Source organism: Porphyromonas loveana (assembly GCF_003096695.1).
Taxonomy (GTDB): Bacteria; Bacteroidota; Bacteroidia; order Bacteroidales; family Porphyromonadaceae; genus Porphyromonas; species Porphyromonas loveana.
This window is the reverse complement of record NZ_QEKY01000013.1, coordinates 1-57,671: the sequence shown is the minus strand read 5'-3', so window position 1 is coordinate 57,671 and position 57,671 is coordinate 1. Positions and strand designations below refer to the sequence as shown.

Below are 57,671 nucleotides of genomic sequence, written 5' to 3'. Positions count from 1 at the left end.
CCTCGCGACCGGTTTTCACGTGTGCGTCCATAGCCTGTCGTTGTTTCTTTTTGGAAAGGGAAAAGAGCAGCAACGAGACGGGAACAACCCACAATGCCGCCAATCCGAGCTGCCAATTGTAGGCGAGTATCATAATGGAAATGATAATCGTGGAAATGGAAGTGGCATAGATATGCGGCACGGAGTGCGAGAATATCTGCTCATAAAGATTTAGGTCGCTCATCATAGTTGCAGAAAGGTCGGACACATCGCGCTTGCCAAAATAAGAGAGTGGCAGTTTCTTCAGGCGATTGGCTATCTCGATACGTGAGTTGGCACTCTCGTTATAAACATTGTCGTAGAGGCGCACATAATCCCACCTTGCCACGATAAACATCACCAACAACATCACGGCGATGATGACAATATAGTTTACAAGGGTCAGCTCTACCGGTACGGGAATGCCTTCCAAACCGCCCAGATACTGGAACAGAAACATAAATCCGACGATGGCCGGAAACATTTTGGTCAGATTCAGGATGGTATGCGAGAAAATGGATTTTTGCAGGTTCTTCGCTCCCTGATCCGACATGGCGTATTTTTGCTTTAAGAAGTTATTCATTTTTACCTCCTATTTTCCAATTGGCAGCTTTTTGATATTCGTCCCACAGTTTTTTGTAGGCACCACCTTGGGTTAATAATTCATTATGCGTACCGCTTTCCGCTATTTTGCCATTCTCCATCACAAGGATCCTATCGGCATTAACCACCGTGGAAAGCCTATGGGCAATCATCAGCGTGGTTTTGTTCTTCGACAGTTCCTTGAACGAAGCCTGAATGATATGCTCATTTTCGGGATCGGCGAAGGCGGTTGCCTCGTCGAGAATGACAAAGTCGGCGTTCTTTAGAAAAGCCCTTGCAATGGAAATTCGTTGGGCTTCACCTCCAGAAAAATAGGTTCCCTTGGTGCCGTAAACCGTATCCAAGCCCTTTTCTAAATTATCGACAATCTCTTTGGCTCCTGCCCTGACGAGGGCTTGCTCTATCTCCTTGTCGCTGGCGTTGGGGTTACCCAATAATAGGTTCTCGCGCAGGCTCATCTTGAAGAGCTTGGATCTTTGGAACACAAAAGCGATCTTCCGCATCAGTGCCGATTTCTCGAATTCCTTAATGTTGATGCCTCCGACTAAAATTTCGCCTTCATCGGCATCATAGAAACGGGCTGCCAGACGTGCCACGGTGGTTTTTCCGCCTCCCGAAGCGCCGACCAGAGCAACAGTTTCTCCTTTGTTCACTTTGAAAGACACATTGTCCAGCACTTTTTCTTTCCCGTATGAAAACGAGACGTTCCTGAACTCCAGACCATCTTCAATTGCAGTTTTTCTGCCATAAGCGAAGTCGTCATAATCCAAAGCGGCGTCAATTTTATCCAATGCCAACTCGGCCAAGTAGATGAAGTTTTGAATAGATGCACTACGCATCATAAAAACACCGAATACCGGACCTATCAACAGATAGATAACAGAATTGCCCAGCACCTGCCGCATGTCGCCGCCTGTGGTGAACAGCATGATGGCAACGGGTACCAAGAAGAATGCTGTGGAACTTGAAATTGCCTCGTACAGCGACATTTTGTTTTTGAATCCCATGCTCCACCGTACCACGAAATCTTTCATCTTTACGATAAGCGAATAGAAACGTTCGAAACTCTCCACGCTCTGGGCAAAGGTCTTCACGACCGGTATGCCGCGCACGTACTCCACCGATTCGGCGGAAAGGTTGGCAAGTCCTTCGTAGTATTCTTCCCGCATCTTCATACCATTTTTGGTGCTCATGGTTGCCATCAACAATATGCTTATGACCATCGGTATCAGGCTCACCAAGCCTAATCGCCAGTCGAAAAGGAAGAAGAATACCAACAGCACGATGGGCGAAACAATTGTCATGGCAAAGTCCGGCAGCTGATGCGCCAGCATGGTGTGGGTCTCGCCCGCTCCATCGACAATGGTTTTGCGTAGGTTACCACTTTCGCGGTTGGCGAAAAAGCCCAACGGTTTCGCCATCATCTTCTTCACACTGAGCTTGATGATGTTCGCCTCTACCTCAAAAGCGAAGAGGTGGGATACCATTAGCGCAAAGAAATAGAGCAGCATTCCTGCTGCGGCAAAACTCGCCGCCAGAATTGCATAGTACCGTATGGAAACTCCATCGACACTACTGCTCAAAATAATCCCGCTGACAATCTTATGGATATAAACCATAGGCATCAGCACCATAATACCCGAGAGGGATGAAAAAATCATCGCCAGCGGAAGCATATAGCCCTTCTTGCCTGCGTATGGCAGCAACCGCTTCAAAACGGGCGTTTTCTTCTGTTTTTTTGTAGTATTCATTTGTATTCAATTATGTTTGTTCATTCAACCCGAGTTTCGTTTGTATTTGTCTCCTTACCGAACAGGTTGAACTTTTGGAACAATATGGGAGTGACACAGAGATCGGCAAGCAGTGCCGATACAATACCTGCTACGGAGAGTACCCCCATGTGTATAAAGGAAAGGCTTTCAGAAGTAGTATAGACGGCAAAGTTGGTACAGATCACTATGCTTGTCAGCACAATCGGTGTTCCAATAGTGCGGAACGAACGGAGGATAGCCTCCCGGTAATTGCCCCGGCGGTCGAACTCCAAATGCCCGTGGTTGATAAAGTGAATGGTATCATCTACTGCCAATCCGAGAATCATCGGCATGATGGTGGCGGTCATCATATCCAACGGATAGCCAAACCATCCCATCAGACCGCCTACCACCAAAGCCGGGGTAAGGTTGGGTATCAAACCGATAAGTCCGATACGTACACTGCCGAAGACAAGCATCATCAGGATGCCGATAATCAGAAGTGAAATAACGAAAGAAACCATCTGTCCGCGAGCTACATACTGCATCATCGCCGTAAACTGTGGAATGCTGCCTACGGTAGTGACTGTGGCTTTCGGGAAAAGCTTTTTGGCATGAGCAACTATATCGTTCAACTCCCGTTCTGTTTCTCCGGAATCGTATGAATTCATCTCGACCATCAGGCGAAGGCGCCGATAATCATAATCGATCCAGTACTCTGCCTCACTACCTCCTGCATTTTCATAAAGGAGTAGCAACTGTGCCACCTCTTCAGGATTGTGAGGGATAGTATAATAAGAGGCATCCCCATCGTGCAGGGTTTGGTTCAGGTCTTTGAGGATATTCAATACCGTGGTTGTGCGCTTGGTTAATTTATACCTGTCTACGTGTTGTGCTAAGGAATCTAATCGCACTAGGATTTCGGGTGATTTTGCCAATCCATTATCAGGCAGTTCTATCATCACATCATAGGTATAGACAGACCCAAGTTCGCTTTCACCCACTTCCAAAAGGTTATTGACGTAAGCTATCTTTCGCCCCATGGTTCGCTCCACGTCAAAGGCGGTCTCTATTTTTGTGAATTGATAGATAAGAGCGACTGTGATCACTCCGGTAAGCCATAGTATCAAAGTACCATGTTTAAGTACACCGATACCTACCTTCTCTAATTTTCTGTCCAACCATCGTCCTCCTGTTTCCTGCACTTTGGGATGCGGTTTTCCGTCCTTACCAAAACTAAGGAGCACAGGCATCAATGTAATGGCTATAAAGAACGCCATCATCACGCATGAAGAAGTAGCTATACCGATAAAACGCATAGGCTGCATCGGTATGGCGAGGAAGGAAAGCAAGGCGGCAAAGGTGGTGAGTGCGCTGAACAGCACCGGCCATCCCATTTCCCTGACAGTTTCTTCTACTGCTTGTGTCCTCTTTCCATGTATGAGGAATTGGCGTTTGAAATAAGAATACACGTGGATGTTGTATGCAATGGAAACGGCAAATGTCAATAGCATGGGAATCATCACCATGCCACTATCTATCGTCATACCCACGTAACCTAACATACCGTACACGATGATGATGGAGCCTACAGCTGTGACAAGCGGCACGACCACTCCTCTAAAGGAGCGCGTTACTAATAGCAGGATAAGTATGGAGATTAGGGTGGCGATACCCAGTACACGGGGCATTTCCTTACTTATCCATTTCATTTTCATAGCGGTAACATAGGGCAGTCCCGTTCCCTTGGGATGGAGCTTTTGGTATTTGTCCTTGGTGATGATATGCTCCAGCTCGTTACCCGTCAGCACCTCAGGAGCAACGGCATTCTTCCCCTTGTTCCACACCGAGTCTTCTGGGAAAGTACGCAGCTTGAGTATGATCCATGAGAGCGTTCCATCTTTGGAAACGAGCCGTTCTGCAACGTGGGGTTTCAGGTAAGCCTTGCGGCGTATCCCTTCTAACAGAGCAGGATCTGACGGGATTGTGTCAGGTACAATCTGTTCGATGGCAATACCTTCTTCACTGCCCACCATAAATTCGATGTCGGTGAGCGATGTTATTTTGTCGGCATACGAAAGACTGTCCATCATCTCGTTGGTAAGTTCACGGATAAGTTCCAAATTCTCTTTCGTAAACAAATTGTCGCATCGGGTCAGTACCGCTGCGAAATTGTCATTGCCGAATATATCCTTGAACTCTTCTGTCTTAACAAGCATCGGATCGTCTTCGAGAAAATAGTCTTCCCACGAAGCACTCACCTTGAAGTATCTTAACCCTGTAAATCCTATGGCAAAGACGAGGATAGATAAGCTTAGTACCAGCCATCGTCTTTGTACCATCCATTTGCCCCGACGAGCAAACCAATCATTGATTCTTTCTATTTTCATATCATTTGCTGTTTGTAAGTTGTTTCATTCATTGAAGGCGGATAAAAGCGATCCGGCTTCTGATAATCGCTTCGTGATTGTTGGCTCAAAAACGAACAAAAGTCCGTCCTGTTCAAAAACAAAGCGAGCCGCCCTAAGTGGGCGACTCGTTCTATGGAATATATATGTTATTGAAACATCCCGTTTCATACATTTGATAGTTAAGGTAAGTGCCATAATTCTGTCCGAGAACATTCAGTTCCGTTACTTTCGTTTTTCATTGTAATTATATCTTTATCCGAAATCTCTTTGCGATGGGCGTTTCTCCGATTTTGCGTAACCCAAGATTCCTCACAAAGGAAAAGTCCACCTACTCCCTGTATAAGAGTTAATTCTTCATTGTTAATAATATTAGTGACACTCATATACTGTTTGTTTTTATTCTACTGGAATAGGAGGAAGTCTTACTTCCAACCATTTTCTTTTCTCTGTTACATTCCACATTCATGAGCTTTTTCCATCCTCCCGTGCTAAAGTGGATATACTCACCAATAAAACATTCTATTTCCTCTTGGGAGAGTTCTTCATGCAGTACCACTTCTTTCATCATATTAATCCACCAAGAACAAGTGAAATGTATAAAGAATGGAGAAATCTGGGTGTGTAAGTCCGGATAGAGTTCTTTCATTCTCTCCAAATATTCCATGCCGATTGCAGTGCTTTTTTCAATCCACCGCTCCCAAAAGTCATTGAATCGGGAATCTTGTGTGTCGAGAAACAGCAACTTAAACTCTTTGCGATAACGGGTTATAATGCCCATCACCTCCTGCATGGATTTACGATGATACTCCTCAGAGGTGAAAATTTCAAGGGAAAGACTTTCGTTCCGGTTATGATTGTCCAGCATGCCGTTCATCGCCTCTAAAAGCGGATGTAGGACAACAGCCAGCAAATCATCTTTACAGGGATAGTAATTGTATATATTGCTCAGACCAACACCCGATAGTTTGGAAATTTCACGCATAGATACAGCCTTGAAACCCTTTCGTAGGAAGGCTTCCCGAGCTGTATCCAGCAATAGCTTGCGTGTATAATCCTTTGGCGTTTGCATAGGTCGACATACATTGTCTCAATGTAGTTACAAATGTCTTAACATTTTCTTGCATGAACAATACCTAAAAATGACTATTTTCTACTGGCACCCAATATTCATTAAAATAAATTTTGGATCCACACTTACAAAGAGCTACTTATGTTCATATCGAAGCACAAGTCTGCAGTAAAAGGAAGAATGTAGTCCTACACACAAATAGGCTATAAGATGTACTACAAACTGGAAGATATAGAGCGGTTGACTGAACAATCCGCCTCTCCCTAATCAAAGAATTTATCACCACTAAATCCAATGTGAACAGATGAGTAATGATGTAAAAACAAAAAACGATGAAGAAATCATGTATTTTTCAGTGCCGGCAACCGCATGATGAAAGGGATAGATACCCTACAAAAAAAGAACAAACCCTTATTGGGCGGGCACCATTACCTGACGGATGGTGTGTATAGTACTCCCCATTTTTAGACAACGGGTTGACGTTTTTCTTTTACTGTTACAAACATATTCATTTTCTTTTTTTACATAGTTATTGGTTCTTCTTATGCTGCTATTATTATGCCATACTCCATGGCTGGCAGTAGCTTGGTGATACTTTGATGAGGGCGCTCATAGTTATAGAACTTAATCCACTTTCCTATTCCCTACCGTAGCCCTGAGAAAGTATCGGCTGGATTAAGATAGATGTATTCCTGTTTGATGCTTCTCCAAAAGCGCTCTATCCAGATATTATCCTTGCAGCGACCTTTTCCATCCATTCTTATCTTTATACTCTTTTCCGCTAATAGCTCTACCCACTTTTGGCTTGTGTATTGTACGCCTTGGTCTGAGTTGATAATCTCAGGACAACCATACTGCTCTATACACCCCTTTACAAGTTCTGTGCAATTGTTGGCTGAAAGCGTATTGGAGAGCTTCCAACCCACTAGAAATCGACTATAAACATCTATCACAGCGTAGAGTACATAAATCCCTTCTCCATAGGGATATAGGAAATGTCTGTGGACCAAATCTGATTGGGGCGCTCTATCTAAATCCTCTAAGCAAGTACGGATGTACATAGCTCGCCACAGTACCCTTTGTGAGACTCTTCTGTGGGTAGATAACCAGGATGTTCATCTTACGCATAAGTCGCCTTACACGCTTCGCGTTAACTAAGTAACCTCTTAGTCTCAGCATATCACGCATATGTACAACTCCTGCTGTAGGGTACTCGGTGTGGTACGCAGCAATGATACGCATCATCTCTAAATTTTCCTCACTCTCTCCCTTTGGCTTGGTTCCAAGAACGCAGTTTCGTCTTCTTGATGAAGAAGAGCACATTGAATGAAATCCTTCTCATTTCGATACGTTTTTAGTTGGTACAAAATTCGGAAATCACTCTCGGGTTATCGACATGCAAATCACTGCATATCAGTGGTAAAGAAACTTTTCCGGTGGAGATTTCATTCTGCTGTTTTTGCTCCACCAAGATCGGTAATATTCTGCTATATTTTGCGTAAGCTGGAAAAAGAAAAACTCCCGACTTCGTTTGGAAATCAGGAGTTTACGTTGTTTTGCTTTTCTTCAAAGTGGTGCCACCAGGAATCGAACCGGGGACACAAGGATTTTCAGTCCTTTGCTCTACCAACTGAGCTATGGCACCGTTGTTTTAACGGATGCAAAGATGAGTGTTTTTTTTGACTCCACCAAACATTACGAGCGTTTTTCTTCAATTTTTCTCGTCGCCAAAGGCCCTTTAGGCGAGGGATACAAGCGCATTATGGCATCCGATCTTCCCTACCCGATTGATTTCTAACAGCTTAAAGCAGCAGTGATGACTGTAAACGGTATCGAGAGAAGATTGGTGCACAAAAGAAAAGAGACCGTGCCATTAACGATAAATGGCACGATCTCTCAGTCTCTGAGAAGAGAAATGGGCTACAATCTGTAGTTAGATCGTCTGCTCAATGTTCCAGACAAAGGCGCGGAGACCTTGATTGGGGGTGGCTTCGTCAATTGTACGCAGGGATGACAAGACGGCTTCGACCTTCTCCGCAGGACAGGCTACCATAAGGGCACCATTGAGCGTAGGCCATGCATGGTTTCCGAGGTGAGGTTCACCAGTATTGCTTCCCGTACCACGTACAGTCTCCCAATAGGTATTGCCTCTGAGGTTGAACCGACTAAGGAGTCGAAGGATGATCTCGTGATAGGCCTGATTATAGGTGATGAAAATCATTTTCAGTTCCATACGATGCTTTTATTTTCTTTTCGTGCATACTTCTTTGTCAGTTTCTTGCGCTGACGTTTGATTCCGTTAGCTGCAAAGACGGCATAGACTGTGGGAACGATAATGAGCGTGATCAGCGTGGAGATCGCCAGACCCCATGCTACTGTAACGCCCATAGGCTGCCATAGCTCAGATCCTTCACCGATACCAACAGCCATAGGTACCATACCCAAGATGGTGGTGAGCGTAGTCATAAGCACGGGACGTAAACGAGAGCGGCCAGCCCTGACAATAGAAGCCAAGACACCCATACCTCGCTCACGGCAGAGACGGGTATAGTCGATGAGCACGATACCGTTCTTCACAACGATACCCATCAACATGATCACCCCGATAAAGGACATAGCACTGAAAGTGATGCCCGTAATAACCAGACCAATAATAACTCCCGTAAAGGCAAAGGGAACCGAGAACATGATGACAAAGGGATCGACCAAACTCTCGAACTGCGCAGCCATTACGATGAATACCAAAACTATGATCAGCAACATAAGCGTAGAGAGATCGGCGAAAGTCTTCTGTTGATCTTCATAGGTACCACTGATCTTATAGCTCACGCCGTCAGGAAGATCCAACTGTGCCACTTTTTCATTGGCTATCTGAACCAAATCACTGAGAGCTGCACCTTTAGCCGGTGTAGAGGACACTGTTACAACTCGCTGGCGGTCTTTACGTTCAATGGTCGGTGGCATATATAGTTCTTCTATCTTGCCTAACTCACGCAAACGGATTCCCTTGCCCTGTGGGGTGTAGACAAGGATATTCTCCAGATCGCTCAATGACTGACGGAACTCAGGAGCCAAACGCACTCGGATGTCATATTCGTCTCCTTCTTCACGATAAGTAGAAGCGATACTACCGTTCACGCGATTGCGTAGATAGGTAGCTGCTGTAGCACTATTGAGTCCGTTCTCTGCCAGCTTGGTGCGGTCAAATACAAACTGATATTCGGGCACGTAGTCCTTACGACTGACCGTAGCCTGCGCACACCGGGAGTCCTCCAACATTAACTGCTGAAAGCGACGTGCCACCTCGCCCGTCTTCTCGAAGTCGAAGCCATAGATGTCCAGATTGACCGTTGGCAGACCACCCATTCCACCGCCACTACCACCGGGAGTGACAGTGTAAGTTTTAAGTTCAGGATACTCTGCAAGCATGCTTCGCATCTGGTCACCCACTTCTGTCATCGAGCGTTTGCGATCATCTCTATCGCTGAGACTTACGTGGAAAGTAATGATATTATTACCATTGTCCTGCATAGCGGCAAACGAACTCGAAGCATCGGCCTGTCCTACGCTGAAACTTGTTCTTTGAATTTCGGGAATCTCCTTAGTCCACCGCGTTACCATGCGTGAAGCAAAGTCACGGGGCAACTCTATTCCCGTACCCACAGGATACTCAGCACGTATCATGATATAACCATTGTCCGCCTGTGGGAAGAATTCGGTCTTGAGGATGGGAGAGAGCATCAAACTACCAAAGAAAATAGCAGTAGCACTCACAATGGTGAGAATGCGATGTCGGACAGCCCAACCCAAGAACTTCTCATAGGCACGATCCACGGCATCGAGGAAACGCTCAATGGGGCTGAAAATCGCTCTCTGGAAGCGTCCCTGTTTCTTATCGCGACGCAGCAACTGAGAACACAGCATGGGTGTGAGCGTGAGGGCTGCGACAGTGGAGATAATCATGATGATGCTCACGATCCATCCCAACTGACGGAAAAGAATGCCCGTAAGACCCTGAATCATCGTCAGCGGCAAGAATACAGCCAACATGGTAAGCGTGGAGGCAACAACTGAGATACCCACCTCGTTAGTACCGTGCACGGCTGCTTGCTTGGGGTAGCTGCCTTGTTCTATGTGCGTAGTCACATTCTCAAGCACCACGATGGCATCGTCCACCACCATACCGATGGCTATGGAGAGGGAGCTGAGTGAGATGATGTTCAGCGTATTGCCCGTTGCCATTAGATAGATGAAAGAGGCAATGAGTGATATGGGGATGGTGAGTCCGATGATAAATGTAGCACGCCATCGTCCCAAGAAGAAGAGAACCACAAGGATCACGATAACAAAGGTGATCGCAATAGTATCGCGGAGACTATTGATCGTATTGACAATGTTCTCCGACGTATCGAAAAGAACACCCAGCTTCACATCTGAAGGCAGTGTGGACTGGATCTGAGGCAGGGCTGCATGGACAGCACGTGAGATAGCCACTGAGTTGGCACCAGACTGTTTGTTGATCATGATCATAGCGCCACGAACATTGTTGTTGTAGCTCTCCTGCTCGTTCTCAGCATGAGTGTCTTCTACGCGAGCCACATCGCTCAGATAAACGTTTCGCCCTGCTATGCTTGCTACTACTATATTGTTCAACTGGCGGGCATCTACAAACTCTCCCTGCACACGCAGCGAATTGGTCTTGCTACCCAAATCAATAGAGCCGGCCGGTATATTTCGGTTCTCGGCACCAACGATCTGGCTGATGCTCTCCACAGAGAGGTTATAAGCTTCGAGTTTTGCAGGGTCGCAATAGATCTGTATCTCTCGCTTGGAAGCCCCCATGATGCTCACCGCACCTACGCCGTCGATACGCGCCAGCGCATTGCTCACTTTATCTTCCAGTATTTTGGAGAGCGCCATGGTGCTTTCCTTGGCCTGTACCGAAAGCATGGTAATGGGGATATCATCCGTACCAAACTTGAAGATAACCGGTCGGTCGATGCCGTCGGGTAAGAAATTCGAGACGGCATCGAGCTTGTCACGCACGTCGTTGGTAGCCACCTCGATGTCCACACCTTCATTGAACTGGAGGGTAATGACCGAGATGTTGTCTCTACTATTGGAAACCACGTGTTTGATATTGCTCACACTATTGAGCGTGTTCTCCAGCGTTTTGGTCACATTGTTCTCTATATCCGAAGCACTCGCTCCGGCATAGGAGGTCACGACCATGATATTACTCGTCTCGATCTTCGGATATAAATCGATGGCAAGACGAGAGAGAGAGAATAGACCAAGAATGGCTATCGCTACAAATATCAGGATGGTAGTGACCGGCTTTTTTACAGCCGATTCGTATATACTCATCTCGTTTACTCTTTAATTCTGACAGCTTGTCCGTCAGTAAGGTTGTTCATTCCGGCAGTAACCACTACGTCTCCGACGTTGAGTCCTTGGAGGATCTCATAGCTATTGCCCTGCTGCACCCCGAGGGTCACCACACGGCGCACAGCCTTACCATTCTCAACTACAAATACATAGAACTCACCGCTGCCCACTTGCTTCACGACAGCCAAGTCGGAAACCATGATAGCCTGCTTGGAGCCGAAGTTCAGCGTCGCCTTTGCATACATACCCGGGCGCATCAGTTGCTCCCGATTGGCGATCTGCACTTCTACACTTACTGTGTGAGTGGTAGGATCTACTGCGGGATAGATGAGCGCTATCTTACCCTCGAAACTTTGTTCGTGTAAGGCATCAACAGATACTGTTGCGGACATTCCTTTGCGTAATCGGGTGAGATACTGCTCCGACACGTTGATCAGGAGCTTCACCGGAGCTATCTGTTCCACTACATAGATGGGCAGAGCAGGCGAAGCCATGTCGCCTTTGTCATAGTTACGGGCTGTGACTACACCTGAGATTGGGCTGCGGAGGATGGTATTCTCCAGCAAATTATTATATGCCGATTCTGCCACGTCCAATTGCATCTTGAGAGCATCCCACTGCTGCTTGGAGATACCACCTATCTTATAGAGCTCGTCCATGCGATTGAAGTTGGTACGTGTATTCTCCAGTTGCACCTTGGCCTGCGTCAGTTGGGTACGGTCCAGTTCGGCAAGCACCTGTCCTCGTCCTACCCGATCGCCCACCTCAGCAGCGAGTCGAACGATCCTATTGCCCACTTGGGGCGTGATATTATTAGTCACTTCGGCCTGCACGGTAGCGGTATAGGTGATCGTTTCGTTGAGCGTATCGAGCTTGACGACGGTAGTTTCCACCAGTCGGGCAGCCATCGCGGCAGAATCGGCTGCGGATGTTTGGTTCTTATTTTTGCCACCGCATCCCGTCAGAGCTATGAGGGACAAGAATGAGAGGGCTACCACCCCGCTCAGGATATTCGTTCTTTTCATACTGATCGTATAGAATATTTTGTTTACTGTTTTGCCTTATTTTCCTTCATCTTCAGGCACACCCGTGCCATTCATTTTATCCAACTCGGCCTTGGCAGCCATGAAATCGTATATAGACTGATTATAGTTGAGTTGCGCCTGTAGGAGTGCCACATCCGCGTCGTTGAGTTCTATGAGCGTACCCTCACCTGTCTGGTAGCGTTTCTCTGCTATCTGATAGCCTTTCTCTGCCGATCGCACAGCCTCTTCAGATGCTACATACTTGCGCATATAAGTGCGCAAGAGATTGTTCTGATTCTTGATGCCCATGCGCAACGACTGTTCCAGATGGCTGCGCTGAATATCGATCTGGCGAATTGCAAGCGAACTCTGCTTCACATTATGGAGTCGCTTTCCTCCATTAAATATAGGTATGTTCAGGCTTAGCGAGACAGCGGAGTAAGGAGTCCATTTCCGGCCATCACCCCAGAACTTAAACTCGTTGTTGCTGAGCATATAAGAGTACTGACCGCCCAAACTCAGCGTGGGTAGGAAACTGTATCGATTCAGCTTATCAGCACTCACTGCCAAACGACGCTGTATGTCCAGCTGGCGTAAGGAGGAATTGCTGCTCGCCACCGTATCGGCCGAGAAGTAACCACGGTACACCTCCTCTTTGAAGTCGGACAATGAACCGGACAGCTGTATCGGCGTATCCACATCCATACTCATCAACACCTTGAGCTGCCAGAGGGCTATAGCTACCGAGTTTTGTGCTTGGAGCAGATTCGGCTCGATATTGCGCACTTGCACGTTAGCACGGATCTTGTCGTACTCGGCCACGAGTCCTTGATCATATTTGGCTGATATGTTCCGGTAGTTGGCCTGTGCATTGTCATAGCTACGTTTGAAGACGGCATAAGAATCTTGTGCAAGCAGCACGCTCAGATAGGCCTTTCGCACTGTAGCTACCAAATCTATTCGCGAACTGCGGGCCTGTTCCAATGCCAGATCCAGCTGCTCGCCTGTCATGGCAATGTTCTTCCACAGCTGTGCTGAGATCAATGGCATCGTCACATTGAGCGTAGCCTGCGTATTGTGCGTACGCCCTACTTCGATGCCGTCTCCTGAACCAAAGCCGGGCATGTCGATGTACATCACCTGCTTCTTGAGTGTTCGGCTGTACACGCCGTTCACATCCACTTTGGGCAGCAGATCTGCTTGCGCCGCACGACGCGCATAAGCCTGCTTGCGCACATCCAGATCGGCCACTCGCACCGTAGCATTCTCGCTGAGCGCTATCCGCAGCACATCGGCTTCGGAAAGAATGATGGTGTCTGGCGCAGAAGGCTCGGCAGAGCCCGCGGCAGTCTGAGCTGCAACTCGACCGGTGGGCATGCACCATAGTAACAGCCCCACGAAGATGTAGGGCAATTGATTTGAAAAGCTCTTCATAGATATTCCTGTCTGTATTCCTCTTTATTAAGATTTGTTACACACCATCCGTAGTTCATAGTGTGAGGACAATGATGACCAATACCCCTATTGCCTTCAGAATCAGCATGTATTCTGCCACAAAGGAAGGATAAAACTTTGGATATATCTGTAACAAATCCACCTTTTTTCTATATCGATAGCACGTTTTCGTTCCAGATTGAGCATGCACAAATACACCTCAATTAACCCTTGCTTGATAGAGGAGGTCAATTACACACTAAAGAGGTTCCCACAGTTCTATCCTGCGAGCATCAACATCAAGAATGTGCAAGAAGCGTCCTATGCCTTCGAAGTCTTCGACAGAGTCTAAGATCGTAACACCTTGCTCACGAAGTTGAACGGCAAGGCGTTCGAGATTCTGAACACGATAATTAATCATATACTCCTGATTGTTGTCGCCAAAATAATCACTTGATTCGGGAAATGGACTCCATACTGTAGTACTAATTCTGTCCGAGTCCTTCTGCTCATACCACTCAAACGAATATCCGTAAGGGGTATCGGGAATACCGAGATGCTCTTCGTACCATTTGCGAGTGGCGATCGGATCTTTTGTCTTGAAGAAAATGCCACCAATACCGGTCACTTTCTTCTCTTGCGAGGGTGTATCGCCTCTACCAACTTTCATTTTTGTGCCAGAGTTCTTACCCGTCATGCACACAATGTCTAGCCTAAGTATAGGGGTTTGCATATAGAAAGTCTGTATTTCCTGAGCATAATGCTCCACATTATTGGGAATCTCTTTGGCATATTTCAGTACCAATTCTGAGACGGCTTTCTGCCTTTCATCGCCATCCGCCACGACTCTGATCTGTCCCAAACATAGGACACTGTCGTAACCTGTTAAAAAAGTTTCAGGCTCGATTGTATCTCTCAAGATGACCGAAAAGCCGACCCGAGACGATTCTCCCATGACATTTGAATGAAAGAATTCAGAGGCCGAATGCAAGTAGATACAGCCTTCAGAATAAACAAAATTAACAGGCACCGTATAAGGATAACCATCTTCATCCAACAGTGCAAGCAAACCCGCTGCAGCCTTGTCTAATATCTCGATGCATTCCTCGTTGGTAATTTGCATAACACTACTCTTTACATTATTAAATTCCATACCTCAACTTTTTATTTCTATTTGTTCTTAACACTATTGACTCACATTCCGATCTTGAATGCGACGTTAATGCAAATCTATGAAGAAGTATTAGAAAGATACTCTGTCTCCAAGCTGTCGGATAAAAAACCGGAAAATTGCAGATCAGAAGGCGAAAAATTTTTGGTTATATTTGTGAGCCGAATGGCAGCATACACAACACGCAAACGATTGAATATCAGATTATTTCGAGCAGCAAACACAAACATAACACTTGGTAAATGGAAGCAATGATGAATAAGAGACTCATGTACAAGGTCGGCGGGGATTATTCTGTCGGCTCCCTTTTTTCCGGCCTTCGGCGTACAGTACTGCAGCTATTGCTGCATAATAGTATCGATAATTTTTATCCTCTAATGAAGATTCGGATGCGGTAACCCCCCATAAAGTCATAGTAAAAGCATGAAGCACCCGTTGAATTCTGCCACGAGCTCAACGGGCGCTTTATTTTTATAGCGTCATAATATGGCATCCAACCTCTGCAGTAATTAGGTTTTTGAAATATAAACTTAACGATCTTATCTACCAATATCGTTATTGTTACAAACGATATTTATAAAGATTGAAAACAAGAATTATAAAGATTGCATCTCAGATCACTAAACATCATCATAGAGATCGAAAAAGCTGATTTTCTAATGTTTTTTGCTCTCGGATCAACCTTCAAAAGACCGCTTATTTGGAATGAATCCAAACAAGCATTCGGTGTGGAAAAGTATTTAGGCACAAAAAACAGAGAAATGAAACACTTTATTGGCCGATGTTTTTCGTAATTCTTTGCAGCTGATACAGGACGCCGGATAAACAAAAAAGGGTGTTGCCAAACGCAATGTTTGCAACACCCTTTTCTTAGTTATTATCGGTCCGAAACGACACTGTAGCGCGGCCCGGATTAGTTTTCTGAGAGCTTTTCTTTCAGAGCAGCCAGTTCGCCGAGGTCACCGAGCGTGGCCTTCTCTACCGTCTGGCTGGGTTCAGCAGCTTCGGAAGCAGCTTCTTTCTGCGCTGCCTTGGCTTCTGCTCTACGCTCTGCGTTAGCTTCGCGCTGTGCAGCCTTCTGCTCATCTTCGAACACACGGCTGTGTGATACGATGATACGCTTGGCATCCTTGTTGAACTCAATCACCTTGAAAGAGAGCTTCTCTTCCAGAACAGCCTGTGATCCGTCTTCCTTCACCATATGCTTGGGAGTGGCAAAGCCTTCCACGCCATAGGGCAGAGATACGACAGCCCCCTTGTCCATCACTTCGATAACCGTACCTTCGTGGATAGATCCTACGGTAAATACAGTCTCGAATACATCCCAAGGATTCTCTTCGAGCTGCTTGTGACCGAGGCTGAGACGACGATTTTCTTTGTCGATCTCCATCACCTGTACTTCAATGTTGGCACCTACTTCAGTGAATTCGCTGGGGTGTTTGATCTTCTTGGTCCATGAAAGGTCAGAGATATGGATGAGTCCGTCCACACCTTCTTCGATCTCTACGAATACACCGAAGTTGGTGAAGTTACGTACACGAGCATTGTGACGTGAACCTACAGGGAAACGAACTTCAATATCGGACCAGGGATCGGGCTTGAGTTGCTTGAGACCAAGTGACATCTTGCGTTCGTCGCGGTCGAGCGTCAGGATTACAGCTTCTACTTCGTCGCCTACATGCAGGAAGTCCTGAGCCGAACGGAGGTGCTGTGTCCATGACATTTCGCTTACGTGGATGAGACCTTCTACACCGGTTGCAATCTCTACGAATGCACCATAGTCGGCCATTACCACTACTCTACCTTTCACCTTGTCGCCTACCTTGAGCTCGCTATCGAGAGCATCCCATGGATGGGGCATCAGCTGCTTGAGGCCGAGAGCAATACGCTTGCGATCCTCATCGAAGTCCAATATAACGACATTGATCTTCTGATCTAGCTGTACAATCTCTTCCGGATGAGACACGCGGCCCCAAGAAAGATCCGTAATGTGAATGAGACCATCCACGCCACCCAAATCGATGAAGACACCATAGGTGGTGATATTCTTGACAACTCCTTCGAGTACCTGACCCTTTTCGAGCTTGCCGATGATTTCCTTCTTCTGTTGTTCGAGTTCTGCTTCGATGAGAATCTTGTGCGATACGACTACGTTCTTGTATTCTTGGTTGATCTTTACGATCTTGAACTCCATAGTCTTGTCCACGAATGCATCATAGTCGCGGATGGGACGTACGTCGATCTGCGAACCCGGGAGGAAGGCTTCGATGCCGAATACATCGACAATCATACCACCCTTCGTACGACACTTCACATAACCCTTTACGATTTCGTCCTTTTCGAGAGCTTCGTTTACGCGCTCCCATGAACGAGCTGCACGAGCTTTGCGATGAGAGAGAACGAGCTGTCCTTTCTTATCTTCTTGGTTCTCGATATACACTTCCACTTCTTCTCCCACTTTCAAGTCGGGGTTATAGCGGAATTCTGTCGCAGGCACTACACCTTCTGATTTGTAGCCTACGTTGATAACTACCTCACGCTTATTGATGGCAGTTACGGTACCCATCACCACTTCTTTTTCTTTGATCGTGTTCAGGGTCTTGTCATAAGCAGCTTCCTGCTCCTGACGGCTTACAGTGACCTTTGCGCCACCGGCCTCAAACTCTTCCCAGTTGAAGTCTTCTCTGGGCTGAATGTTCTTTAAGTTCTCCATTTGTTACTAATTGTTTTGTTACTAATAGATTAGACATTATATGGTCGTATCTCTCAAAAACGCTGCAAATGTACGACAAGTTTTCATTTTACGCGCGTATTTGCCTATCCTTTTGCACATTATGCAGAATCAACGGGTAGTGATCGGCAAGTGAAAAAGCATCACTTTCCTCTGCCATCCGGTTACATATATAATATGGTATAGTGCATCAGCTTCGAAAGATCTTATAAGGAATATGAGACAAATGCCCCATCACGACAGCCAAAGAGCCTCGTCGTTGGGAGAGATGCAAGCATAAGCGTACTTAGGAAGAAGGGTATCGGCGGAAGTGCAGCCACCTAATCGGGCGGTTTTTCCGGACGGGATGGCGAGAAAGGGATAAAAATAAGTATATTTGCGTGCATTATTTCTCAAACGTATAATAATAAAAAGTAGAATATGGATTTTATCTTTCTTCAGGCAGCTCCTCAAGGTGGAGGCCTATTCGGTGGAGGTTCCGCCCAAATGATTTTGATGCTGGTGCTCATGGTCGTAATTTTTTACTTCTTCATGATTCGTCCTCAACAGAAACGTCAGAAAGCGCTCCAACGTCAGCGCGAAGCTCTGGGTAAGGGCGACCGTATCATCACTGCCGGCGGCATACATGGTACAATCCGTGAGGTACGCGAAAAGGACTTTCTGGTAGAAATAGCCAACGGCGTAAACATCCGCATAGACAAAGGCTCGGTTTACGTATCTGCACAAGAAGCAGAAACGGACATGGCCGCCAAGAAAGACTAACGGCCGCAACTGTGGCATAGCAGAGAAGGAGCTGAAAGAAAAGGATCGTGATAAACTCTGATGAGTGATGGCTCCTTTGCTTTCGACTCCTTTTTTGTTCTCCCCCATCTAATCGTTATCATATCGGGAATGAAGCTCAAGCTCCTCAATACAGATAGAAAGAACAGGAAAAGTATTGACAAGACTGCGCCTCAGCGTTCCAGACGCGGGCGCAATCTCCTCGTATTTCTGGCTTTTGTACTGCTCTCGGCCATCTTCTGGTTGCTACAGAGCCTGCAACAGGTGTACACCTCCACATACTCCATCCCCGTAGTTTATTCTGAGCTACCTCCTGAAATCGGAGCCACAGGTAAGCTCCCCGACCGTCTGGATGTGGTGCTCAAGGACAAAGGCATGAATCTTCTGGCCTACAGCATAGATGGTTTCTCTCCGGTCACAGTGACTGCCACAGAGCAAGAGATCCGTAGGAAGAAGGACATGAGCATGCGCAAAAAAGAGCTTACGGAACTTATCCAGAAGCAACTTCTAAGCACTACAACCATTCTATCCATCAGCCCGGAAGAGATACAAGTGACATTTTATCCTCGCAAGAAGAAGACTGTTCCCATCATCTTGAACGGTACAGTCACACCGAAGAATGGCTTTTATGCTTTCGACCCCGAGTTATCGCCCGAAGTTGTCACTGTATATGGTAGTGAAGAAGTTTTGTCCGGCATCACCTCAGTAGAGACAGAAGCGTTCTCTCTCGATAGATTGGACAGTGATTTCTCAGGGGAAATGGCCATCAATCCGATAGAGAAAGTTCTCATCCGACCGACCAGTGTAAAGATGAAAATCCGCGTAGAGCAACTCACGGAACAAACTTTCGAGTTGCCGATCATCACAAAAAATGTACCCGAAGGCTACCTCCTACGCCCCCTCCCAGGCAAAGTGTCCATTCAACTCACAATGCCGACCTCTCACTACAAAGAGATATCTGAGGCCGATCTGCAAGTCGCAGTCTTCCATCCGTCCACACCCGACTCGCTCAAAAGTGACATCTCCCTTCCCGTCCAACTGATCATGAAGCCCGAATGGCTCAAGCTCTATAAAATCTCTCCTGCTCACGTACAGTTCATAATCGAACGCGTCCAACTCAACCAACCATGATTACGCTCGGTATTACCGGTGGAATAGGAAGCGGGAAATCAATAGTAAGCCACGTGTTGCAAACGCTCGGCATTCCGGTTTATGATTCGGATAGTAGAGCTAAGTGGCTCAATGACCACAGCCCCATTATCAGAAAAGGCCTCACAGATCTTATCGGCAGCGAGGTCTACGATGGAGAATGCCTCAGACGCGATAGATTGGCTGCTGCCATCTTTGCCTCCCACAATCTGCTACTGCAGGTAAACGCCATCATCCATCCCGAAGTAAAGAATGACTTTCTACGTTGGCGCGCCTCCTGCCCGTCCGATCTTTCTGGTCTGGAGAGTGCCATCCTCCACAGCTCAGGCTTCCACACACTATGCGACAGTATCATCCGCATTGATGCACCCGAAAAGATCCGCATAGAGCGAGCCACCGCTCGCGACGGAGCTTCTGCCGAAGCCATTAGGAAACGCATCCAAAGTCAAAGGGCCGAAGAAACAGCTCCGGCAGACTATATCATCATGAATGCGCCCCCCCATCTCATCATCCCACAAGTCATACAGATCATCTCATCAGTCCGACAAAAGGCACAAAAGTCCTGTCTAAGGGACTAAAATGCTTACTTTTGGGGTCAAAATACGAACAACATTACAAAAACACTAATAGAATCCTATGTTGCAACCCATCCTCTCCATATCCGGCAAATCCGGATTGTTTCGTCTTATTTCGCGTGGCAAGAACACCCTTATCGTCGAGGCCATCGGCACCGGACGTCGTATTCCGACCTACTCTTCAGACCGCATCGTTTCACTCAGCGATATATCCATCTATACAATTGAGGACGACAAGCCTTTGTCCGAGGTTATGGAAACAATATACAGCCGGCACGAAGGGAAACAACTCGATGTTGCCACGTTAGGCAAAGACAATGACTCATTGCGAGCTTTCTTTGCCGAAGTGCTGCCGGAGTATGACGTGGACAGAGTGTATCCGAGCGACATCCGCAAGATCATCTCGTGGTACAACATATTAGTTGACAACGGTTTCACCACTTTCCTCTCCGAAGAAGAACCAGCTGAAGCCGAAGAAAAGGAGAATGAATAACACAAAGAAAAACATCTAATAACCCCCTGTGCTATGTACAAAGGAATGAAAGAGTATCTGGAAGCCGAACTCAAGAGTATCGAAGCTGCCGGGCTGTACAAGAAAGAACGAATCATCATCACGCCTCAGCGTGCCGACATTCGAGTAAATGAAGGACAAGAAGTATTGAACTTTTGTGCCAACAACTACCTCGGGCTGTCCGACCATCCCCGTTTGGTTCAGGCTGCCAAGGATGCCATGGACGAGCGCGGATTCGGCATGAGTTCTGTACGTTTTATCTGCGGTACGCAGGACATCCACAAGCAATTGGAGAAAGCCATTGCCGACTATTTCCACACTGAAGATACGATCCTCTACGCTGCTTGTTTCGATGCCAACGGTGGCGTATTCGAACCGCTGTTCGGCGAAGAAGATGCTATCATCAGTGATGCACTCAACCACGCGTCTATCATTGATGGCGTACGTCTGTGTAAGGCTAAACGCTACCGCTACGAAAATGCCGATATGGCTGACCTCGAGCGTGTACTGCAGGAAGCTCAGGCTCAACGTCACCGCATCATCGTAACAGATGGTGTATTCTCTATGGACGGCAACGTGGCTCCGATGGATAAGATCTGCGATCTCGCAGAGAAATACGATGCCATGGTCATGGTGGACGAGTGCCACTCTGCCGGCGTAGTAGGTGCTACGGGACGCGGTGTAGCTGAGCAATTCAATTGCTACGGACGCATCGACATCCACACCGGAACGCTCGGTAAAGCTTTTGGTGGCGCCATCGGCGGCTTTACGACCGGCCCGAAGGAAGTTATCGCCATGCTGCGTCAACGTTCACGCCCCTATCTCTTCAGTAATTCCATCCCGCCCAGCGTCGTAGGAGCAGGACTCGAAGTATTCAAGATGCTCGAAGAAAGCAACGACCTCCACACCAAGCTGATGGAAAATGTAACCTACTTCCGCGACAAAATGTTGGCAGCCGGATTTGACATCAAGCCTACACAGAGTGCTATCTGCGCCGTGATGCTGTACGATGCCAAGCTGTCTCAAGACTATGCTGCACGTCTCTTGGCTGAAGGCATTTATGTTACCGGATTCTACTACCCCGTTGTGCCCAAAGGACAGGCTCGTATCCGCGTACAATTGTCCGCCGGCCACGAACGCGCACATCTTGACAAGGCCATCAATGCCTTCATCAAGGTTGGTCGCGAACTGGGTGTCATAAAATAAAGACCTTCGTTCCGCAAGACTAATAATCCCAAGGGGCTGCACCACAAGGATCAATCCTCGGTGTGCAGCCCCTTATTCTTTTCCCAACCACATCACCAAACATTCCCTCATGAACGCTCATAGTCGCTTCGATGTACAGTTCGTATCCCTCGGACCGGGGCACCCCGATCTGATAACGCTCGCAGCACTCAAGGCTCTCTTACAGTGCGACCACATCTATTATCCCGTCACCGTGTCGCCATCCGGCAAGAAGACTTCCAGAGCCGAAGAGATCATTCTGGCGCACGACATAGACACAACCAAGCTCCGTCCCTATACACTGCCCATGAACAAAGACAGAAGTGAGGCAATGCGTGCATACGAAGACGTGGCCACACAGTGCTTGGCTGACTATAGAGAGGGCCTTTCCGTCGTCGTAGCTGCCGAGGGCGATGCAGGATTCTACTCCTCCACGCACTGTATTTCCGATGCACTTCTCTGCAAGGGATGCCCTTTTCGATACATCCCCGGTGTGCCGGCCTTTATTGCAGGCGGTGCACATGCCGGACTGAGCATAACCCGACTGGACGAAGAACTACAGATAATACCCGGAAACGCCACCACTGAGAAGCTGGGCGATGCCTTGACAGAGGGCAGAAAAGTTCTGATCATGAAGTTGTCGCGCTGCGAGAAGGTCGTCAAAGACTTCTTGGAGATGAACAAAGATGTAGCTGCTGTTTACTTCGAGAACGTAGGCACACCCGACGAATTTATCTCTACCGGCATAGAAGACCTCCTCCCTCGCCCCTTCCCCTACTTCTCTATGATGTGGTTGTGGTCCAAGTAGCAGATTCCGTTATGGAGGGAAAGCGGCTCCGGCACCGATAGCTACCTGTCCTCCGCATAGGTCTGCGAACAGGAGAGAAATGAGCAGAACGGGATATTTCTTCTTCATGTCATGCTATCAATCGGCCAGTTCTATCACTTGCAAATCTCTGATATCCCGACCATCTATGACAAAGCGCATGAGCGTACGCACGGCATGGAATCCATACTTGCCGGCAGCCCCCGGGTTGAGGTGGAGTATATCGAGCTTTTTGTCGTGCATAGCTTTGAGTATGTGGCTGTGCCCACAGACGAAGAGTTGTGGCGGACGGAACATTAAGAGTTTGTACACACGAGGATCGTATCTTCCCGGGTAACCACCTATATGCGTCATGAGCACTTCCACATCTTCTACGCGGAAGCGCAACATCTCGGGATACTGCAGGCGAATATCTTGCCCGTCGATATTGCCATATACGGCACGCACGGGGGCTATCTCGGACAGATAGTCCGTGACGGCAGCAGTACCCACATCGCCCGCATGCCAGATCTCATCACAATCGGCGAAGTGTAGCCTATAGCGTTCGTCCACACAGCCATGCGTATCGGACAGTAAACCTATTCTCTTCATTCCTTGCAGTGCGTCTTCGAGGGGATCATTCTTCGTACTGGGTCGGGTCTGCTATGCCCGCCTCGCGCATGGCTTCCTTACGCTCCACACAGGTGCCGCACACGCCGCAGTGAATCTCTCCACCTTTGTAACAACTCCACGTCTCGGCATAGTCTATACCGAGAGCTACTCCTATCCGCGCGATATCTGTTTTGGTAATGGATGTATAGGGAGCCTCCGTCAAGACAGCGTTGGTGGTACCCTCGCGGATCGCTTCGGCCATGGGACGGATAAAGGCAGCACGACAGTCGGGGTAGATGGCGTGGTCGCCGAAGTGATTGGCGATATACATACGCTTCAGCCCTCTACTCTCGGCCAATCCTGCCGCCACAGCCAGCATGATGCCGTTGCGGAAAGGCACCACCGTACTCTTCATATTCTCCTCATCATATCTCCCTTCGGGAATACTACCGCCGCTGAGCAAGAGATCGCTGTGGAAGTGCTCTCCCATGAAACCCAAGGGTATGACCAGATGCTCCACACCCAAACGCTCTGCGTGAAGACGAGCAAAGGCCAGTTCGCGAGCGTTGTGCTTGGAGCCATAGTCGAAGCTCAAGGCCAATGCGATGGAGTCGCGTTTGTCATACATGAGCGTGACGCTGTCCATCCCGCCCGAAACGACTATCAAGCTATCTTTTTTTGCCTGCATACTATCGTGAAATGCTTTGTATCGAATGAAAAATGAGGAAGTCTCAAAACCGTCACTAAGCGAAATCAAGCCATCGGCGACAAAGGCTTGAGAGGTGTCCCCGTTGAATCAAAGATAGTCGTATTCGCCCAATAAGTCCGAAAAGAATCGCCGGCAAAGCAAAAAGAAAACAAGAAAATGACATCTTCCCTCCTCTTCTCCACACAAACGGCCGCCGAATAGTAACCAAAAGCATAATGACGCGAAAAAATGACAGATTATAGTGCAAAAAAATGTGGCGCCAAAATTTTCTTGAAATGGCGCCATTTCGAAAAGATTTATGCGCCAAATTGAAAAATTTTTGGCGCGTAAATCTCAGGAATTTGGCGCATGTTTCTGCCATTATCTGGCACGACAAATTGCATCCTATGCTCCGTTCAATCCTGTTTTTGAGGGCTATTTTAGTATTGACCGACTGAAAGCAGCCCAAAAAGCCTCAAGCCGAAAGCATACATATCCCAAAGTTCGTATCTTTGTATGAGGTTGCCACCTGTGAAGTGCTTTGATCATAAGGTATTCGGCAGGACGAAGCAGAGCAAAAAATACAATGACAACAGACAGTGTAGTTATTATCCCCACCTACAACGAACGGGAGAACGTAGCCAAGATGATCGAAATGGTCTTCTCTCTTCCCAAGGCATATGACATCCTGATCGTTGATGACGGTTCGCCCGATGGCACAGCCGTCATCGTCAAGGAAAAGCAAACTCTCTACCCCGACAGGCTCCACCTCATCGAGCGCAAAGGGAAGTTGGGTTTGGGCACGGCCTATATAGCCGGATTCAAGTGGAGCGTCGCGCATGGATATGACTATATATTCGAGATGGACTGCGACTTCAGCCATCCCGTGGACAAGTTGATGGATCTCTACAAAGCATGCGCCGAAGGGAATGCCGATGTAGCCATCGGCTCGCGTTATGTAGTCGGAGGCGATGTGAAGGACTGGCCCAAGAGTCGCGTGTGGATGAGTTATTATGCTTCGGCCTATGTGCGTTTTGTAACGTTGATGAATGTGCGCGACACAACCGCCGGCTTCGTATGCTACCGCCGTGAGGTGCTCGAAGCTATCGACTTGGATGCTGTCCACTTCAAGGGCTATGCCTTCCAGATCGAAATGAAGTACACGGCTCATTGTCTCGGTTTCAAGCTCAAAGAAATACCCATCACCTTTGTCAATCGCGTACTGGGTACATCCAAGATGAATACCTCTATATTCGGCGAGGCATTCACAGGGGTCATCAAGCTGCGCTACTGGCACTTATTCAAGGGGTTCCCAAAAAGAAAACGATAACGTGTAAGAGATGAAAACTCTTCTTCGCAATGCTCTTATCACCAATGAAGGGAGGACTTTTCGTGGCTCTATTGTGATAGAAGGGGCCATTATCTCCCATGTCATCGAAGGCGCACTGCCTGCCGATGCGAGGATGGAGGCAGACGAAGTCATCGACTGCTCAGGACTGAGGCTGCTGCCGGGCTGCATCGACGATCAGGTACACTTCCGCGAACCAGGCCTCACCCACAAAGCCAACATAGCATCTGAGAGCCGTTCGGCTATAGCGGGTGGAGTCACCTCCTTCATGGACATGCCCAACACCAATCCGCCCACCACTACCCGGGAGCGGCTACTGGAGAAAAGACAGATAGCAGCCGATACGGCGTGGGGCAACTATGGCTTCTTCTTCGGAGGGACGAACGACAATATCGCAGAGATCAAACGTATAGACCGCACGCTCGTACCCGGACTGAAGCTCTTCCTCGGCTCATCGACGGGCAATATGCTCGTGGACAACCAAGAGACGCTGGAGCGGATATTCGGCGAGTGCGACTTGCTTATCGCCACGCACTGCGAGAAGGAAGAAATCATCTGTGCCAACAAACGACACTACCAAGCACAGCATGGCAACGACATGGACGTGCACTTCCACCCACTCATCCGAAGCGAAGAGGCTTGTTACCGCTCCTCTGCCGAAGCGGTGGAGCTGGCCGAACGAATGAATGCCCGTCTGCACATCCTACACCTCTCCACAGCCAAAGAATTGGGACTCTTCCGCAATGATATCCCCACAGAACAGAAACATATTACCTCGGAGGTATGCGTGCACCATCTTTGGTTCACAGACGCAGACTATGACCGCTTCGGCAATAGAATCAAGTGGAACCCCGCCATCAAGAAAATGACGGATCGTGATGCCCTACGTGCCGGCGTGCGCGACGGACGCATCGACATCATCGCTACCGATCATGCACCCCATCTCCTCAGAGAGAAGGAAGGCAGCTGCCTGCATGCCGCATCCGGCGGTCCTCTCCTGCAGCATTCTCTCCTTGCACTCTTCGAACTGATGCAGCAAGGAGTATTCACTGTAGAAGAAATTGTGAACAAGACTGCCCACCTGCCCGCAACCCTCTTTGCCATACACAAGAGGGGTTATATCCGCAAAGGGTACTATGCCGACGTGGTGCTGGTGGATCCTTCCAAACCTCTCACAGTGAGCGCGGACAACATCCTCAGCCACTGCGGTTGGTCTCCCTTTGAGGGATTTACTTTCGGACACAGCATAGCCTATACTTTCGTGAATGGTTGCAAAGCCTATGCCGACGGCAAACTCGCTGAGCAACGCCCCACAGTACAACCCCTACTATTCAACTCTTAACCTCCTTATGTTACTCAATCTCCTTCTTCTCATCGTAGGTCTGGCACTGGTGGTCCTCGGTGCCAACTGGCTGACAGATGGTGCAGCCTCCATCGCCAAGCGTTTCAACGTCTCCAATCTGGTCATCGGATTGACGATCGTCGCCTTCGGCACTTCCGCTCCTGAGCTGACAGTGAGCCTGACCTCAGCCTTGAATGGCAATGCAGACATCGCTATCGGTAATGTGGTCGGCAGCAATATCTTCAACATTCTGGTCATCCTCGGAATCACTGCCATGATATGTCCCTTAGCTGTTTCACGCAGCACAGTACGCGTAGAGATCCCGCTTACCATTCTGGCATCTCTGGTACTGCTCTTTCTCGGGGCAGATCAACTCTTCGATGGAGAAGCCAATAAGTTGAGCACAGGCGATGGCCTCACATTACTAGCCTTCTTCCTCATCTTTCTCTTCTATACATTCTCCATTGCCAAGAGCGATCCCCAAGCCGAAGTGGGTACTGAAGTAAAGGTAAAGAAGAGCTATATATCCATTCTCATGATCATTGTCGGACTGGCCGCTCTGGTCGGGGGTGGACGACTATTCGTGGATGCCAGTGTATCGCTGGCTCGTCTCCTTGGCATGAGCGAATCAGTTATCGGCCTGACACTCGTAGCTGCCGGAACTTCTCTGCCCGAATTGGCTACTTCTTTGGTGGCAGCCCTGAAGAAACAGAGCGACATTGCCATCGGCAATGTAGTTGGCAGCAATATTTTCAACATCTTTTTTATCCTCGGTGTCAGTGCCACTATCACTCCCATACGGACCTTGGGCATTACTATTCTGGACTATGCAGTCATGATCGGTGCAGCTGTCCTGTTATTCTTCTTCAGTCGTTACTACGGACGACTCACCCTCAAGAGATGGGAGGGCGTGCTGCTGCTCCTCCTCTTCGTAGGCTATACCGCCTATCTCTTACAGCAATGATCGGATAATAATCCGCATTTGTACGTCAAACGATGGAAGGAGAAAAGTCAAAAAATCCGCTCGAAGGCATTTCGGGAGAGGTCCTCAAGCACGTCCACCAGCTAAACGAACCGGTTCCCATCGAGCTACAAGCTCAGTACTTTCGTCTCTCGGCTGAAATGCGCAAACGCGGCATACAGCTAAGCGATAAGGAGGTGGAAGAAGCCGAACTCTTTTTGTTCGATCCGCTGCTATCAGACGACATCAAAAAAATGACGCTGCTACGCCTGGCCATTACCGGCAATATCACAGTCTTTCGGATTATCGAACGATACCTCGAATCAGCTCCTGAGTCAATACGACCGTGGGCACTGATGGCTCAGTTAGAAGCCCGCATCGGAATTCTCAACGACTTGATAGATGAGAAGCAAGTGGTGATAACCAGCGGTCTGGGAGGACATGACGGAAAAATGCGCTTCATGGCTTTCCTCCATACGGACAAGTTGCAGAATTTCGAACGGTATCAAGAGGAACTCCTTGAGAAGGAACTCCTCTATCGCATAGGCAAAGCCGAGGGAGAAATAGAGCGGCTGGAAATGCACAACAACTATCTGCTGCTGACATTCTTGGTCCCGATCAATTACGAACTGAGGCACTTCTTCACTTCCATCATCACCGAATGCAATCAGTACGGCAACTTCCTTGCCACCACATTCATTATCACCAACACGCAGCTACTCACCCCGCAAGCTGCTGATGCAGCTCTCAAGAAGTATGCAGAAGAAAACAGCCTTCCTACAACTTATTAAATATGGTATTGTGGGCGTATCCAACACGCTCATCTCCATGATAGTGATCTATCTCCTTCTCAAGGTAGCAGGGATGAAAGACGGCCCCGCCAATTTCATCGGATACATCGCCGGACTGATCAATAGTTTCATCTGGAATCGCAAGTGGACGTTCCGGAGTCAGACGTCTTGGTTCAAGACTTTTGTTCCATTCATCATCATGTTTGTCGTATGCTACGCTCTCCAATATGGACTACTCATGTGGCTGAATACGCACTCCACGTCCTACGACAACTACTATAACCATCTGATCGGGATGGTATTCTTCACCATTATCAATTTTTTTGCCAATAAATACGTCACCTTTGGCAAAGGTCGATAACAAAAAGCTTTGGTCAATAAAGAAAACTACTTATCTTTGCAGCGCAATAAAGCAACGGGGTATTAGCTCATCTGGCTAGAGCGCGACACTGGCAGTGTCGAGGTGAGCGGTTCGAGTCCGCTATACTCCACCAAAAGAAAAGGTACAAATCGGCAGCAATGCGGTTTGTACCTTTTCTTTTTCCGCACAATGCTCCTCCCCTTGATATCCGCCACGAAAAAGAAAAGAGGGCATGCCAAAATTTCATTTGACACACCCTCTTGGGTTATTCTTTGATAGGATGACGAGGCTTACTTGCCGTAACGCTCTTTGAGGATACGGATCATGTCGGCTGACATCGTCTGGAGATTGTACTCAGGCTTCCAATCCCATTCGTTGCGTGCACAAGAATCATCCAATGAGTTCGGCCATGATTCGGCAATACCCTGACGAAGAGGATCAACCTCGTAATTCATAACGAAATCGGGAATCAATGCCTTCACAGCAGCTGCTATCTGTGAGGGTTCGAAGCTCATGGAAGCAATGTTGAATGAGTTGCGATGAACCAAACGAGTCGGATCGGCTTCCATCAGCTCGACACAAGCACGAAGAGCATCGGGCATATACATCATATCCATATACGTACCTTCCTTGATGGGGCAAGTGAAGCGACCTTCCTTCACAGCTGCATAATAGATATCCACAGCATAGTCCGTCGTACCACCGCCCGGAAGCGTCACATTGGAGATCAATCCGGGGAAACGAACCGAACGAGTGTCAACGCCGAAACGCTTGTGGTAGTAATCGCCCAAAAGTTCGCCACTCACTTTCGTCACACCATACATCGTCTTAGGACGCTGGATGGTATCCTGCGGTGTTTTGTCTTTGGGTGTTTCATTGCCAAAAGCGCCAATAGAACTGGGCGTAAATACGGCACAGTTCTTCTCGCGAGCAACCTCCAATGTATTGAACAGACCACCGAGACCGATGTGCCATGCAAGCTGAGGTTTGGCTTCGGCTACGGCGCTGAGCAATGCGGCCAGATTGTAAATCGTATCAACGTGATACTTGTCCACCACCTCGGCAATCTGCTTGGCATTGGTGATGTCCACTACTTCTGCAGGACCGCTCTCAAGGAGTTCTCCCTTAGGCTCAGCTCCAGGTATATAACCCGCTACTACGTTGCCCTGAGGGTAACGCTTTCTCAATTCCATAGTCAGCTCCGAACCAATCTGTCCGGTGGAGCCGATAATAAGAATGTTCTTCATTTATACTACCTCCGTATTACTCTTTATTAGGATTCTGTAAATACGCTGCAAAAGTATAGATTATTCTCGTATATATAGGTTCTACAAGCATGAAGTATACACAGCAAAACAGGAAGCCACGAAGTACAAAAAAAGAGACCAGATACATCCCTACAATTAGGGTTGCATCCGGTCTCCGACTTAGTTGATAGTTTCTTCTTAGAAACGCATGGTCATTCCCATATAGCCGGTACGAGGCTGCGTAGGTCCGTACATGTATCCACTGTCACGGCCTGCGCCACGATCGAAATCTTTTTGGAAAGAGTTGAAGATATTGTTCATACCCACATACACTTCGATCTCTGTAGCCTTAAAAACATGAATATCGTAACCGACTTTGAATCCCAGATCAAAGAATGCAGGGGTCTTTTTCAGTTCGTCAATACGAGGAGCTGTACCAGTTTCGTCCACTATCGCAGGATTGTTCTGCAAAATATCCAACTCAGCCGAATGCACACCGTACTCGATGGCATGGGGTACATACATACGTCCCGTATAAGTTCCCGTAAGGGCAATATTCCATGAGTGAGAAGGATTGTATGCAAGGGTGAAGTAGCCGTAAACACTCGGTGTGCGAGTGATCTTTGTATCTGTCATGGACTCGTTTTTATATTCCAACAAGCCGGCATCATTTGCTTCCATAACGAAAGCTCCGGAAGCATCCTTCACTGTGTTCAGACCCCATTCCTGCGCTTCATCATACTCATTGCTTGCAAGGGTAAGACCGGCTTGGAGCTGGAAAGATTTGTATGCGAGCTTACCTTCGAGATTCAGACCAAAGACCTTGGCTCCGCTTCCATTCACTCGCGTATAACGCTTGATACCATCATGCTGATCGGGCTGCTCTTCGTTGGTAAAAACATCGTTCAAGCGCGTATAGAAGCCTTCTACGAGCAAATTAGCTTGCACATTACCAAAACGGTGGTACAAATCGGCACTCAGACTGAATGCATGAGAAATCTCCGGCTTAAGATTCGGATCGTTGAATACCTTCTGAGCTTCGCCTCCGACTACTCCCACATGGAGGTCCTCGTCAAAGACCTGAGGCGCACGGAATCCTTTGGCATAGGTAGCACGTAGGTTGATGTCACGAGTGGGATTGTAACGGAGTGTTGCACGAGGGCTTAGGATCATATCCTTCACTTCTGTGTGCTTATCAAGACGAGCACCGAGGAGGAAACTCCAGCGATCGTTCTTCCACTCGTTCTGCCCGAAGAGACTATAGTTATTGATATTCTGGTCCAACTCGGGATAGAGCGGAATCACCTGTCCGTTAGCATCGTGGATAGGATTGCCATTTTCATCCATGGCAATCTGCCATGCAAGAAGGGGCATCACATCGTTGAGTTCATCACGTGTGTATTCAGCACCGAAGAGCAACTGAGAAGGCATGAAAAGGAAGTGATCCAGATCATAACTATACTGAAGACCGGCCATATAAGTACGTCCCTTGGTCACACCATAGTTATTACCATACGCTTCTTGAGGAATGGGATAGCCTAACGAGCCTCCTACATGGCCGTTGACATCTATCTCGCCTATTCCGCCGTAATAGCTCTCACGGTTTACAATCTGGCCGGAAGTATAGGCTTGGAAGTGATGCTTATAGTTATTGGAGTAAAGGTCATACTTGAGGTTACCGCTATATACGCTATGGTCCGTTTGTTCTGCAACACCAACTACATGAGGAGGCAGGTCAATGCGATCACCTCCACGACGGAATTCACTAAGGGTATGGAACTCTCCTGTGAGCTTGCTGTAATCGGTCAAACGTAGATAGGCATGCGTGCCGAGAGAGCGGGCATTGATCTTACCCAACTCTGAATAGGAGTCACCATCTGCATCCCAAGGACTGCGATAGCGTGCCTGACCGAATACCATGGCACCGGCACGATTGTCATCGCTGACGATGGAGGCGTTGAAGTTGGCATTGTTGTCAATCTTGCTGAAATCCGTAAAGCTCATGGACTCATTAAAGGTGAAAGAATTGCGCGTAGGCTCTTTCGTGATGATATTGACCACACCGGCAATGGCCGAAGAACCGTAGAGCGCAGATCCTCCTCCACGAACAACCTCCACACGCTCAATCATATTGGCCGGTATCTGCTCCAAGCCATAGACACCTGCTAACGCACTCATAATGGGACGACTGTCAATCAAGATCTGCGCATAACGACCATCCAGTCCATTGATACGAACTTGATTGAAACCGCAGTTCTGACAGTTGTTCTCCACACGCACACCGGGTTGAAAGACTAAACCTTGTGCAAGATTGGAAGCATTGACCTGTGCAAATACCTTGTCACTCAACACATTCACGAGCGTAGGAGCAAGGCGGCGGAGTGTCAACTCTCGATTGGCAGAGATAACGACATCGTCCAATTTAATGGCGTCCTCTTCTGCTTCAAAATTGACTTCGATTGTTTTATCCTTTTGTACCAATACTACGCGTTCTTGGCTCTTGTAGCCCATTCCACGCATGACCAAGGTGATTTCACCCGGGCGCAGATTACGAAGAAAATAGTGGCCGGTAACATCGGTAGAGGTCCCAAATGTGGTACCCTTGATAGCAATAGTGATTCCGATAAGGTGTTCACCTGTTTTGCTGTCCTTTACATGTCCTACGATGTTAGCATCGGAAGGATACTTAAATTCAACTGTGGACGTTGCGTCCAGCCCGCAAAACGCAATGAGCGTAAGCATGGCAAAAAAGAATTGTCTTCTGATCATGTTTTTATAATGTTAAAAGGGAGTTATTCCCCCAAGAGAATCAATCTCCGATCTATAAGGAAGCAGGCCCATATATATATCCTTCCTTTGGAATGAAAGAGAGGCGATACTCCATATCTCTCGCCTCTCTTAACCATAATGTGTCTGCCTTATTACTGCTTTGCAGGTTTCACACCCAAAAGTTCCATCTCGAACACAAGTGTTGAGAACGGTTCGATAGTATAGTTACCACCTTCACCATAAGCCAGTTCTTGAGGGATCACGAAGTGAACCTTCTGTCCAACCTTCATTTGCTGGAGCATTTCTGTCCATCCCTTGATAACTCCGTTTACAGGGAACTCAATACCGGTCTCGTTCTTGTCAAATTCCTTACCATCGATCAATGTACCTACATATCGAACACGTACTGTATCAGTAAGAGCAGGAGTAGCGCCAGTACCTTCCTGAAGAGTCTTGTATGCTACACCACTTGCAGTAAGCTGCACACCTTCTTCTTTCTTGAAGTTGTCCAGATATGTTTTACCTGCTTCGATGTTCTTGCCGAATTGCTTCATGTTTTCTTCACGTTGCTTTTTTGTCTGATAGCGTTGCATGAATGCCTGTGCATCGGCCGTATTCATCGATATTGAAGTAGAATCCTTAAGCATTGAAGCTCGCAAAACAGCATAGAATTTGTCTACATTAATAGAGTCCTTGGCTATCTGACGAGCAAAGTTAGATGCAGTGATCGCTCCGGCAAAGTATGAGAAGCGTGTCGTATCCATACCGTCTTTGAGACCTTCCAAGAATGCTATAGAATCAATTGGTTGGCCTTGCAGACGCGACATCTCAAGCATATTGGCAAATTCCTGTCCATAGAGGACTCCCATGGCAACAGCCAGACTATCCTTCTCGCTTGCAGCTGAGGTATCGGCGGTTTTCTTACAGCTAATTGATCCGAATATCAAAAGGATCGAACCAATGATTGCAATTGTTTTTTTCATCTTGTGATTACGTGATTATTTGATTATTATTTCTTTTTTGGTTGCTGAGCCTGTGCAGGCTTGTTCCCTGTAGATTTATTGTTGAGTGACTTTACGATCGTCGGTTTTTCTACATAAGGCATAATCTCAAGCAATTCTACTTCGAAGAAGAGAGTCGAATTGGGTTTGAGTAATTCTCCCATACTGCGATCGCCATAAGCCAGTTCTGCAGGAATAACCATCTCAAACTTGGCACCCTTCTGCATTAGACACACCCCTTCTGTCCAACCGGGAATAACTTGTAAGAGATTGAATCTGGCAGGTTCATTGCGAGAATAAGAGCTGTCAAATTCTTTGCCTTCGATATTCTTGCCGACATAATGAACAAGAACCGTATCCTGTACCGTAGGATGCGGACCTTCACCTGCCTTAAGGACACGATAGAGCAGACCACTCTCAGTCTGCTTCACCCCCTGTTGCTTCTTGTACTCTTCTTGATATGCCTTGCCCGCAGCCAATGTCTCATTTTTCATTTTGGTCTGAACCTCCTGAAAATATTTTCTAATCATTTCGTTGGCTACTTCTGGAGTTACTGCGGTTGGTTTTCCACTCAATACCTCATCAAAAGCACGGACGATCAATGCTCTGTCCAATGAATCTCCAGGAACCTTTTCTGTATAGTTCAAGTAATTGACAGCTCCGCTTATACCGTATGCATAAGCAATTGAATCCGCAAACGTAGTTATAGGTTTTACCGTCGAAGCGATGGCTTGCTGCTCACTCTCTTTCTTGGGTGGTTTCTTTGCAAATGCAGACAAGTTTGTAGCTAAAAGAGCTACACTGGCAAGAATCAATACTCTCTTCATAATAATTTCTCTTTAGATTATTTGTTGATACCTAATAGTTCGATAATGAATATGAGCGTACTACCCGGCTGAATATGTTCGCCTGCTCCGCGGTCTCCATATGCCAAGTCGCTCGGGATCGTCACCTTCCACTTTGAACCCACAGGCATAAGTTGAAGAATCTCTGTCCAACCTGGAATTACTCCTCGAAGAGGGAAGCTAGCCGGTTCTCCACGATCCATCGAGCTGTCAAAAACAACTCCATTGATAAGTGTTCCATGGTAATGGCAAGTAACAGTGTCTGCCAAAGTAGGCTTTGCTCCGTCTCCCATCTGCAGGACTTCGTACTGCAAGCCGCTCGGGAGAGTGGTCACTCCCTCTTTGAGAGCATTGATCTTGAGGAACTCTTCGCCGGCTTCTTTATTTAGCTTGACTGCTTTTTGCTGAAGATCCGTGAAGTACTCGTTGATCACTTGCTTGGCTTCGTCGTACGATAACTTTGGCTCACGTATTTCCAATACGTCACGCAATCCCTGCATAAAATCATCCGTGTTGACAGCGTCGATACCAGAAGATTTGAAGTTATTTCCAATGCTCAGGCCCAAAGCATAGCTTACCTTATCCATATGACTATTATTGTGATTGTAATACGCGCGCAAAAATATGAAAATTAGTTCAATTACTCATCCCCAAACATATGGCACTTAGGCCAATACACTTGTAATGAGAGCTGTACGCCATCAACCAAATAACAGAAATACCGAAAACAGGCAATAGTGTCCTAAACGTTTTTGGGTAAAGAAGAAAAGGGAAGGTTTGCAGTAGAAGAAAAAGACAGCTTATGAGAGTTGCAACAAACCACCCTTTTCATGACAAACATGATTTTTTTGTGTTAATCCGGAGGGGTAACAAAGCAAAGGACAAATGTGTCCTTTATAAAGGATAGATTTGTCCTTGGCTGAGGACAGAAGTGTCCTTAACTAAGGACAAAACTGTTTGTCTACATAATCGGGCACACATATCGCCAAAGTCACGAGTGATTAGAATATCTGCATCAAGTCTGTCAAAGAAGAAATAACATGAGCCGGGGCCCCCTTACCATCATCGGGGCATTCCCTCCTATTGGGATTATACCAGATTGATGTGAGTCCGGCATTGGCTGCCCCTATGATATCTGCATCCCAACTGTCCCCTATCATCACACTCTCGGCCTTTCGAGCTTTAGCCTTGATCAGAGCAAAGTCGAATATCTCCTTATTAGGCTTATTGATACCGGCATCCTCTGACAAGATCATTCGGTCGAAATATGGAGCCAAGCCACTGTTCATAAGCTTGGCATACTGCACCTCTCGAAAGCCATTGCTCAAGATATAGAGTTTATAGTAGCGATGCAGATATTGAACAGTTTCCAAAGCATATGGGCAGAGTTGAGTCTTCGACCCCGTAATGGAAAGAAACTCTGTATTCCACACAGCGACTTGATCTTCTGACAATTCAAGTCGTCCGGCAAAAGGTCTGCGGAAGCGTAAGAGCGTGAGAGTTGGTTTATCAATCTGGCCATGACGATATTCATGCCACAGAGCCTCATTATGTGGCCAATAGATGTCGAAGAAAGCTTCAAAGGAATCGAAGTACTCACACCACCGATGACTGTGATACATCTCCTCAAGACTACTCCTATTATTAGAATAGGTGTCCCACAACGTATCATCAAGATCGATAAAAAGGTGTTTGATCATAGCTATACATAAAGAAAGAGGCTGTGTCGTAAACAAATTACGGCGCAGCCTCTTTATGAAAATCAGATGATTAACAAAATCCGATTAGTTTGTCTGAACAACAAGTAACTTAGAGTTCTTCCAGAAGGTCTGAGGATCCTTGATACGGAGCGTCAGCATCTTATCTTGACCGCGTTCCAACTCATATGATGATGCAGGGTGATTGGTCAGCAAGGTTGCCTTCTTCGCCATCAGAGGAATTACTCTTAGGTTGCGGAGGTCGGCCTTCGTGAAGTAACTATCATTATAACCTTCGGTCAAAACCTGACCACGGCGGATGATATTCATCTCCTTGAGGTCGCCACTTGTACCGATACAATAGCGAATCGTGTTGAGTTCGCGATCTTGATGAGCATTCCTTTCAGCCAAAGCAGCATTCTCACGTGCACTACTTTCGAGCTGAGCTCCTTGCGAAACGACAGTAGAGTCAAGAATACCGATGGCGATGTTCTTACGCTCTAATTCTCCACGCAACTGATCAATCTCCTGTGTCTTTGCTTCGAGTTGTTGACGCAGTTGTGTCAAAGTTTTCATCAGACGGCTATTTTCACGGCCACTTTTCTTGAGTTTTTCTGTCAGATCGTCAATACTCTTACGATTGGCTTGAAGTTTCTCGTTGATGAGTCTCATATTGTCATTGATGCGCTCCCGTTGGCTGGCACGAATGTCGCCGCTCAGAGGGTTGAGGTTGATCATACCTTCCATGGCAGAAATCTCCTGGAAGTTTGTGAGCACACCACTGATGATAGAGTCCATCTCAGCCAATTCTGACTCATGTTGGCTGTTTACAGCTGCGATAGAGTCATATTGCATCTTCAGCTCTTTGTAGGCACTGGAATTCTTTCCACATGATGCCAGGGCAAGAGTTAGCGCTGTGGCAATAAACAATTTCTTCTTCATGTTCGTAATACTTTTATTAGCGTGATACTTCGTTCTCTTTATTTATTATCTCTTCATTTTTCCCTTTCGATACTGCCCCACCCACGACAAGAACAAATTCCCCTCTCGGAGTTTGAATCTCGAAGTGTGCTAACAGTTCGGATAGAGAACCACGAATCACCTCTTCATGGAGCTTGCTGAGCTCGCGACAAGCTGCAGCCGGACGGTCAGCACCGAAACTCTCCACAAATTGGGACAGAGTCTTGAGTACCCGATAGGGCGACTCATAGAATATCATTGTCCGAGGTTCTTCCGCCAACTCCTTCAGACGGGTCTGGCGGCCTTTCTTCACTGGAAGAAATCCCTCAAAGACGAACCTATCAGCAGGAAGCCCGCTGGCAACCAATGCCGGAATTAATGCCGTAGGACCGGGAAGGCACTCGACCTCCACTCCTATCTCGGCACAAGCTCTCACCAAGAGGAAGCCCGGATCACTGATGCCGGGTGTACCTGCATCGGATATCAAAGCTATCCGCTCGCCATTGGAAATACGTCCTGCGAGCGCTTTGGCCGTTTGGTGTTCATTAAACTTATGGTGGCTTTGAAGCGGGCAATGAATATCGTAATGATGGAGCAATACACTACTGGTACGTGTGTCCTCAGCCAAAATCAAGTCGGCATCGCGCAACACTTTGAGCGCACGCAGCGTAATATCCTCCAAATTGCCGATGGGAGTCGGCACGATAGTCAGTCGTCCTTCCATAAGAATAAGAACCTAATTCTATCCTCGTCTCCGGAAGAAATCCGACACGACTTCTGCAAAGTCATTTACAGTCGGGTCATCTTCCTTCCACCGCATCCGCTGATGCAGGTAAGTCGTCGCATCTACCACTGATGGCAATGCATTCAGCTCCATTGATACTTCACGGATAAGCATATCGTTATCCTGAAAGAGCTCACGTCTGAAACGGAAATAATCGAGCGTTGAGACCTGTTTTCTCAGATCGAACCTGACTGTAGCTGCAGTCTCCGCCTCTTTCGTTTCTTCTTTCTGCTCGGACACTATTGTCGTAGGAGTGATAAGCTTCGCCTCGCTCATCGGTTCTGCCAATGCCAAACGGAAGAGTACGCCACTGAGTCGGCTTAGCCTGTCGTATATATCAACCACCTCGTTGCGGGTCAATCCTGACAGCTTCTGCCTATCTCCCATGAGCTGCTCCAAGTGCGATAACACCTCTATTATATCAGCATCCCGAGCTGTATTCATCAGTCCGATTCTTGAACTCAATACTTATTTGTACGGCACAAACTTACGGAAAAAATAATGAGATGGCCGTATTTTGCCACAAATATGCACAGAAAAGCATCGTTCTGTTCGTCTTTAGACAACAATTACGGAGCGAATCCAAGGCGAAAACACCCCTCCCTATGCACCTCTATACATATCAATAACGGAGAAAGGCTGCCATTTCATACGAAGGCAGCCCTTACATATATTATATTGTATGCTTAGTAGTGTTTCTGTCTCTATGACAGGGACTCTCTAATTGTGCATGACCAGTAGTGGCGTACCGGCATGGAAGAGCATTCTTCGAGCCATACTAGGATTAAAGAATCGTGCAAAGAAGTTCCTTCTATATGTATTCACCACAATCATATCCACCTTCTCTTGCCGGATAAACTTCTCCAAAGCAAGGGAAAAATCACCTTCGTCCAGCATACTCACTGCGATTTTTGCCTTGGGATAGTGATGTGCATGATACTCTTTCATCGCCGCAAGCTGCACTTGGTTCCATTCGGGCGTTCCAGCCGAGATATTAAATATACTATAAGAAGGATTGTTCTTCTCCAGCAATTTCATCATAGAATCGAAGAGTACCAAATCTCTTTGGTCAAAACTCGTAGCCACAGCCACGTGCTTAGCTTGATTCAAATCGTTGAATGGCACTTCTTCTGGAATCACAAGCACCGGCACCTTGCTTGAGTCGATAACTTCCGCAGCCACGCTTCCGATCAAGTCCGAGTCCTTACGCGACTTACCTCTTGTCCCCATGACGATGAGTACCGGCCTGTGCCTCTTGCAATAGCTGAGGATAACGTCTTCGGGAGCACCGTCCATAAGAACAGACGTGAAAGAGACTTCGGGAAGCTCTTCGCGAGTTATCATTTCGCGCAGATCTTTCTTTAACTTATTCATCAACCGCTGCACTCGCTGGTATTCCTTGCGCAGGCTCACCTCGTTGCCCAACTGGAATACGGCAGTGTCGCCTACTGTAATAGGAGTAGAGAAGAAAGGACTGATGTAAACGTGCATCAAGACCACACGCAGTCCACGACGCTCGGCAAAATTGAAACCCAGCTGACAGATTTTCATCGTGTATTCGCTGAAATCAACAGGGATGAGGACATAATCATCGGGCTCCTTTGCTCTCTTACCCACCTTCTCCTCTTGGTCCCACTTGCTGTCTTCTATGATGGCAAGGGCGCGAGGCAGATCGGTCTCTTTGATCCTCACTCGCACACCTGCAGAGATGATGGGTTGGATCTGATTGACGTTATGGAGAGAAGCCTCTATACCCTCCGTTTCGAGGAGAGACTTTAGGACCTGTGCTTTCTCAAAAGAATGGATAGCCAGGGTTACTAATTTTTCTTCTTTCATCACAATAGCATATTGATGGGGTTAGTATAGCTTGCTAAAAAGCCACCTCGGTCGCTTCATGTCGCGAACCAAAGGTGGCTTCTGATTTTATTCTTGGAAAAAAGCTGCCTGCTAAGGCTATGCATTCGCTTCGTCAAGCATTGACAAAGCTTTTTCTAAGATAGTTGTGTCGTCCAACTCAACAATACCGCCTTCCGGTCCTGCCTCGATGTGTACACCACAGCTTCGACCTTCTCTAAAATTGGCACCGCCGAAATAGTTGCGTACGGTTTCTACTCGCAGCCCCAACTCATCAGCGATGCGTTGCATAGCGCCGTCGGGTAAACTGTCTTTGATTCGTCTCAGTTCATTGAATGTGATTGTCTTTGTCATGGGAGCAATACGTCTTTTTGTGGGTTCAACAATCAGTTTGTTATCGTGCCTCTAACTTAGGCATATTATTCGACAACACCAAATATAAATGAAGAATAATTTTCTTCTTCCACGGCAAAATGAAGTATCTAAACGACCAAGACAAACTGTAAATCGACTGATATACAAAGCATTATATCGAACGAATAGATAGCAATTTTACTTCACGCCGTACTGCAAGATTCTTAGTATTTCTTTTACTTTCTCCACCTGATTGCCTTGGATGATAATCTCCCCGTCCTTGGCGGCTCCTCCCACACCACAACGCTGCTTGAGCAGGCGGGACAGCTCGGTCAGGTCTTCGGCAGCGCCTACGTATCCACTTACGAGTGTCACCTCCTTACCTCGACGTTGTTTCTTGTCCAAAGAGACGCGCAGGCGTTGCTTCTCCGGCGGTAGAGTCACTGCCTCGTCTTCATCATTCTCATGCTCATATTGGAAGTTGGGATCGGTGCTGTACATAACGCCCAGCCGACTTTTCCAGTCACTCATAGTTCTATTCTTTAATATAGGACAAAAGCTGTCGGAGAGATACTCGACCTCCACGACAGCTTCTGACACAGTATTATATACCGTCGCTCCGGACGATCTTATTTCTTCTTGGCAGTCTTGACGATGCGTTTGCGTGGTTCGGGCAGGGTCTCTACACGAACGATAGGCTCTTTGGCATCCTTCCATTTGATCTCCTTCTCGGCAGGACGCAGATAAGCGATCTCGTCGCCCTTGCGCACTACGGTACCTTGCGCCACGACTTCCGTGATGCGGCCGGTGAATGTACAGAAGACCTTCTCGATAAAGCCAAATTGGTTTTCAATGTAGCAGAAGGGCTGACCCGTATGGAACTCTGCACCGATAGCAGGAGCGATAGACTTCTCTTCCGGATCGATCTCCCAGTAGATACGTCCCGTGGCAGGGGCTATGATAGGATCGCAGCCGGCACGCTTGGCCTTCTTGATGTCCTCGTCGCTAAAGCCCTGCTGAGCCATCTGGTCAGTTTTGGCTTTCTCCAATTCGGCCATAAAGCGCTCCTTGGCGATCCCACTCTTATAGTCGCGATATTGGCGATCGTGCATGGCCAGCTCGAAGAGTTCTTCGTCGTCCTCGCCATACTCCCATCCGTTTTCGTCCATCTCCTTGCGATAGTCCGCCAACGCGTCGGGATAGAACTGCTGAGGATCCTCGTCGGAGAACTCCATTCCCTTCTCACGAGCCAGCGCTATGATCTCAGGATCGAGCTTACCGGGCAGACGTCCCGACTTACCGAGGATCATACCCCAAGTATTCTGGTCTATGGCCTGCCAACGACCTTCGCCTCGTACCATATTATATACGTTCATCAGCGCGACGTTCTTCACATACTGGCTGAAAGGTGTCACGAGCGGGGGATAACCCAGACGTGGCCATACATACTCAACCTCTTGGAAGAGACGTACAAGCAGTTGGTCAATAGTCATCTCGGGCTGTCCATTGCCTCTGAGGAACATGTTGATACCTGCATGCACACCCTTGAGGTCGGCCATCATTGATCCCATCATACCTCCGGGGAGTCCACAGCCCACAAGAAGCGAACTTGTCTCCTTATTGGACGGATCCATAAAGTAGCCGAGGAAGTCATCTATGAACTCCTGTGTCAGCGTACGAGCACGCATATAGGCATCCATATTGATTTCCGGCACTTTGAAGCCGGCATCCTTGAGCATCTGCTGGATGGTGATCACATCGGGATGCACCTTGCCCCATGAAATAGGCTCCATGGCCACGTCGATAATATCGGCACCATTCTCACATACTTCCAGCATGGAAGCAACGGAGAAGCCGGGGCCTGAGTGACCGTGATACTCTATGATAACCTCGGGATGCTTGGTCTTGATAGACTTCACCAACTGGCCGAGGAAGTGGGGACGACCGATACCGGCCATATCCTTGAGGCAGATCTCGGGAGCACCGGCTGCGATCAGCTCGTCGGCCAGATTGGAGTAGTACTCCACTGTGTGCACAGGCGAGAATGTGATGCAGAGCGTAGCCTGCGGAATCATCCCTGCTTCCAGTGCATACTTGATGGAAGGAATGATGTTACGCGCGTCGTTGAGACCGTCGAAAATACGTGTAATGTCCACACCCTGTGCCTTCTTCACCTTGTACATCAGTCGACGCACGTCAGCAGGTACGGGATACATACGGAGACCGTTGAGACCACGGTCCAACATATGCGTTTGGATGCCGGCTTCGTTCAGCGGCTTGGTAAATGCACGTACAGCTTTGTTAGGATTCTCTCCGTACAGGAGATTCACCTGTTCGAATGCACCACCATTCGTTTCCACTCGGGCAAAACAGCCCATTTCCACGATGACGGGAGCGATTCGTTCCAATTGATCCTTTCGCGGTTGGTACTTGCCTGATGACTGCCACATATCGCGGTACAGCAAGCTAAACTTGATTTCCTTCTTCATCTTGTTGCAGGAGATTTATGTTGTTATGTTGTTGACTTCTTCTTTCTTACTCAATACCGGCCAAGGTAACCGACGACCGCAGCAAAGGTATTTAAATAATTCTATCATTATTCCCTCCGGAATGTTTTTTACTCCTCTATCCTGCAAGAAAAAATGATGAACAGCTACATCCATACTTCTTGATATAGAAGAGGCGGGATTGTGGTCACACGGGAAGCATGATACAGGACTGACCATCATGCGATGGAGGCATCGAGGGGTATCCGACCATTCCGGCAGCAAAAAAGGATGGAGTATGACGTAAAAAAACATGGCGCATATTCTGGAAGAAAAACGCGCCATTTCCAAAAAAATATGGCGCCAAATCGAAAAAATTTTGGCGCGATTTTTCATGGATTTTGGCGCATGATTTCTCCGAGTTTTGGTCTAAAAATCGGCCAAGGAGCTTTGACTTCTGCTTGATCTCTACTGACATATTGGGACAAGACAAGAGTCGAATCGCATACTTTGGAGTAGCTTTGTGATATAGAACAAAGGGAATCGACCGAATGAAAGAGAAGAGCAGCATCAGAGCATTGGCTCTCCGATATAGAGAGGAGACGTTGGTAATGATTGTCCTCAGCGCGTTATACGGACTACTGACACTCCACATCGCTTCCACGGGAATGCTGACGCCACACGGCGGATTGATTGGGGCCTATCTCGGATATGACAACTATTATCGCTTCGAGACGGCCGGCGGCGTGTTCGATGTAAGCCATCCGTTTCTCAACCTCTTCTACGCCCTCAATAGATTCGGCTTTGTCTCCTTGGCCGGAGAACGCTCTGCACTGGCCATCTGTCTCGCACTGATGACGCTGTGCACGGCAGGTGGTATCACTGCTACCTATGCCTATCTCCGCCGCCTGCTACGGCTGTCAGTATCAAGAAGTGTATTGCTGACACTTCTCGTCGGCAGTAGTTTCACGGCGCTGACACTACCTTTTACGATAGAAAGCTATCCGCTCTCTTTCTTCTTGCTGCCACTCTCCATCGTAGTCCTGTCACTCAATCACAAGCGCCACCACAGTTTCGGGAAGAATAGTATTTGGTTCTTCTCTTTTCTGCTCGGTGGGATTACACTGACCAACGTAGCCAAACCGGCACTGGCATTCCTATTGGAAAAAGGTTCTTTGGGGTCAAGAATAAAGAAAGGGGCTGCACTGGCTGCCGTATTCAGTCTCTGTGTACTTCTTATCGGACTGCTCTTTACCTATCGGGCTGCCAAGCAACAACAGTCTGAGAACGATCCACGCACACTGGCCATCCGTATGTTTGAGTTCCGTCAAGGAGGCGATGAGGTGATAGCCGAGTACTTCGGTCACCCGCTTTTGATCAGCGATTTGGCATCGGCACGCAGGTACGAGGAGACTACGCTCCGCCCCACACCCTATCATGGGCTGTGGAACTATGCCGTCCCTCTACTCTTTCTGGCTACCGTAATCGCCGCCCCATTGCTCAACAGGAGAGAAAAACTTGTCTGGCTCCTACTGCTATATCTGTCTGTCGATATAGCTGTCAATGTCATTGGCGGATATGGAATGAACGAAGCGATCATATTTGGCGGACACTGGGTTTTTCTTTGGCCAATGCTTCTGGGATGGATATATCATGCTATGCAGGGACGAAAGATGCACATGGCGGACGCTGTCGTTCTGATTTTGGTCCTGGCGCAGGTCGTTCACAACCTCTCGGTCATTCTCGAGAGGCTCCATCTGTGATGAAAGAAGAGTAGAAGAAATCGGCAAGACGATCACCTCTTGCGAGGATCCCGGTCGGCATCGAGCCGAAGGAGGATGAAGATCAAGAGAGTGAACCCCCAAAGAGACGACCCCCCATAGCTGAAGAAAGGAAGAGGGATACCGATCACAGGTACCAGACCGATGACCATACCCACATTGATGGAGAGGTGGAAAAGCAGAATGCCTGCCACGCTATGGCCATAGACGCGTGAGAAAACTTTGGTCTGGCGCTCTGCCAACCAGACTATCCTTATGATCAAGGTGGCGTAAGTAATGAGAAGAAGGATGGAGCCAACGAATCCTTGCTCCTCACCTACAGTACAGAAGATAAAATCGGTATCCTGTTCGGGCACATACTTGAGCTTCGTCTGTGTTCCTTTGAGGAATCCCTTCCCGAGGAATCCGCCCGAACCGATGGCGATCTTGGACTGATCTACATTATATCCCCCTCCTCGCAAATCTTCCTCAATGCCCAAAGCGACCTTGATACGCATCTGTTGATGCGGCTGCATCACTTCATTGAAGACATAGTCCACCGAAAAGAGATAACCGATCGACCCAAGAACAAAGACAGCAATCAGGAGATAGGCAAGCAGATAACGCCTTACGGCCATCACCAATACCCATACGACCAAAAGAACAAGCAAACCATATGCTGTCCAAAGGAAATTGACCGGTACGAAATATGAAAGAGCGATGGAGACACCGTAAGCGATAGCAGTGAGTCCCAATGCCAACCAATAGAATCGACTACGCTCCTTGGTGTACAGCCTCACCAATAGAATGGCTATGAGGGAGGTCATCGTTACCACAGACCACTCGGCAGCGTCGGTATGCCCCCACCAGAGATCGCCCTGCAGCTTCAGCGCAGTCACAAAAAAGAGCACGGCACAGAATGCAATGCCAAGGAAGATTCCTGTGAGTCCTTCACGGTAGAGTGCTAGAAAGAATGCCACATAGACAAGCGCCGAACCGGTCTCATTCTGCATCAAGATGAGCAAAACGGGGATGAAAATAATCCCGAATGCATAGACATAGGACTTCATTCCCCGAAGGACGAAGTCGCTCTGGCTCAACTTCCATGCGAGAAAAAGAGCTGTTGTGACCTTGGCGAACTCCGCGGGTTGTAGCCGTAAAGGACCGATGACGAGCCACGAATGTGATCCTTTGATGTCAGGGGCTATAAATATGGTCAGAGCCAATAACCCCAACATGGCGACATAGAATACGGGAGCCAATGATTCGAATATATCGGTCTCGATGAGCAAAACCATGAAACCGATGACGACTGCCAATCCAATCCACAAGAGCTGCATCATGGGACGACTGCCAAAAGCAAAAAGACGTGACATATCGAAGTCATAGCTGGCTCCACAAATGGCAAACCAACCAGCTACGACCAGCAATAAATAGAGAGCGATGGTAAACCAATCGATCCGCTTCTTATAGTCTGTCCGATCTCCGTTAGAATACACTGCTGTAATGAATTGCTGAATTGGACATTCTGTTTGCTATAGCTTCTCCTTCAGGGGAGAGCTTACCGTCGCGGAGATAGTATTCCATCATCACGCGTCCGATGGGGACTCCGAAGTAGGCTCCGAAACCACCATTCTCTACATAAACGGCGACAACCACCTTGGGATGATTGCGTGGAGCGAAGCCAAGGAAAGCCGAATGGTCCTTTCCATGCGGATTCTCAGCCGTACCGGTTTTGCCACAGACCTCGATTTCTCCGGGCGCAAAGTTGGCTGCATAGCAAGTACCTCCTACGACAGCTTGCGCCATACCCGCGACGATATATTCCATATTGACAGAGCTGATTCCACTGTCCTGCCAGTTCGTATAAGCCGTATCAATAGGCATACCTTGAATACTCTTCACGACATGAGGTCTGCGGTAGCGTCCGCGATTGGCGATGGCAGCTCCCAAATTGGCTATCTGCAGCGGAGTGGCCAGAATTTCACCCTGGCCGATGGAGATTGAAATAACAGTGGAGGAATTCCATCGCTCCTTATAAGCTTTGTCATAGACCTTGCTATTGGGGATATACCCCCTGCGTTCTCCGGGCAGGTCAAGGCCCAATTTATAGCCAAAGCCGAGCTCCACGATCCGTTTTTTCCAATGCTCAAGCGCTTCCTGCACCGAGGGGTAGTAACCACGATTGTCAAGCATGGCTCTGAGTCCCCAGCAGAAGTATGCATTGCAACTGGTAGCCAAGGCCGGGATCAGGCTCACAGGCGAAGAATGGCTGTGGCAGGCAGGTCTGTTATTGAGTGGAGGAAAACCGTGATGGCAACTAAAGGCAACTGTGGGAGTGATCACTCCTTCTTGCAGAAAGATGGCTCCTTGCGCCGGTTTGAAAGTGGATCCGGGCGGATAGGTTGCCTGTATCGCTCGGGCATATAGTGGTTTGTTCTGATCCTGTTCGAGTATGCGATGATTTTTGCCCCTATCCTTTCCGGCAAGGAGGACAGGATCGTAAGAAGGGGCAGAAACAAGACAAAGGACTTCGCCCGTCTCCGGTTCGATCATGACTACAGCACCACGCTTTCCTTGCATGAGTCTTTCACCGAGAGATTGCAATCGGCTGTCAATCGAGAGCGTCAGGTCTCGTCCGGGTACTGCCGGCGAATCGTATTTTCCATCCGAGAAACGGCCTTTGATACGGCCACGAGCATCACGCAGTAGGATTTCAGTCCCTTTGTCTCCCCGCAAAATTTTTTCGTATTGGCGCTCTACTCCACTTCTGCCCACATAGTCGCCGGCAATCAATGAGCTGTCACCCTCCAAATCCCGCATATCCGCTTCAGAGAGATAGCCGAGTACGTGCGCGGCACCGTGGTATTTATACTGACGGATGGTTCGGGGGCGGATCGAAAAACCCGGGTACTTGAACAGTTGCTCCTGAAAGCGTCCGGCCTCGCGCGGATTGAGTTGAGCGAGCAAAAGCTGTGGTACATAGGGAGAATAGCCTGGGTTGAGTCGTCGGTCTCTGATGTCTTGAAAACGCTTACGCACATAATCAAGCTCGACATCCAAGGTCCTACAAAGAGCAAGGGTATCAAAGTCTCCTACTTCTTTGGTGATGACGATGAGGTCATAAGCAGGCTCGTTATAGACAAGAAGCTCACCATTCCTGTCATATATAACACCACGCGAAGGATAGACTGGCTTGTGGTAAAAAGCATTTCCCTCCGCCCGAGCCTTGTAGTTTGGACTTAAAATCTGGAGATAGAAAAGACGTATGGCATAGATGATCACCACGCTTATCGTAGCGATCACTAACAGAAATCGATGATTGTCGTGACGATCTTTGGGCTGCTTACTCATTTTCTGACATTTTCATTCTCTTACCGAAGAGCGAGTTCGTAATAAGCAACAGCAAATACGTGAACAGCATGCTTGCTCCCATACGCATCAGCAGATATGAGATATTCTGTAGGCTCCAAAAGTCGAGGACAAAAAGTAGAAAATGATGTATGACGGTTAATTCCAATAGGAGTATATAGACTCCGGATTTCAGGTTGCGAGACGAAGGCGGATACTCGAGCTCCGAATCCTTCTCCATGAAGCGCTGTGCCAAACGATTGCGCACAAAAGCCACAACTGTAAACGCAGCAGCATGCAACCCGGGCACACCGCTAAGTATATCTATGACCGCCCCAACGATGAACGAACGCCACAAAAGCGAGGTGACGGACGTATTGAGAGGCAGAAGCATGAGCAGATAAATGTAGAGGAAAGGCGTAGCTATCCTGAATAGGTAAATATAGTTGAAGACCCATACCTGCAAAAGGATGAGCAACACGGCAGCGACCAAAAACTTTAACTCTCTAAACATCAGTGAACTTCCGTTTTGGGGATATTATTCGCTTCCTCCAGATCCAAACGCTCCTCCTCGGACTTATGGATGATCACGTACACATCTGTCAGACGACCAAAGTCTGTGGACAACTCCACAGGAACGGCGCTAAAGGAGTTTCTTTCATCCAGCGGTTTGTCTTTCGTTCCGACTTTGCCCACGCGTCCCACCATCAGATTGGCAGGAAAGATTGAGGAATAGCCACTTGTCACCACCGTGTCACCTTGTGACAGCTCCACATGACGAGGCAAATCGGTCAATTGAGCGATGCGACTTCCCGGATTCTCCCACAATATCGAGCCTACATATTCGCTTCCTTTGAGCCTACAACTAAGCTTGAACTTTGGGTTAATAATCGGTATCACAAGGGCATAATGATCCGACACAGCCGTAACGGCACCGACAACTCCCGTAGCCGACACGACGCCCATCTCGGGCAGTACACCATCGGCGCGGCCTTTGTCAATCGTTAGGAAGTTTTCAATTCGATTGTAGGAAGCATTGACTACATGAGCAGTCAAATACTTCATCTCAACAGGAACGAGATGCAAAGAATCGGGTTGGAAAAGCAAGGGACGCACCGAATCGGCGACGGCTGCCTCCACAGCCCGTTTGAGCGATATATACTCCAATTCTAATCGTGCATTGGCCTCCAATAGAATACGATTCTTCTCACGAAGTCCCATATAACTACGCAATTCGCCTGTCAAACTATTGACACGGCCGGTCACAGCATTGACCGCCGACAAGCCTTGTGCACGGTGATAGAGGCTGTCGTTGAAAAGTACGACAATGGCTACTGTCTCAAAAAAAAGGAACAACAGCCAATGGCGATGTCGTATAATAAACTCTATGAGCTTACGCATGTAAAGGCATGCAGAAGAGAGATCTTATCGTATCAAGAAATTGAAAGTATCAACGTACTTCAGTGCGATGCCGGTACCTTTGGCTACTGCCAGCAAGGGCTCTTCGGCAACTTGGAACGTTATGCCAAAGCGGTCGCTCAGCCGCTTATCCAAGCCACGCAATTTGGCTCCTCCGCCAGTCAAGAATACACCATTCTTAACAATATCAGCATAAAGTTCGGGGGGCGTCTCTTCCAGTGCCTTCAAGATGGCAGCTTCGATTTTCACGATGGACTTCTCCAAGCAATGTGCCACCTCCTTATAGCTTACAGGTATTTTGCGAGGCAGCGTATCCATCTGGTCGGCACCGCATACCAGATAAGTATCGGGGGGGGACTCCAATTCTTCCAAAGCAGCACCTGCATTGATCTTGATTTGTTCTGCCGTTCTTTCACCGATCTTCACATTATGTTCGCGACGCATATAGTCCATGATGTCGTTGGTCAGCTCATCACCGGCCACTCGGATGGACTGATCCATCACGATACCTCCGAGCGAGATCACTGCGATCTCCGTAGTGCCACCACCTATATCCACGATCATATTGCCTTCTGGAGCCAAAACATCTATGCCGATACCTACTGCGGCAGCCATGGGTTCGTATATCATGTACACGTCACGACCACCGGCATGCTCGCTGGAGTCGCGCACAGCACGCATCTCCACCTCGGTGCTGCCGGAAGGGATGCCGATCACCATACGGAGCGAAGGATGAATCCAACGATGTTTTTTGCTGATCATGCGGATCATACCACTGATCATTTGTTCAGCAGCTTTGAAGTCTGCGATCACACCATCTCGCAACGGGCGTACAGTGCGAATATGCTGGTGTCCCTTCTCGTACATCTCGCGGGCAGCTGTTCCCACTGCTATCATCTCGTCAGTACGACGATCGAAAGCTACCACCGAAGGCTCATCAAGAACAACTTTTCCATCCTTGATGATGATGGTGTTAGCAGTACCCAAGTCTATTGCTAATTCTTGGCGAAAAGAAAATAGTCCCATCTTAATTTATTCTGTTTTCGGCCGTCTTTCCCGTCTGCGGCAGACGGCAGATTGCCCTTTGATTACTAATGTTTGAAATGTCTTACGCCGGTCATTACCATGGCGATACCTCTCTTCGTCGCTTCTTCGATACTCAGATTGTCCTTGATGGAACCTCCGGGCTGGATAATGGCACGGATACCGGCCTCTGCCGCGATCTCTACGCAATCCGCAAATGGGAAGAAAGCATCGCTGGCCATCACAGCACCGTTGAGATCAAAGCCAAAACTCTTTGCCTTTTCTATCGCTTGTCTGAGAGCATCCACACGAGACGTCTGTCCCACACCACTGGCACAGAGCTGACTGTCCTTGACCAATGTGATGGCATTGCTCTTGCTGTGCTTGACCACTTTATTGGCAAAGATGAGGTCATCGGTCTCATCTGCCGTAGGTACGACAGGTGTTACTGGTTCCAAATCCGTAGCCTTTGCTGTTACTCCGTCCACCTGTTGCATCAACACACCACCAAACATCGAACGGAACTGCCATTGTTCCCGCACTGGTTCTTTTTGCAGAAGAATAATGCGGTTGGTCTTACGGGTGAGAAACTCCATAGCCGCATTGTCGTAATCGGGAGCGATGATTACCTCAAAGAAGATCTTATCGATCTCCTCTGCCGTCTCCTTGTCGATGGGCGTATTCGTTACAAGAATCCCTCCAAAAGCCGACACAGGATCTCCGGCCAGAGCAGCCTGCCATGCCTCGATGAGCGTACCACGAGAAGCTATACCACAAGCATTGGTATGCTTGAGGATAGCAAAGGTCGGAGCAGTAAATTCACCGATAAGCGATACGGCAGCCTCGATATCTTGGAGGTTGTTGTAAGAGATCTCTTTCCCTTGTAGTTTGTCGAAATAACGCTCGAAGTTCCCGAAAAAGTATCCTCTTTGATGAGGATTTTCACCATATCGAAGCACCTTAGGGCTGTCTGCTGCCATGCGGAAAGCCGTTTGCTCTCCATCATCAAAGTAGCGGAAGATGGCACTGTCATAGGCCGAGCTTACAGCGAAGGCCTCACGCGCATAGTGCTTGCGTTCGGCAAGAGACGTTTGGCCACCCTTGGTTTTGAGGAGGTTGTAGAAACCGGCATATTGGGATTTAGAAGAAATGATCACCACATCCTCGAAGTTCTTGGCAGCACCACGGATAAGCGAAATACCACCTATATCGATCTTTTCGATAATATCTTCTTCCGATGCTCCCGAGGCCACGGTCTCCTCAAAAGGATAGAGATCAACAATCACCAAGTCAATCAGCGGCAAGTCGTACTCGTTTACTTCGCGTACATCTGTTTCATGTCCGCGACGAGCCAGAATACCGCCGAACACCATCGGATGCAATGTTTTCACTCTTCCTCCGAGCATTGCCGGATAGCGCGTCAAATCATCGACTGCGCGGCATGAATATCCGAGTGAAGTGATGAAATCATGCGTCCCGCCGGTGGATACGAATTCGACTCCCTGTCTATTTAGTTCGGCCAGTATTTCGGCCAATCCATCCTTATGATAGACCGAAATGAGCGCTCTGCGAATAACCTTTTCCATTACTATTAATGTGTAGCCAATTAGGAATAGTTACAAAGGTAGTGCTTTTTCTGAGAGATAATGAGAGATAAATTGAGTGATTCGCGTGTGCACATTCCCCCCTCAAGAGCAACACAGTTGTTATAGAGCGATAGAGATTAGTAAAAGAAGTAGCCAGCGGGTAGTGGCCCGCCGGCTGATAAGGTCAAGTTCGACAGGAGTGATATGGTCAATCTGCTAGTACGATAAGTAGGGAGGGGTTAGGCGTAACTCGTTGGATAAAGTTTACGCTCATCATTGAGCGCAAAAGCGGGCGTAAGGTTTCGCGTAAGTTCACGCCCTCGATGCATCGCGAGGCAGAGGTTTTATTGGTAGAGCAGCGCCGGTGGCCAGAACAGATTTCGGGTCGTTTACGCCGTTCCGACCGCCCGATGATCGGAAAGACAACGCTCTACAAATGGCTTCACGAGGACAAATGGCAGGGCGGTAAGCTCTATACCTATTGTCGTCATAGCCTATGCTCTCGTAAGCGTTCGTTGGCGACACCAATGCCGATTATATAGAAAAGCAGTTTTGTCCTTAGGTAAGGACAGTTCTGTCCTCAGTCGAGGACAAATCTATCCTTTATAAGGGATAAAGGGGTGCAAAAGTATTCTCGATCGCCCGCCCATTATCGAAGCCAAGGAGCGTATAGGGGACATCGAAATGGAATTATAGGGGCGTCAGGCAGCGAAGCAATACTGACGTTATGTGGATAGGAAGACCGGCTTTACTTTCCTCTCTCTGCTCAAGGACGGCAGGAAGTTAGAGTCTAACTTTCGAATGTAAGAGTGTTGCTCTTAATAGTGGAGAATACAGAGTGGCGACCATTAGGCGCGGAGGCAGTGGGCGATGAACTCCTTCATCTCGGGCAAATGCTCTTCGACGCTCTGCAAGAGTTTGAACTGTGCACGCGTGCGCACCAGATTGTGCTCGGGATAACGGATCTTATAGTAGGTGTCGCCGTTGATGTAGTCCGCCAAGAAACGCACGCACTGCATATAGGGGAAAAGCGTTGCGGCATAAGGCAGATGCTCTATTTCGACAGGCTTGAGGAAAGCGCGAGCACTCGACAGATAACCCTCGGTAAAGGCTCGGAAGACAGCCATGTCGAAGCTCACCCGATCGAGGTCTTTATCGTCCTCATCTCCCGTATTGGCCCCCGTGCGCAAGAAGTCGCCATAGTCCGAGAAGATAAAGCTGGGCATCACCGTATCCAAGTCGATGACGCATAGCACGCGCCCGTCTTCGTCGAAGAGCATATTGTTCACTTTCGTATCGCAGTGGCATACCCGCTTGGGGAGCTTTCCTTCGCGATACAATTGCTCGGCTCGGCACATACTCTCGGCACGCTTCTCTATCTCCCCGATGTAGTCGCGCACCTCCTGCACACGGCCGACGGCATCAGTGGCCACAGCTTCGCGCAGCTGGCGGAGACGGAACTCCATATTGTGGAAGTCGGGGATGGTCTCGCCCAATGTATCGGGCAGGTCGGCGAGCATGGCTTGGAAAAGACCGAATGCCTGCCCCGCATGGCGGGAAGATTCGGACGTGACAGCCTCGAACGTCTGTGAGCGGGGGATCAAAATCATGACACGCCAGTAATTCTCACCGTCGTAATAGTAGGTCTTGCCCTCCTCCGTCTCGATGAAAGAGAGGACCTTGCGGTCGATGTCATCGGCTCCCGCCTCCGTCAGCTTGCGGCGGATGTGTGCCGTGACTGCGGTGATATTGGCTTGCAGCAGGTCCACGTCTTGGAATATGGCGTGGTTGATGCGCTGGAGCACGTAGTCGGGCGTGTCCGTCCCTCCGGTTCGCACTCGGTACGAATCGTTGATAAGCCCTGCTCCCAGAGGAGCGATCTCGGCCACACTACCGGCGATGCGGAAGCGAGCTACTATATCTGACAATTGTTTCATTACTCTTATTCTATTGATATTCTATTATTACAATGTGCCATCCGATGCTCAGTAAGCGTAGCGTGCCGCCTGCGTAGCTTGTGCCGCCGATCGCACGGGCACAAGGGTGAAACCCCAGGTATAGTCGCGATTGGCCGGGAGCTGATGTTCCGGTTCGGGACGAGCCGACCAGCTATCATAGCCACCCACGCCTTGCTGCTTCATATCCACACACACCTCCACATAGTCACGCACGGGTACGTCATGGATGTGATGCTGACGGCGCAATACGTTGCGCGCCTTACTCTCATCGCGTCCGTCTATTTCAGCTTGGGAGAAATTGCTCCATTGATAGGAGCAGTGACTTGCCTCTTCCGAATCAAAATCTTCGACGCACTGGCGCAGCGCATTGAAGCCGATGGTCTCATCCGTCACGACGACCAGTCCCCCACCCTGACCGCTGAGCGAAAACCAGCGTGTATCGGAGCGGTGGCCGTTCTCCTGCGGACGCACATAGGGATAATACATCTGCTCCGCCGTCGTGGAATAAAGACCGATTGTGGCACCGTGATTGCGGTCGATATAGTTCTCCTGCGGACCGCGACCAAAGTAGCGCACACTTTTCATCGTTGCAGGTAGACGGAAGCGCACTCCGATGCGCGGCACTTCGATGGCTGCAGCCGCCTTGCGTGCTGCCTCTCGGCCCGGGGAGAATGTGGCCGTACGCGTAGATTCGGACAGTTCATGCTCCTCAGCGATCATGTCGATCGAGGTGAAGTGGCTGCGCACATGCACCACGCCGTCAGGGTGTATCTTATAGGTCATGTGATAGAGATTGCCCGCCGCCAAGAGATAGGTCACACGAAGCAACACCGCATTACCTTCCCTCGCCAATTCGGCATCGGTGACAAGGAAGTCTCGGCTCGACTCCTTCCACACTTGCAGACGGAGCGGAGCACCATTGCCATAGTCGTTGTCGGTAGGAGCACGCCAGAAGTTGGGTTGGACACCGAAGCCATCCGGAAAAAACTCCACCCCATCGACCCGATACGAAGTGACAAGCCCCTTCTGCTTGTCGAAAACAAAGCTGACCTTGGACGACTGCACACGCAGACGCCCCTCCTCTTCGCTCGCGTACAGCTCCGGCCCGTGGGACTGATAGGCCACCCTGTCCGCATGGATGGGCAATAGGAACTGGTCGTATGCGATCTCGTGGCCGACCGGAAGGAGCGGTTCGGGCTGTGTCGTGGTCACGCTAAAGTTTACGAAGTACTCCACGCCGGCCTCTGCCTTGAGTCCGTCGATGGGTACTGTATACTCCGCGGAAGCCTGTGGTTCGAGGTCTAAGGTGAAAGTCTTGGAGCGAAGGGTCTTGCCATTGGCCGATACGGTGTAGCGGAGTCGATACTGCCGCAGATTGGTGAAGTAGAAACGATTGGTAATCCGGAATCGTCCGGCACGGGCATCCAACACCTCGAAACCGACGTTCTGATGCACATATTTCACCTCCTGCATGGCTGGATGCGGGCTGCGATCGGGATTGACAAGGCCATTGCAGAGGAAGTTGCCATCGCTCGGTGCATCCACGCCATAGTCACCACCATAAGCAAAATAGTGACGGCCCTGCTCGTCGGTGCGACTGATGCCCTGATCCACCCAGTCCCAGATGAAAGCCCCTTGGAGATTGGGATATTGGTAGATGGCCTGCCACTGTCCCCAGATATTGCCGGTGGAGTTGCCCATGGCGTGTGCATACTCGGAGGGCACGACGGGACGGTCGCTGCCCGACTGCCCGATGGTCTCCAGCCACTTAGCATCGGGATACTGCGGCACGTACATATCCGTATTCCACTCCCACTGCGCGCGCTCGTAATTGACGGGGCGATCCATCAGCTCCTTGTCCGCAGCCTTGAGCCAGAGGTAGGCTTGGTAGAAGTTGTAGCCGTTGCCTGCTTCGTTGCCCAGCGACCAGATGGTGACAGAGGGATGGTTCTTGTTGCGCTCAAACATATTGATCACCCGATCCATGTGTGCACCCAGCCATTCGGGATTGTTGCCCAGTGTCCCTCCCTTGCGGAGGTTGTAGTACATGCCGTGGCTCTCGATATTGGCCTCGTCATAGACGTAGAGACCATACTCGTCGCATAACTCGTAGAAACGTCTGTCCTGTGGATAGTGCGAGAGGCGGACGGCATTCAGATTGTGCTGCTTCATCAGCTCCAGGTCGCGACGCATCAGCTCTTCGGGGACATAGTGCCCTGTCTCGGGATTGTGTTCATGGATGTTCACCCCCTTGAACTTGATGGGTTGCCCATTGACAAAGAAGCATACGTACGACTGTCCGTTGCCCGCTGTCTGTGCGATCGGCTTGATCTCGAAACGGCGGAAGCCCACATTGAAAGGGATCACTTCACTCACACGACCATCCTCGCGCAGCGTCATCACCAGCTTGTAGAGATGAGGATGCTCGGCACTCCATGCGCGGACGGTTTCCAGACGGTTCTCGAAGGTGAGCGTACATTCTTCGCCGGCTAAGAGACGCTCCGCACGCGTCTCGGCAGCTACCGTCTTCCCGTCGGCATCGAGGAGCTCGTAAGTCATGGATAGTTCGGCTGGGACAGCGCGACGATTGCGCAAATCGGTCTGCAACACGAATATGCCGTGGCGGTAGCTGTCGTCGAGAGTGGACTTGACACGGAAGTCCCTCACCGCTGCGCGAGGCTGTGCATAGAGGAATACATCGCGCTCGATACCGCTTATGCGCCAGAAGTCCTGACACTCCAGATAGGAGCCGGTACTCCAGCGATAGATCTTGAGCGTGAGGACATTCTTACCGGGCTTCACATAAGGATTGATCAGAAACTCGGCCGGATTCTTCGAGTCCTCGCTATAGCCTACCTCCTTCCCGTTGATATAAACGTAAACGCCGGACTTCGCCCCTGCGAGGTGGAGGTATATGTCGCGCTCCATCCACTCGGCAGGGATCTCCATATCGCGACGGTACACCCCCACGGGATTGGTCTCGGGGAGTGTGGGCGGCTGCGGGTTGCGCGGTCGGAACTCATACCCATGATTGGTATAGATGGCTACACCATGGCCTTGTATCTCCCAGTTGCCCGGCACACGGATGTCGTGCCAGCCGTCCACCGATGTGGCAGCATCGGTGACACCGGCTGGGAGCTGCGCCTCACTATCCACGTAGAGAAACTTCCACGTACCGTTGAGGAGCCGATAGTAAGTACTCTTCTCGTAGCGTCCGGTCAACGCCTCGGCTCTGTCGGCATAGGTCATAAAAGCAGAGCGTGCCGGCTCTTTGTTCACCTGCACCACCTGCACATTTTTCCAGTAGGGCAACAGCGGATCGGCAGCTTGTACGCGAGGAGCAAAAACGACACTTGCGGCAGCCAAAGTTACCGCAAGTGTCCATCGAAAATATCTCATAATTCCGTCTCTTTGGTAGTGTTAGAAAAGGATACAGGTGCTTTCACCCATTCTGAGAGTGGTTGTGTCTTAAAAGGTGAAATGCAAGGCGCCAAAAGCGAGAGTGACGGGAGTATACAATCGTATATGACCGAACTTGAGAGTTGTAGGCAACGCCGCAGTTCGCCTTTTATGACGCAGCCAAATTAAATTACTTCACCATCGCATGTCTATACCCCTGCACCTTCTTCCAGTTACCACGCGTAAAGTCCGGAATGGCCACAGGTGCCGATCCGTTCTCCATCGAGAGACGACTCAATTCGGCCAGACAGCACCACTCTGCCAAGTCATATACATCCATGTCGAGGGGCAATCCGTTGCGCAGGCAGTAGATGAGTCGGTAGTCCATGATGTAGTCCATGCCACCGTGTCCGCCTACTTTCTTGGCAGT

51 protein-coding genes, 2 tRNA genes and 2 pseudogenes (1 of these 55 running past the window's edge) are annotated in these 57,671 nt (G+C 48.6%); 17 read left to right on the top strand and 38 right to left on the bottom strand.

Features of this window, described 5'->3' with window-relative positions; translation table 11 throughout:
- The 4 genes from C7382_RS07935 to C7382_RS07915 all read right to left on the bottom strand — a co-directional run.
- A protein-coding gene (locus C7382_RS07935; RefSeq protein ID WP_116679754.1) for an ABC transporter ATP-binding protein crosses the window boundary here: on the bottom strand, positions 1 to 601 show its start. Its footprint begins 1,124 nt before the window's first position; only the first 601 of its 1,725 coding nucleotides appear in the window; the start codon lies at positions 599 to 601; its stop codon lies off the left edge, out of view.
- Positions 594 to 2,372 (bottom strand): ABC transporter ATP-binding protein, encoded by a 1,779-nt coding sequence (locus C7382_RS07930; RefSeq protein WP_116679753.1) that lies wholly within the window; start codon positions 2,370 to 2,372, stop codon positions 594 to 596. Before C7382_RS07930 ends, C7382_RS07935 begins: the two co-directional genes overlap by 8 nt.
- Before the next feature lie 20 nt (positions 2,373 to 2,392).
- Positions 2,393 to 4,762, bottom strand: coding sequence for an efflux RND transporter permease subunit (locus C7382_RS07925; RefSeq protein ID WP_116679752.1), 2,370 nt, complete (start codon positions 4,760 to 4,762; stop codon positions 2,393 to 2,395).
- A 400-nt stretch (positions 4,763 to 5,162) separates the two neighbouring features.
- Positions 5,163 to 5,852 carry a TetR/AcrR family transcriptional regulator gene (locus C7382_RS07915; protein ID WP_116679751.1) on the bottom strand — a complete coding sequence of 230 codons (690 nt, stop codon included), beginning with the start codon at positions 5,850 to 5,852 and terminating at the stop codon, positions 5,163 to 5,165.
- A gap of 304 nt (positions 5,853 to 6,156) precedes the next feature.
- On the opposite strand from C7382_RS07915, the pseudogene C7382_RS10265 reads away from it, so the two are divergent.
- Positions 6,157 to 6,293, top strand: a pseudogene (locus tag C7382_RS10265) (helix-turn-helix domain-containing protein); the annotation flags it as partial.
- Positions 6,294 to 6,496: 203 nt separating this feature from the next.
- Here C7382_RS10265 and C7382_RS10310 read toward each other — a convergent pair.
- From C7382_RS10310 to rpsA, 9 genes are all read right to left on the bottom strand, one after another.
- Entirely contained in the window at positions 6,497 to 6,913 is a 417-nt protein-coding gene (locus tag C7382_RS10310) for a DDE-type integrase/transposase/recombinase (RefSeq protein WP_116679750.1), read from the bottom strand.
- Complete coding sequence (locus C7382_RS10305) at positions 6,879 to 7,097, bottom strand: IS3 family transposase (RefSeq protein WP_165815142.1); 219 nt, start codon at positions 7,095 to 7,097, stop codon at positions 6,879 to 6,881. Before C7382_RS10305 ends, C7382_RS10310 begins: the two co-directional genes overlap by 35 nt.
- Positions 7,098 to 7,424: 327 nt before the next feature.
- Positions 7,425 to 7,497: transfer RNA gene (locus tag C7382_RS07895), tRNA-Phe, on the bottom strand.
- Between the two features lie 288 nt (positions 7,498 to 7,785).
- Positions 7,786 to 8,085 (bottom strand): PG0541 family transporter-associated protein, encoded by a 300-nt coding sequence (locus tag C7382_RS07890; protein ID WP_116679748.1) that lies wholly within the window; start codon positions 8,083 to 8,085, stop codon positions 7,786 to 7,788.
- Positions 8,076 to 11,219 carry an efflux RND transporter permease subunit gene (locus C7382_RS07885; RefSeq protein ID WP_116679747.1) on the bottom strand — a complete coding sequence of 1,048 codons (3,144 nt, stop codon included), beginning with the start codon at positions 11,217 to 11,219 and terminating at the stop codon, positions 8,076 to 8,078. Before C7382_RS07885 ends, C7382_RS07890 begins: the two co-directional genes overlap by 10 nt.
- A 5-nt stretch (positions 11,220 to 11,224) precedes the next feature.
- A complete protein-coding gene (locus tag C7382_RS07880; RefSeq protein WP_116679746.1) occupies positions 11,225 to 12,265 on the bottom strand; it encodes an efflux RND transporter periplasmic adaptor subunit in 1,041 nt (346 codons plus the stop codon).
- A gap of 36 nt (positions 12,266 to 12,301) precedes the next feature.
- Entirely contained in the window at positions 12,302 to 13,699 is a 1,398-nt protein-coding gene (locus C7382_RS07875; protein WP_116679745.1) for a TolC family protein, read from the bottom strand.
- 259 nt (positions 13,700 to 13,958) lie between these two features.
- Positions 13,959 to 14,852 carry a pyridoxamine 5'-phosphate oxidase family protein gene (locus tag C7382_RS07870; protein WP_116679744.1) on the bottom strand — a complete coding sequence of 298 codons (894 nt, stop codon included), beginning with the start codon at positions 14,850 to 14,852 and terminating at the stop codon, positions 13,959 to 13,961.
- Between the two features lie 931 nt (positions 14,853 to 15,783).
- Positions 15,784 to 17,583: a 30S ribosomal protein S1 gene (gene rpsA, locus C7382_RS07860; RefSeq protein WP_116679742.1), complete on the bottom strand. Its 1,800-nt coding sequence runs from the start codon at positions 17,581 to 17,583 to the stop codon at positions 15,784 to 15,786.
- Between the two features lie 438 nt (positions 17,584 to 18,021).
- Between rpsA and yajC the strand changes: the two genes are divergently transcribed.
- The 6 genes from yajC to C7382_RS07830 all read left to right on the top strand — a co-directional run bounded on the left by yajC (position 18,022) and on the right by C7382_RS07830 (position 22,648).
- A complete protein-coding gene (gene yajC / locus C7382_RS07855) occupies positions 18,022 to 18,363 on the top strand; it encodes a preprotein translocase subunit YajC (protein ID WP_116679741.1) in 342 nt (113 codons plus the stop codon).
- Between the two features lie 129 nt (positions 18,364 to 18,492).
- Positions 18,493 to 19,512, top strand: coding sequence for a CdaR family protein (locus C7382_RS07850; RefSeq protein ID WP_116679757.1), 1,020 nt, complete (start codon positions 18,493 to 18,495; stop codon positions 19,510 to 19,512).
- Positions 19,509 to 20,108 carry a dephospho-CoA kinase gene (gene coaE / locus C7382_RS07845; RefSeq protein WP_116679740.1) on the top strand — a complete coding sequence of 200 codons (600 nt, stop codon included), beginning with the start codon at positions 19,509 to 19,511 and terminating at the stop codon, positions 20,106 to 20,108. Before C7382_RS07850 ends, coaE begins: the two co-directional genes overlap by 4 nt.
- 58 nt (positions 20,109 to 20,166) lie before the next feature.
- Positions 20,167 to 20,598, top strand: coding sequence for a DUF5606 family protein (locus tag C7382_RS07840; RefSeq protein WP_116679739.1), 432 nt, complete (start codon positions 20,167 to 20,169; stop codon positions 20,596 to 20,598).
- A gap of 33 nt (positions 20,599 to 20,631) precedes the next feature.
- Entirely contained in the window at positions 20,632 to 21,822 is a 1,191-nt protein-coding gene (gene kbl, locus C7382_RS07835; protein WP_116679738.1) for a glycine C-acetyltransferase, read from the top strand.
- Positions 21,823 to 21,931: 109 nt separating this feature from the next.
- A complete protein-coding gene (locus C7382_RS07830) occupies positions 21,932 to 22,648 on the top strand; it encodes a precorrin-2 C(20)-methyltransferase (RefSeq protein ID WP_116679737.1) in 717 nt (238 codons plus the stop codon).
- A gap of 117 nt (positions 22,649 to 22,765) precedes the next feature.
- On the opposite strand, the gene C7382_RS07825 is transcribed toward C7382_RS07830, so the two are convergent.
- Positions 22,766 to 23,257: a metallophosphoesterase family protein gene (locus tag C7382_RS07825; RefSeq protein ID WP_116679736.1), complete on the bottom strand. Its 492-nt coding sequence runs from the start codon at positions 23,255 to 23,257 to the stop codon at positions 22,766 to 22,768.
- Between the two features lie 25 nt (positions 23,258 to 23,282).
- Positions 23,283 to 23,945, bottom strand: a complete 663-nt coding sequence (locus C7382_RS07820) for a 7-cyano-7-deazaguanine synthase (protein WP_116679735.1) — start codon at positions 23,943 to 23,945, stop codon at positions 23,283 to 23,285.
- A gap of 319 nt (positions 23,946 to 24,264) precedes the next feature.
- On the opposite strand from C7382_RS07820, the gene C7382_RS10010 reads away from it, so the two are divergent.
- The 7 genes from C7382_RS10010 (at position 24,265) to C7382_RS07790 (ending at position 28,881) form a co-directional block, all read left to right on the top strand.
- Positions 24,265 to 24,465 carry a hypothetical protein gene (locus C7382_RS10010; RefSeq protein ID WP_133241542.1) on the top strand — a complete coding sequence of 67 codons (201 nt, stop codon included), beginning with the start codon at positions 24,265 to 24,267 and terminating at the stop codon, positions 24,463 to 24,465.
- A 66-nt stretch (positions 24,466 to 24,531) separates the two neighbouring features.
- Positions 24,532 to 25,275 carry a polyprenol monophosphomannose synthase gene (locus tag C7382_RS07815; protein ID WP_116679734.1) on the top strand — a complete coding sequence of 248 codons (744 nt, stop codon included), beginning with the start codon at positions 24,532 to 24,534 and terminating at the stop codon, positions 25,273 to 25,275.
- 10 nt (positions 25,276 to 25,285) lie between these two features.
- Positions 25,286 to 26,635, top strand: a complete 1,350-nt coding sequence (locus C7382_RS07810; protein WP_116679733.1) for a dihydroorotase — start codon at positions 25,286 to 25,288, stop codon at positions 26,633 to 26,635.
- A 7-nt stretch (positions 26,636 to 26,642) separates the two neighbouring features.
- The gene (locus tag C7382_RS07805) at positions 26,643 to 27,599 is read left to right on the top strand and encodes a calcium/sodium antiporter (protein WP_116679732.1); all 957 of its coding nucleotides are present in this window, start codon (positions 26,643 to 26,645) and stop codon (positions 27,597 to 27,599) included.
- A 32-nt stretch (positions 27,600 to 27,631) separates the two neighbouring features.
- The gene (locus C7382_RS07800) at positions 27,632 to 28,387 is read left to right on the top strand and encodes a hypothetical protein (protein WP_116679731.1); all 756 of its coding nucleotides are present in this window, start codon (positions 27,632 to 27,634) and stop codon (positions 28,385 to 28,387) included.
- Positions 28,353 to 28,748: a GtrA family protein gene (locus C7382_RS07795; protein ID WP_116679730.1), complete on the top strand. Its 396-nt coding sequence runs from the start codon at positions 28,353 to 28,355 to the stop codon at positions 28,746 to 28,748. The genes C7382_RS07800 and C7382_RS07795 overlap by 35 nt, the downstream gene beginning before the upstream one ends.
- 56 nt (positions 28,749 to 28,804) lie before the next feature.
- Positions 28,805 to 28,881: transfer RNA gene (locus C7382_RS07790), tRNA-Ala, on the top strand.
- A gap of 157 nt (positions 28,882 to 29,038) precedes the next feature.
- Here C7382_RS07790 and C7382_RS07785 read toward each other — a convergent pair.
- From C7382_RS07785 to C7382_RS10095, 14 genes are all read right to left on the bottom strand, one after another.
- On the bottom strand, positions 29,039 to 29,995 hold the full coding sequence (locus C7382_RS07785; protein ID WP_116679729.1) for an NAD-dependent epimerase/dehydratase family protein: 957 nt from the start codon (positions 29,993 to 29,995) through the stop codon (positions 29,039 to 29,041).
- Positions 29,996 to 30,193: 198 nt separating this feature from the next.
- Positions 30,194 to 32,764, bottom strand: a complete 2,571-nt coding sequence (locus tag C7382_RS07780) for a TonB-dependent receptor (RefSeq protein WP_116679728.1) — start codon at positions 32,762 to 32,764, stop codon at positions 30,194 to 30,196.
- A gap of 152 nt (positions 32,765 to 32,916) precedes the next feature.
- On the bottom strand, positions 32,917 to 33,747 hold the full coding sequence (locus C7382_RS07775; RefSeq protein WP_116679727.1) for an FKBP-type peptidyl-prolyl cis-trans isomerase: 831 nt from the start codon (positions 33,745 to 33,747) through the stop codon (positions 32,917 to 32,919).
- Between the two features lie 26 nt (positions 33,748 to 33,773).
- A complete protein-coding gene (locus C7382_RS07770; protein WP_116679726.1) occupies positions 33,774 to 34,592 on the bottom strand; it encodes an FKBP-type peptidyl-prolyl cis-trans isomerase in 819 nt (272 codons plus the stop codon).
- A 17-nt stretch (positions 34,593 to 34,609) separates the two neighbouring features.
- A complete protein-coding gene (locus tag C7382_RS07765; RefSeq protein ID WP_116679725.1) occupies positions 34,610 to 35,197 on the bottom strand; it encodes an FKBP-type peptidyl-prolyl cis-trans isomerase in 588 nt (195 codons plus the stop codon).
- A 414-nt stretch (positions 35,198 to 35,611) separates the two neighbouring features.
- Positions 35,612 to 36,310, bottom strand: coding sequence for a YjjG family noncanonical pyrimidine nucleotidase (locus C7382_RS07760; RefSeq protein WP_116679724.1), 699 nt, complete (start codon positions 36,308 to 36,310; stop codon positions 35,612 to 35,614).
- 84 nt (positions 36,311 to 36,394) lie between these two features.
- Complete coding sequence (locus C7382_RS07755; RefSeq protein WP_116679723.1) at positions 36,395 to 37,249, bottom strand: Cbp1 family collagen-binding glycoprotein adhesin; 855 nt, start codon at positions 37,247 to 37,249, stop codon at positions 36,395 to 36,397.
- A gap of 16 nt (positions 37,250 to 37,265) precedes the next feature.
- Positions 37,266 to 37,991, bottom strand: coding sequence for a 16S rRNA (cytidine(1402)-2'-O)-methyltransferase (gene rsmI / locus C7382_RS07750; protein ID WP_116679722.1), 726 nt, complete (start codon positions 37,989 to 37,991; stop codon positions 37,266 to 37,268).
- A gap of 18 nt (positions 37,992 to 38,009) precedes the next feature.
- A complete protein-coding gene (locus tag C7382_RS07745) occupies positions 38,010 to 38,495 on the bottom strand; it encodes a hypothetical protein (protein ID WP_116679721.1) in 486 nt (161 codons plus the stop codon).
- A gap of 276 nt (positions 38,496 to 38,771) precedes the next feature.
- Positions 38,772 to 39,887, bottom strand: a complete 1,116-nt coding sequence (locus C7382_RS07740; RefSeq protein WP_116679720.1) for a universal stress protein — start codon at positions 39,885 to 39,887, stop codon at positions 38,772 to 38,774.
- Positions 39,888 to 40,004: 117 nt separating this feature from the next.
- Entirely contained in the window at positions 40,005 to 40,259 is a 255-nt protein-coding gene (locus C7382_RS07735) for a DNA-binding protein (RefSeq protein ID WP_116679719.1), read from the bottom strand.
- A 198-nt stretch (positions 40,260 to 40,457) separates the two neighbouring features.
- Positions 40,458 to 40,790, bottom strand: a complete 333-nt coding sequence (locus C7382_RS07730) for a translation initiation factor (RefSeq protein WP_116679718.1) — start codon at positions 40,788 to 40,790, stop codon at positions 40,458 to 40,460.
- A gap of 98 nt (positions 40,791 to 40,888) precedes the next feature.
- Entirely contained in the window at positions 40,889 to 42,748 is a 1,860-nt protein-coding gene (locus tag C7382_RS07725) for an oxaloacetate decarboxylase (protein ID WP_116679717.1), read from the bottom strand.
- Between the two features lie 15 nt (positions 42,749 to 42,763).
- A complete protein-coding gene (locus tag C7382_RS10095) occupies positions 42,764 to 42,922 on the bottom strand; it encodes a hypothetical protein (RefSeq protein WP_165815141.1) in 159 nt (52 codons plus the stop codon).
- 114 nt (positions 42,923 to 43,036) lie between these two features.
- Here C7382_RS10095 and C7382_RS10090 point away from each other — a divergent pair, with 114 nt between their 5' ends.
- Positions 43,037 to 43,210, top strand: a complete 174-nt coding sequence (locus C7382_RS10090; RefSeq protein WP_165815140.1) for a hypothetical protein — start codon at positions 43,037 to 43,039, stop codon at positions 43,208 to 43,210.
- Positions 43,211 to 43,296: 86 nt separating this feature from the next.
- The gene (locus C7382_RS07720) at positions 43,297 to 44,508 is read left to right on the top strand and encodes a DUF6080 domain-containing protein (RefSeq protein ID WP_116679716.1); all 1,212 of its coding nucleotides are present in this window, start codon (positions 43,297 to 43,299) and stop codon (positions 44,506 to 44,508) included.
- Positions 44,509 to 44,540: 32 nt separating this feature from the next.
- On the opposite strand, the gene rodA is transcribed toward C7382_RS07720, so the two are convergent.
- The 6 genes from rodA to purH all read right to left on the bottom strand — a co-directional run bounded on the left by rodA (position 44,541) and on the right by purH (position 51,890).
- Positions 44,541 to 46,004 (bottom strand): rod shape-determining protein RodA, encoded by a 1,464-nt coding sequence (gene rodA, locus C7382_RS07715; RefSeq protein ID WP_116679715.1) that lies wholly within the window; start codon positions 46,002 to 46,004, stop codon positions 44,541 to 44,543.
- Positions 45,994 to 47,859, bottom strand: a complete 1,866-nt coding sequence (gene mrdA, locus C7382_RS07710; protein ID WP_116679714.1) for a penicillin-binding protein 2 — start codon at positions 47,857 to 47,859, stop codon at positions 45,994 to 45,996. Before mrdA ends, rodA begins: the two co-directional genes overlap by 11 nt.
- On the bottom strand, positions 47,852 to 48,370 hold the full coding sequence (mreD, locus tag C7382_RS07705) for a rod shape-determining protein MreD (RefSeq protein ID WP_116679713.1): 519 nt from the start codon (positions 48,368 to 48,370) through the stop codon (positions 47,852 to 47,854). Before mreD ends, mrdA begins: the two co-directional genes overlap by 8 nt.
- Complete coding sequence (gene mreC / locus C7382_RS07700) at positions 48,370 to 49,257, bottom strand: rod shape-determining protein MreC (protein ID WP_116679712.1); 888 nt, start codon at positions 49,255 to 49,257, stop codon at positions 48,370 to 48,372. The genes mreD and mreC overlap by 1 nt, the downstream gene beginning before the upstream one ends.
- 24 nt (positions 49,258 to 49,281) lie before the next feature.
- On the bottom strand, positions 49,282 to 50,301 hold the full coding sequence (locus C7382_RS07695) for a rod shape-determining protein (RefSeq protein ID WP_116679711.1): 1,020 nt from the start codon (positions 50,299 to 50,301) through the stop codon (positions 49,282 to 49,284).
- 65 nt (positions 50,302 to 50,366) lie between these two features.
- Positions 50,367 to 51,890, bottom strand: a complete 1,524-nt coding sequence (gene purH, locus C7382_RS07690) for a bifunctional phosphoribosylaminoimidazolecarboxamide formyltransferase/IMP cyclohydrolase (protein ID WP_116679710.1) — start codon at positions 51,888 to 51,890, stop codon at positions 50,367 to 50,369.
- A gap of 404 nt (positions 51,891 to 52,294) precedes the next feature.
- On the opposite strand from purH, the gene C7382_RS10245 reads away from it, so the two are divergent.
- Positions 52,295 to 52,426 (top strand): hypothetical protein, encoded by a 132-nt coding sequence (locus C7382_RS10245; protein WP_262499712.1) that lies wholly within the window; start codon positions 52,295 to 52,297, stop codon positions 52,424 to 52,426.
- A 306-nt stretch (positions 52,427 to 52,732) separates the two neighbouring features.
- On the opposite strand, the gene C7382_RS07685 is transcribed toward C7382_RS10245, so the two are convergent.
- The 3 genes and pseudogenes from C7382_RS07685 to C7382_RS07675 all read right to left on the bottom strand — a co-directional run.
- Positions 52,733 to 53,821: a phosphotransferase enzyme family protein gene (locus C7382_RS07685; protein ID WP_116679709.1), complete on the bottom strand. Its 1,089-nt coding sequence runs from the start codon at positions 53,819 to 53,821 to the stop codon at positions 52,733 to 52,735.
- A gap of 48 nt (positions 53,822 to 53,869) precedes the next feature.
- Positions 53,870 to 57,241 carry a glycoside hydrolase family 2 TIM barrel-domain containing protein gene (locus tag C7382_RS07680; RefSeq protein WP_116679708.1) on the bottom strand — a complete coding sequence of 1,124 codons (3,372 nt, stop codon included), beginning with the start codon at positions 57,239 to 57,241 and terminating at the stop codon, positions 53,870 to 53,872.
- A 190-nt stretch (positions 57,242 to 57,431) separates the two neighbouring features.
- A pseudogene (locus C7382_RS07675) lies at positions 57,432 to 57,671 on the bottom strand (glycosyl hydrolase); the annotation flags it as partial.

Bases quoted from the DNA above. Each gene is read 5' to 3' on its own strand.
- C7382_RS07930 (WP_116679753.1), bottom strand. From the start codon at position 2,372: ATGAATACTACAAAAAAACAGAAGAAAACGCCCGTTTTGAAGCGGTTG.
- C7382_RS07925 (WP_116679752.1), bottom strand. From the start codon at position 4,762: ATGAAAATAGAAAGAATCAATGATTGGTTTGCTCGTCGGGGCAAATGG.
- C7382_RS07915 (WP_116679751.1), bottom strand. From the start codon at position 5,852: ATGCAAACGCCAAAGGATTATACACGCAAGCTATTGCTGGATACAGCT.
- C7382_RS10310 (WP_116679750.1), bottom strand. From the start codon at position 6,913: ATGTACATCCGTACTTGCTTAGAGGATTTAGATAGAGCGCCCCAATCA.
- C7382_RS10305 (WP_165815142.1), bottom strand. From the start codon at position 7,097: ATGATGCGTATCATTGCTGCGTACCACACCGAGTACCCTACAGCAGGA.
- C7382_RS07890 (WP_116679748.1), bottom strand. From the start codon at position 8,085: ATGGAACTGAAAATGATTTTCATCACCTATAATCAGGCCTATCACGAG.
- C7382_RS07885 (WP_116679747.1), bottom strand. From the start codon at position 11,219: ATGAGTATATACGAATCGGCTGTAAAAAAGCCGGTCACTACCATCCTG.
- C7382_RS07880 (WP_116679746.1), bottom strand. From the start codon at position 12,265: ATGAAAAGAACGAATATCCTGAGCGGGGTGGTAGCCCTCTCATTCTTG.
- C7382_RS07875 (WP_116679745.1), bottom strand. From the start codon at position 13,699: ATGAAGAGCTTTTCAAATCAATTGCCCTACATCTTCGTGGGGCTGTTA.
- C7382_RS07870 (WP_116679744.1), bottom strand. From the start codon at position 14,852: ATGGAATTTAATAATGTAAAGAGTAGTGTTATGCAAATTACCAACGAG.
- rpsA (WP_116679742.1), bottom strand. From the start codon at position 17,583: ATGGAGAACTTAAAGAACATTCAGCCCAGAGAAGACTTCAACTGGGAA.
- yajC (WP_116679741.1), top strand. From the start codon at position 18,022: ATGGATTTTATCTTTCTTCAGGCAGCTCCTCAAGGTGGAGGCCTATTC.
- C7382_RS07850 (WP_116679757.1), top strand. From the start codon at position 18,493: ATGAAGCTCAAGCTCCTCAATACAGATAGAAAGAACAGGAAAAGTATT.
- coaE (WP_116679740.1), top strand. From the start codon at position 19,509: ATGATTACGCTCGGTATTACCGGTGGAATAGGAAGCGGGAAATCAATA.
- C7382_RS07840 (WP_116679739.1), top strand. From the start codon at position 20,167: ATGTTGCAACCCATCCTCTCCATATCCGGCAAATCCGGATTGTTTCGT.
- kbl (WP_116679738.1), top strand. From the start codon at position 20,632: ATGTACAAAGGAATGAAAGAGTATCTGGAAGCCGAACTCAAGAGTATC.
- C7382_RS07830 (WP_116679737.1), top strand. From the start codon at position 21,932: ATGAACGCTCATAGTCGCTTCGATGTACAGTTCGTATCCCTCGGACCG.
- C7382_RS07825 (WP_116679736.1), bottom strand. From the start codon at position 23,257: ATGAAGAGAATAGGTTTACTGTCCGATACGCATGGCTGTGTGGACGAA.
- C7382_RS07820 (WP_116679735.1), bottom strand. From the start codon at position 23,945: ATGCAGGCAAAAAAAGATAGCTTGATAGTCGTTTCGGGCGGGATGGAC.
- C7382_RS10010 (WP_133241542.1), top strand. From the start codon at position 24,265: ATGCGCCAAATTGAAAAATTTTTGGCGCGTAAATCTCAGGAATTTGGC.
- C7382_RS07815 (WP_116679734.1), top strand. From the start codon at position 24,532: ATGACAACAGACAGTGTAGTTATTATCCCCACCTACAACGAACGGGAG.
- C7382_RS07810 (WP_116679733.1), top strand. From the start codon at position 25,286: ATGAAAACTCTTCTTCGCAATGCTCTTATCACCAATGAAGGGAGGACT.
- C7382_RS07805 (WP_116679732.1), top strand. From the start codon at position 26,643: ATGTTACTCAATCTCCTTCTTCTCATCGTAGGTCTGGCACTGGTGGTC.
- C7382_RS07800 (WP_116679731.1), top strand. From the start codon at position 27,632: ATGGAAGGAGAAAAGTCAAAAAATCCGCTCGAAGGCATTTCGGGAGAG.
- C7382_RS07795 (WP_116679730.1), top strand. From the start codon at position 28,353: ATGCAGAAGAAAACAGCCTTCCTACAACTTATTAAATATGGTATTGTG.
- C7382_RS07785 (WP_116679729.1), bottom strand. From the start codon at position 29,995: ATGAAGAACATTCTTATTATCGGCTCCACCGGACAGATTGGTTCGGAG.
- C7382_RS07780 (WP_116679728.1), bottom strand. From the start codon at position 32,764: ATGATCAGAAGACAATTCTTTTTTGCCATGCTTACGCTCATTGCGTTT.
- C7382_RS07775 (WP_116679727.1), bottom strand. From the start codon at position 33,747: ATGAAAAAAACAATTGCAATCATTGGTTCGATCCTTTTGATATTCGGA.
- C7382_RS07770 (WP_116679726.1), bottom strand. From the start codon at position 34,592: ATGAAGAGAGTATTGATTCTTGCCAGTGTAGCTCTTTTAGCTACAAAC.
- C7382_RS07765 (WP_116679725.1), bottom strand. From the start codon at position 35,197: ATGGATAAGGTAAGCTATGCTTTGGGCCTGAGCATTGGAAATAACTTC.
- C7382_RS07760 (WP_116679724.1), bottom strand. From the start codon at position 36,310: ATGATCAAACACCTTTTTATCGATCTTGATGATACGTTGTGGGACACC.
- C7382_RS07755 (WP_116679723.1), bottom strand. From the start codon at position 37,249: ATGAAGAAGAAATTGTTTATTGCCACAGCGCTAACTCTTGCCCTGGCA.
- rsmI (WP_116679722.1), bottom strand. From the start codon at position 37,991: ATGGAAGGACGACTGACTATCGTGCCGACTCCCATCGGCAATTTGGAG.
- C7382_RS07745 (WP_116679721.1), bottom strand. From the start codon at position 38,495: ATGAATACAGCTCGGGATGCTGATATAATAGAGGTGTTATCGCACTTG.
- C7382_RS07740 (WP_116679720.1), bottom strand. From the start codon at position 39,887: ATGAAAGAAGAAAAATTAGTAACCCTGGCTATCCATTCTTTTGAGAAA.
- C7382_RS07735 (WP_116679719.1), bottom strand. From the start codon at position 40,259: ATGACAAAGACAATCACATTCAATGAACTGAGACGAATCAAAGACAGT.
- C7382_RS07730 (WP_116679718.1), bottom strand. From the start codon at position 40,790: ATGAGTGACTGGAAAAGTCGGCTGGGCGTTATGTACAGCACCGATCCC.
- C7382_RS07725 (WP_116679717.1), bottom strand. From the start codon at position 42,748: ATGAAGAAGGAAATCAAGTTTAGCTTGCTGTACCGCGATATGTGGCAG.
- C7382_RS10095 (WP_165815141.1), bottom strand. From the start codon at position 42,922: ATGGATGTAGCTGTTCATCATTTTTTCTTGCAGGATAGAGGAGTAAAA.
- C7382_RS10090 (WP_165815140.1), top strand. From the start codon at position 43,037: ATGGAGTATGACGTAAAAAAACATGGCGCATATTCTGGAAGAAAAACG.
- C7382_RS07720 (WP_116679716.1), top strand. From the start codon at position 43,297: ATGAAAGAGAAGAGCAGCATCAGAGCATTGGCTCTCCGATATAGAGAG.
- mrdA (WP_116679714.1), bottom strand. From the start codon at position 47,859: ATGAGTAAGCAGCCCAAAGATCGTCACGACAATCATCGATTTCTGTTA.
- mreD (WP_116679713.1), bottom strand. From the start codon at position 48,370: ATGTTTAGAGAGTTAAAGTTTTTGGTCGCTGCCGTGTTGCTCATCCTT.
- mreC (WP_116679712.1), bottom strand. From the start codon at position 49,257: ATGCGTAAGCTCATAGAGTTTATTATACGACATCGCCATTGGCTGTTG.
- C7382_RS07695 (WP_116679711.1), bottom strand. From the start codon at position 50,301: ATGGGACTATTTTCTTTTCGCCAAGAATTAGCAATAGACTTGGGTACT.
- C7382_RS10245 (WP_262499712.1), top strand. From the start codon at position 52,295: ATGATCGGAAAGACAACGCTCTACAAATGGCTTCACGAGGACAAATGG.
- C7382_RS07685 (WP_116679709.1), bottom strand. From the start codon at position 53,821: ATGAAACAATTGTCAGATATAGTAGCTCGCTTCCGCATCGCCGGTAGT.
- C7382_RS07680 (WP_116679708.1), bottom strand. From the start codon at position 57,241: ATGAGATATTTTCGATGGACACTTGCGGTAACTTTGGCTGCCGCAAGT.